General features: G+C 62.9%; 52 protein-coding genes (1 of these 52 running past the window's edge). 25 read left to right on the top strand and 27 right to left on the bottom strand.

Going from position 1 to position 56,702, the window contains the following annotated elements:
* The 4 genes from AC1DX4_RS21300 to AC1DX4_RS21285 all read right to left on the bottom strand — a co-directional run.
* Positions 1 to 1,080: the 5' portion of a CynX/NimT family MFS transporter gene (locus AC1DX4_RS21300; protein ID WP_477222157.1), read on the bottom strand. 228 nt of this gene lie to the left of the window's left edge; the window shows 1,080 of its 1,308 coding nt (coding positions 1–1,080); its start codon is at positions 1,078 to 1,080; its stop codon lies beyond the left edge, outside the window.
* Complete coding sequence (locus AC1DX4_RS21295) at positions 1,077 to 1,754, bottom strand: FadR/GntR family transcriptional regulator (protein ID WP_477222156.1); 678 nt, start codon at positions 1,752 to 1,754, stop codon at positions 1,077 to 1,079. Before AC1DX4_RS21295 ends, AC1DX4_RS21300 begins: the two co-directional genes overlap by 4 nt.
* A 102-nt stretch (positions 1,755 to 1,856) precedes the next feature.
* Entirely contained in the window at positions 1,857 to 2,543 is a 687-nt protein-coding gene (locus tag AC1DX4_RS21290) for a hypothetical protein (RefSeq protein WP_477222155.1), read from the bottom strand.
* Positions 2,544 to 2,640: 97 nt separating this feature from the next.
* On the bottom strand, positions 2,641 to 4,215 hold the full coding sequence (locus tag AC1DX4_RS21285) for a trimethylamine methyltransferase family protein (RefSeq protein ID WP_477222154.1): 1,575 nt from the start codon (positions 4,213 to 4,215) through the stop codon (positions 2,641 to 2,643).
* Between the two features lie 289 nt (positions 4,216 to 4,504).
* On the opposite strand from AC1DX4_RS21285, the gene AC1DX4_RS21280 reads away from it, so the two are divergent.
* On the top strand, positions 4,505 to 5,203 hold the full coding sequence (locus AC1DX4_RS21280) for a corrinoid protein (RefSeq protein ID WP_172227924.1): 699 nt from the start codon (positions 4,505 to 4,507) through the stop codon (positions 5,201 to 5,203).
* Between the two features lie 85 nt (positions 5,204 to 5,288).
* Here the strand turns inward: AC1DX4_RS21280 and AC1DX4_RS21275 are convergent, their stop codons facing one another.
* Positions 5,289 to 5,426, bottom strand: coding sequence for an entericidin A/B family lipoprotein (locus AC1DX4_RS21275; protein ID WP_149905337.1), 138 nt, complete (start codon positions 5,424 to 5,426; stop codon positions 5,289 to 5,291).
* A gap of 65 nt (positions 5,427 to 5,491) precedes the next feature.
* Here AC1DX4_RS21275 and AC1DX4_RS21270 point away from each other — a divergent pair, with 65 nt between their 5' ends.
* Entirely contained in the window at positions 5,492 to 6,139 is a 648-nt protein-coding gene (locus AC1DX4_RS21270) for a DUF1638 domain-containing protein (protein ID WP_477222153.1), read from the top strand.
* A gap of 17 nt (positions 6,140 to 6,156) precedes the next feature.
* Here AC1DX4_RS21270 and AC1DX4_RS21265 read toward each other — a convergent pair whose 3' ends face one another.
* Positions 6,157 to 6,687 (bottom strand): hypothetical protein, encoded by a 531-nt coding sequence (locus tag AC1DX4_RS21265; protein WP_477222152.1) that lies wholly within the window; start codon positions 6,685 to 6,687, stop codon positions 6,157 to 6,159.
* Positions 6,688 to 6,729: 42 nt separating this feature from the next.
* The gene (locus AC1DX4_RS21260) at positions 6,730 to 7,641 is read right to left on the bottom strand and encodes an NAD-dependent epimerase/dehydratase family protein (protein ID WP_477222151.1); all 912 of its coding nucleotides are present in this window, start codon (positions 7,639 to 7,641) and stop codon (positions 6,730 to 6,732) included.
* 155 nt (positions 7,642 to 7,796) lie between these two features.
* On the opposite strand from AC1DX4_RS21260, the gene AC1DX4_RS21255 reads away from it, so the two are divergent.
* From AC1DX4_RS21255 to AC1DX4_RS21225, 7 genes are all read left to right on the top strand, one after another.
* Entirely contained in the window at positions 7,797 to 8,372 is a 576-nt protein-coding gene (locus tag AC1DX4_RS21255) for a DUF4893 domain-containing protein (protein ID WP_477222150.1), read from the top strand.
* Between the two features lie 87 nt (positions 8,373 to 8,459).
* Positions 8,460 to 9,242 (top strand): formyl transferase, encoded by a 783-nt coding sequence (locus tag AC1DX4_RS21250; protein ID WP_477222149.1) that lies wholly within the window; start codon positions 8,460 to 8,462, stop codon positions 9,240 to 9,242.
* 203 nt (positions 9,243 to 9,445) lie between these two features.
* Complete coding sequence (locus AC1DX4_RS21245; RefSeq protein WP_172227914.1) at positions 9,446 to 9,748, top strand: virulence factor; 303 nt, start codon at positions 9,446 to 9,448, stop codon at positions 9,746 to 9,748.
* Positions 9,741 to 10,355, top strand: coding sequence for a methylenetetrahydrofolate reductase C-terminal domain-containing protein (locus AC1DX4_RS21240; RefSeq protein ID WP_477222148.1), 615 nt, complete (start codon positions 9,741 to 9,743; stop codon positions 10,353 to 10,355). The genes AC1DX4_RS21245 and AC1DX4_RS21240 overlap by 8 nt, the downstream gene beginning before the upstream one ends.
* Complete coding sequence (locus AC1DX4_RS21235) at positions 10,352 to 11,443, top strand: methylenetetrahydrofolate reductase (RefSeq protein ID WP_477222147.1); 1,092 nt, start codon at positions 10,352 to 10,354, stop codon at positions 11,441 to 11,443. The genes AC1DX4_RS21240 and AC1DX4_RS21235 overlap by 4 nt, the downstream gene beginning before the upstream one ends.
* Positions 11,444 to 11,521: 78 nt before the next feature.
* Positions 11,522 to 12,493 carry a methyltetrahydrofolate cobalamin methyltransferase gene (locus AC1DX4_RS21230; RefSeq protein ID WP_475450298.1) on the top strand — a complete coding sequence of 324 codons (972 nt, stop codon included), beginning with the start codon at positions 11,522 to 11,524 and terminating at the stop codon, positions 12,491 to 12,493.
* 10 nt (positions 12,494 to 12,503) lie between these two features.
* Entirely contained in the window at positions 12,504 to 14,573 is a 2,070-nt protein-coding gene (locus tag AC1DX4_RS21225; RefSeq protein WP_477222146.1) for an ASKHA domain-containing protein, read from the top strand.
* A gap of 71 nt (positions 14,574 to 14,644) precedes the next feature.
* Here AC1DX4_RS21225 and AC1DX4_RS21220 read toward each other — a convergent pair whose 3' ends face one another.
* Complete coding sequence (locus tag AC1DX4_RS21220) at positions 14,645 to 15,649, bottom strand: acyltransferase family protein (protein ID WP_477222145.1); 1,005 nt, start codon at positions 15,647 to 15,649, stop codon at positions 14,645 to 14,647.
* Between the two features lie 317 nt (positions 15,650 to 15,966).
* On the opposite strand from AC1DX4_RS21220, the gene AC1DX4_RS21215 reads away from it, so the two are divergent.
* On the top strand, positions 15,967 to 16,152 hold the full coding sequence (locus AC1DX4_RS21215) for a hypothetical protein (protein WP_464610070.1): 186 nt from the start codon (positions 15,967 to 15,969) through the stop codon (positions 16,150 to 16,152).
* Between the two features lie 234 nt (positions 16,153 to 16,386).
* Positions 16,387 to 17,340, top strand: coding sequence for an alpha/beta hydrolase (locus tag AC1DX4_RS21210; protein WP_477222144.1), 954 nt, complete (start codon positions 16,387 to 16,389; stop codon positions 17,338 to 17,340).
* A gap of 30 nt (positions 17,341 to 17,370) precedes the next feature.
* Here the strand turns inward: AC1DX4_RS21210 and AC1DX4_RS21205 are convergent, their stop codons facing one another.
* A complete protein-coding gene (locus AC1DX4_RS21205; RefSeq protein WP_127411553.1) occupies positions 17,371 to 18,270 on the bottom strand; it encodes a LysR substrate-binding domain-containing protein in 900 nt (299 codons plus the stop codon).
* 232 nt (positions 18,271 to 18,502) lie between these two features.
* Here AC1DX4_RS21205 and AC1DX4_RS21200 point away from each other — a divergent pair, with 232 nt between their 5' ends.
* On the top strand, positions 18,503 to 18,688 hold the full coding sequence (locus tag AC1DX4_RS21200) for a hypothetical protein (protein WP_027051330.1): 186 nt from the start codon (positions 18,503 to 18,505) through the stop codon (positions 18,686 to 18,688).
* A gap of 185 nt (positions 18,689 to 18,873) precedes the next feature.
* Here the strand turns inward: AC1DX4_RS21200 and AC1DX4_RS21195 are convergent, their stop codons facing one another.
* Positions 18,874 to 19,485, bottom strand: coding sequence for a hypothetical protein (locus AC1DX4_RS21195; protein ID WP_477222393.1), 612 nt, complete (start codon positions 19,483 to 19,485; stop codon positions 18,874 to 18,876).
* A 45-nt stretch (positions 19,486 to 19,530) separates the two neighbouring features.
* Here AC1DX4_RS21195 and AC1DX4_RS21190 point away from each other — a divergent pair, with 45 nt between their 5' ends.
* Positions 19,531 to 20,469, top strand: a complete 939-nt coding sequence (locus AC1DX4_RS21190) for a GlxA family transcriptional regulator (RefSeq protein ID WP_477222385.1) — start codon at positions 19,531 to 19,533, stop codon at positions 20,467 to 20,469.
* 51 nt (positions 20,470 to 20,520) lie between these two features.
* Here the strand turns inward: AC1DX4_RS21190 and AC1DX4_RS21185 are convergent, their stop codons facing one another.
* The 14 genes from AC1DX4_RS21185 to AC1DX4_RS21120 form a co-directional block, all read right to left on the bottom strand.
* Positions 20,521 to 21,330, bottom strand: coding sequence for an ABC transporter ATP-binding protein (locus AC1DX4_RS21185; protein ID WP_477222143.1), 810 nt, complete (start codon positions 21,328 to 21,330; stop codon positions 20,521 to 20,523).
* Positions 21,315 to 22,088, bottom strand: a complete 774-nt coding sequence (locus AC1DX4_RS21180; RefSeq protein ID WP_477222142.1) for an ABC transporter permease — start codon at positions 22,086 to 22,088, stop codon at positions 21,315 to 21,317. The genes AC1DX4_RS21185 and AC1DX4_RS21180 overlap by 16 nt, the downstream gene beginning before the upstream one ends.
* Before the next feature lie 87 nt (positions 22,089 to 22,175).
* On the bottom strand, positions 22,176 to 23,126 hold the full coding sequence (locus AC1DX4_RS21175; protein ID WP_477222141.1) for an ABC transporter substrate-binding protein: 951 nt from the start codon (positions 23,124 to 23,126) through the stop codon (positions 22,176 to 22,178).
* A gap of 211 nt (positions 23,127 to 23,337) precedes the next feature.
* Complete coding sequence (locus AC1DX4_RS21170; protein ID WP_477222140.1) at positions 23,338 to 24,186, bottom strand: DUF1194 domain-containing protein; 849 nt, start codon at positions 24,184 to 24,186, stop codon at positions 23,338 to 23,340.
* Positions 24,187 to 24,292: 106 nt separating this feature from the next.
* Positions 24,293 to 25,111: a site-2 protease family protein gene (locus tag AC1DX4_RS21165; protein ID WP_477222139.1), complete on the bottom strand. Its 819-nt coding sequence runs from the start codon at positions 25,109 to 25,111 to the stop codon at positions 24,293 to 24,295.
* Positions 25,112 to 25,218: 107 nt separating this feature from the next.
* Positions 25,219 to 27,780: a GcvT family protein gene (locus AC1DX4_RS21160; RefSeq protein WP_477222138.1), complete on the bottom strand. Its 2,562-nt coding sequence runs from the start codon at positions 27,778 to 27,780 to the stop codon at positions 25,219 to 25,221.
* A 149-nt stretch (positions 27,781 to 27,929) separates the two neighbouring features.
* Complete coding sequence (locus AC1DX4_RS21155; protein WP_477222137.1) at positions 27,930 to 28,688, bottom strand: FkbM family methyltransferase; 759 nt, start codon at positions 28,686 to 28,688, stop codon at positions 27,930 to 27,932.
* Positions 28,685 to 29,917 (bottom strand): glycosyltransferase 87 family protein, encoded by a 1,233-nt coding sequence (locus AC1DX4_RS21150; RefSeq protein WP_477222136.1) that lies wholly within the window; start codon positions 29,915 to 29,917, stop codon positions 28,685 to 28,687. Before AC1DX4_RS21150 ends, AC1DX4_RS21155 begins: the two co-directional genes overlap by 4 nt.
* A gap of 8 nt (positions 29,918 to 29,925) precedes the next feature.
* Positions 29,926 to 31,398, bottom strand: a complete 1,473-nt coding sequence (locus AC1DX4_RS21145; RefSeq protein WP_477222135.1) for an aspartate aminotransferase family protein — start codon at positions 31,396 to 31,398, stop codon at positions 29,926 to 29,928.
* Positions 31,399 to 31,460: 62 nt separating this feature from the next.
* Positions 31,461 to 32,468, bottom strand: a complete 1,008-nt coding sequence (locus AC1DX4_RS21140) for an NAD-dependent epimerase/dehydratase family protein (RefSeq protein WP_477222134.1) — start codon at positions 32,466 to 32,468, stop codon at positions 31,461 to 31,463.
* Positions 32,465 to 32,899, bottom strand: coding sequence for an EamA family transporter (locus tag AC1DX4_RS21135; protein ID WP_477222133.1), 435 nt, complete (start codon positions 32,897 to 32,899; stop codon positions 32,465 to 32,467). Before AC1DX4_RS21135 ends, AC1DX4_RS21140 begins: the two co-directional genes overlap by 4 nt.
* Before the next feature lie 121 nt (positions 32,900 to 33,020).
* The gene (locus tag AC1DX4_RS21130; protein WP_477222132.1) at positions 33,021 to 34,370 is read right to left on the bottom strand and encodes an FAD-binding oxidoreductase; all 1,350 of its coding nucleotides are present in this window, start codon (positions 34,368 to 34,370) and stop codon (positions 33,021 to 33,023) included.
* 2 nt (positions 34,371 to 34,372) lie between these two features.
* Complete coding sequence (locus tag AC1DX4_RS21125; protein WP_477222131.1) at positions 34,373 to 35,806, bottom strand: UbiA family prenyltransferase; 1,434 nt, start codon at positions 35,804 to 35,806, stop codon at positions 34,373 to 34,375.
* A gap of 224 nt (positions 35,807 to 36,030) precedes the next feature.
* Positions 36,031 to 36,294, bottom strand: a complete 264-nt coding sequence (locus tag AC1DX4_RS21120; RefSeq protein WP_477222130.1) for a hypothetical protein — start codon at positions 36,292 to 36,294, stop codon at positions 36,031 to 36,033.
* Positions 36,295 to 36,711: 417 nt separating this feature from the next.
* On the opposite strand from AC1DX4_RS21120, the gene AC1DX4_RS21115 reads away from it, so the two are divergent.
* Both AC1DX4_RS21115 and AC1DX4_RS21110 read left to right on the top strand, forming a co-directional pair.
* The gene (locus AC1DX4_RS21115; RefSeq protein WP_477222129.1) at positions 36,712 to 37,341 is read left to right on the top strand and encodes a helix-turn-helix domain-containing protein; all 630 of its coding nucleotides are present in this window, start codon (positions 36,712 to 36,714) and stop codon (positions 37,339 to 37,341) included.
* A gap of 145 nt (positions 37,342 to 37,486) precedes the next feature.
* Positions 37,487 to 38,371, top strand: coding sequence for an NAD(P)H-binding protein (locus tag AC1DX4_RS21110; protein ID WP_477222128.1), 885 nt, complete (start codon positions 37,487 to 37,489; stop codon positions 38,369 to 38,371).
* Here the strand turns inward: AC1DX4_RS21110 and AC1DX4_RS21105 are convergent.
* Positions 38,368 to 40,857: a mechanosensitive ion channel family protein gene (locus AC1DX4_RS21105; protein ID WP_477222127.1), complete on the bottom strand. Its 2,490-nt coding sequence runs from the start codon at positions 40,855 to 40,857 to the stop codon at positions 38,368 to 38,370. The genes AC1DX4_RS21110 and AC1DX4_RS21105 overlap by 4 nt on opposite strands.
* Positions 40,858 to 41,063: 206 nt before the next feature.
* On the opposite strand from AC1DX4_RS21105, the gene AC1DX4_RS21100 reads away from it, so the two are divergent.
* The 5 genes from AC1DX4_RS21100 (at position 41,064) to AC1DX4_RS21080 (ending at position 47,817) form a co-directional block, all read left to right on the top strand.
* Positions 41,064 to 42,323, top strand: a complete 1,260-nt coding sequence (locus AC1DX4_RS21100) for a sarcosine oxidase subunit beta (protein WP_477222126.1) — start codon at positions 41,064 to 41,066, stop codon at positions 42,321 to 42,323.
* 9 nt (positions 42,324 to 42,332) lie between these two features.
* On the top strand, positions 42,333 to 42,629 hold the full coding sequence (locus AC1DX4_RS21095) for a sarcosine oxidase subunit delta (RefSeq protein ID WP_140576139.1): 297 nt from the start codon (positions 42,333 to 42,335) through the stop codon (positions 42,627 to 42,629).
* Positions 42,626 to 45,619, top strand: coding sequence for a sarcosine oxidase subunit alpha (locus AC1DX4_RS21090; RefSeq protein ID WP_477222125.1), 2,994 nt, complete (start codon positions 42,626 to 42,628; stop codon positions 45,617 to 45,619). Before AC1DX4_RS21095 ends, AC1DX4_RS21090 begins: the two co-directional genes overlap by 4 nt.
* Positions 45,612 to 46,199 (top strand): sarcosine oxidase subunit gamma, encoded by a 588-nt coding sequence (locus AC1DX4_RS21085; protein WP_477222124.1) that lies wholly within the window; start codon positions 45,612 to 45,614, stop codon positions 46,197 to 46,199. Before AC1DX4_RS21090 ends, AC1DX4_RS21085 begins: the two co-directional genes overlap by 8 nt.
* A gap of 175 nt (positions 46,200 to 46,374) precedes the next feature.
* The gene (locus AC1DX4_RS21080) at positions 46,375 to 47,817 is read left to right on the top strand and encodes an MFS transporter (RefSeq protein ID WP_477222123.1); all 1,443 of its coding nucleotides are present in this window, start codon (positions 46,375 to 46,377) and stop codon (positions 47,815 to 47,817) included.
* 41 nt (positions 47,818 to 47,858) lie between these two features.
* Here the strand turns inward: AC1DX4_RS21080 and AC1DX4_RS21075 are convergent, their stop codons facing one another.
* Positions 47,859 to 48,563 (bottom strand): nitroreductase, encoded by a 705-nt coding sequence (locus tag AC1DX4_RS21075; RefSeq protein WP_477222122.1) that lies wholly within the window; start codon positions 48,561 to 48,563, stop codon positions 47,859 to 47,861.
* 225 nt (positions 48,564 to 48,788) lie between these two features.
* On the opposite strand from AC1DX4_RS21075, the gene AC1DX4_RS21070 reads away from it, so the two are divergent.
* From AC1DX4_RS21070 to AC1DX4_RS21050, 5 genes are all read left to right on the top strand, one after another.
* The gene (locus AC1DX4_RS21070; RefSeq protein ID WP_477222384.1) at positions 48,789 to 49,331 is read left to right on the top strand and encodes a helix-turn-helix domain-containing protein; all 543 of its coding nucleotides are present in this window, start codon (positions 48,789 to 48,791) and stop codon (positions 49,329 to 49,331) included.
* A gap of 98 nt (positions 49,332 to 49,429) precedes the next feature.
* Entirely contained in the window at positions 49,430 to 51,883 is a 2,454-nt protein-coding gene (locus tag AC1DX4_RS21065) for a GcvT family protein (protein WP_477222121.1), read from the top strand.
* Positions 51,880 to 52,785, top strand: coding sequence for a homocysteine S-methyltransferase family protein (locus AC1DX4_RS21060; RefSeq protein WP_477222120.1), 906 nt, complete (start codon positions 51,880 to 51,882; stop codon positions 52,783 to 52,785). Before AC1DX4_RS21065 ends, AC1DX4_RS21060 begins: the two co-directional genes overlap by 4 nt.
* The gene (locus tag AC1DX4_RS21055; protein WP_477222119.1) at positions 52,778 to 53,959 is read left to right on the top strand and encodes a pyridoxal phosphate-dependent aminotransferase; all 1,182 of its coding nucleotides are present in this window, start codon (positions 52,778 to 52,780) and stop codon (positions 53,957 to 53,959) included. Before AC1DX4_RS21060 ends, AC1DX4_RS21055 begins: the two co-directional genes overlap by 8 nt.
* Positions 53,956 to 56,406 carry a GcvT family protein gene (locus AC1DX4_RS21050; protein WP_477222118.1) on the top strand — a complete coding sequence of 817 codons (2,451 nt, stop codon included), beginning with the start codon at positions 53,956 to 53,958 and terminating at the stop codon, positions 56,404 to 56,406. The genes AC1DX4_RS21055 and AC1DX4_RS21050 overlap by 4 nt, the downstream gene beginning before the upstream one ends.
* Positions 56,407 to 56,473: 67 nt before the next feature.
* Here the strand turns inward: AC1DX4_RS21050 and AC1DX4_RS21045 are convergent.
* Positions 56,474 to 56,702 (bottom strand): transposase (locus AC1DX4_RS21045; protein ID WP_477222117.1); only part of this gene is annotated, 229 nt, incomplete at its 5' end.

Genomic DNA, 56,702 nt, shown 5'->3' with positions numbered 1-56,702 from the left:
CGGCGAACGCAGCACGATCAGGGTCATGGCGGCGGCGATCAGGCCGCCTTGCCCGATGCCTTGCAGAACCGCCCAGAAAAGCACGGTAGAGGTCGGCGCGAACAGGATGCCGAGCAGCGCAACCACCGCGATGCCGACGAGCGCCACGTTGATGCCGCGCTGGTCCTTGAGCCGCACCGCGACGGATGGCACAGCAAGGCAGGTGACGACCTGCGCCATGACAGACACCGAGGCGATGGCGCCGGCGGTGGCCGCGTCGAAGCCGCGCTCGCGCAGGATCGGCGCCAGCCAGCCGAAGATGCAATAGGCCAGTGCCGACTGCAGGCCCATGAACAGCGTCACCTGCCAGGCCAGGCGATCGCGCCACAGGCCGACGACGCGAAAGCCGCGATGGCTGACCTGCCGCCGGCTGCCCAGCGCCTGAGGAATCCAGATCAGCAGCACGAGCAATGTCGGCACGGCCCATGCAGCCAGCGCGCCCGACCATGAACCCGTGACAAAATGTTCGATCGGCAGGGTGAGGCCGGCGGCGGCGGCCGAGCCGGCGCAGAGCGCCATGGTGTAAAGTCCGGTCATGACGGCGGCGCTGCCGGCGAAATCGCGCTTGACCAGGCCCGGCAGCAGCACATTGGCGATGGCGATGGCGCCACCGGCAAGGAAGGTGGCGATAAACAGCAGCGGCACCGAGCCGAACCAGCGCAGCCCGGTTCCCAGCGCCAGCAGCACCAGCGCGCCGAGCAAGGTGCGTTCGGCCCCGTAGCGCTGGGCAAGTTTTGGCGCAAAGGGCGCGAACAGGCCGAGGCACAGGACCGGCAGCGTGGTCAGCAGGCTGGCGCCGGTCGTCGAAAGGCCGGTCGCCTGCATCACCTCGGGCAGCAGCACCGACAGGCTGGAAAACAGCGGCCGCAAATTGAAAGCGATCAGCACCAGGCTGGCGCCAAGCACGATGCGCTCGGCTCGGCTGCGCAGTTCGGGCGGCTGCGGCTGCGGCAGGCTATCGGCTTCGGCATCGATGAGGTCCAGCCCCTCGACGGTACCGGATTGCTCCGTCAGGTCAGGCTGGCGAAATGTCTGGTTCATTGGGACAGCAGTCTTTCCAGTTGGGCAAGCACCGGCGCCATGAAGGCGCGGACGGCGGCAACCGCACGGTCCGGATCGTTGACGGCGATGGCGTCGACGATGGCCGCGTGCACCTGCTGGTCCGGCTCGGGCAGTTCGCCGTCGATGGTGGCATGGATGGTTTCGGTGATGGCGGCGGTGAAGAAGTCGTAGAGTTCCACCATCGCTCTGTTGCCGGACGCCGCGACAACCGATTTGTGGAAGGCGAGATCGCGCCGGATGAAGGCTTCGCTTCCGCCGTCGGCGACGGTGCCGCGCTCGCCAAGCAGCCGGCGCATCCGCTCGAGGTCGGCCGGCGTGTGACGCAAGGCGGCAAGCCGTGCGGCCTCCAGGTCGAGCGCTGCCCGCGCCTCCCATTGGTCGCGCAAGCCGGTGCGTTTGACCCGGTCGAGCGCTGCGGACGAATCGACGATCGAGCGCACGTAAGTGCCCGAGCCTTGCCGCGTGTCCAGCAAGCCTTGCGAGACGAGTACCCTCACCGCTTCGCGCACCGTGCCGCGGCTGACCGACAGCAGGTCGCTGAGGGCCGCCTCGTTGGGAATGCGCTCGCCGACGCTCCAGCGGCCGCCGACGATTTCAGCGCGCAGGCTGCCGGTCGCGCTGTCGGTAAGATTGGTTCGGATGGCAGGTTGCATCGGCCTATTCATCAAGTCATCGGATGACTTGATGAATAGGCCTGCTTCTGCCTGCCGTCAAGATGCTGATAGAGATGGAAGCTCACCAAGCCGTGGCGTTGATCAGTTGGCGGCCCGTGAAAAACTCGCCATGTGGAAGGCTTGGACCTCCGGCGGATAGCGATACTCCGTGCCATAGGGGCAGGCATTGCGGTCAAGGCAGCCGCCGCTGCGGCACGGCTCGCCCTTCGCCCCCCGCACATGCGCCAGGCAGGCCTGGTAGGCGAAGCCTTCCCTGGAATAGGCATCGACCGGACAGGATTTCAGGCAGGGTTTCTCGACGCAGGCATCGCAAAGATGGATTGCCTCGCCCTGCTCCGGAAGCGCAATCTCGTCCTCGAACAGCAACGCGCCGCGATAGGCATGCCAAAGCCCGTATTCCGGATGCATGAGGATGCCGAGCGGCGACGGCTTTAGCCCCTCCGCCCGCATCGCCCATTGCTGGAACGGCAGATAGGGTTTGTCCGAGGGCGAAACCGCGCGCGCGCCGAATGTCTCCGCCACAGCGCCGATGATTTGCCCCGACCAGCTGTCGAGCGGATTGGCGATAGTCTGTGGCTGCTGCTCCCGCCAGCGCAGGAAATGCGGCCAGGGTGCAGCCCCCGCTTGCCCCACCAGCAGCACGGACCTTGCCGGCGCGCCCGAGGCGCCATGCGGAACATCCTCGTCGTCATGAAAGACAAAGCCGCCGCGCAGGATGAGGTTGTTGGCGCCAAGCGCGGCCGTGATCTCTTCGATCATGCCGCGCACAGACTCATCCCTTCTTGTCCGGATCGGAGAAGGCGCTCCGCCAGACTTCCTTGTGGATGATGTTGGCGACTTTAGCCCCGCCTGACTCGGGCTCCTTTCAAGTGAAGGCGTCGGGCATCGACCCCTTCTTCTTGGCGATAAACTCCTTCAGCGCTTCGTCGATGCTCGGGTCGAGATAAGGCGCTTCATAGCTTTCCAGCCAGCGGCGGGCGAGCTCGTTGGCGCGCTGCGGCGCCGTCTTCTCGCCCTCGGCCAGCCACTGTTCGTAGGAATTGTTGTCGGCGATGTTGGAGCGGTAGAAGGCGGTCTGGAAATTCGCCTGGGTGTGGTCGCAGCCAAGATAGTGGCTGCCCGGCCCGACCTGGCGGATGGCATCCATCGCCTGGCCGTTCTCCGACAGGTCGACGCCTTCGGAGAATTTCTGCGTCATGCCGAGCTGGTCGATGTCCATCATGAATTTTTCATAGCAGGACGCCAGCCCGCCCTCGAGCCAGCCGGCCGAGTGGAGGACGAAATTGGTGCCGGCGAGAATGGTCGAGTTCAGTGTGTTGGCGCTTTCGTAGGCCGCCTGTGCGTCCGGAACCTTGGATGCGCAGAGCGAACCACCGGTGCGGAACGGCAGGCCTAGGCGGCGCGCGAGCTGGGCGGCGCCATAGGACACCAGCGACGGCTCCGGGGTGCCGAAGGTCGGCGCGCCCGACTGCATCGAGATCGACGAGGCGAAAGTGCCGAACAACACAGGCGCGCCCGGCCGGATCAGCTGCGTGAACGACGCGCCGGCCAGCACTTCGGCCAAGACCTGCGTCAACGTGCCGGCGACCGTCACCGGGCTCATGGCGCCGGCGAGGATGAACGGCGTCACGATGCAGGCCTGGTTGTGGCGCGAATAGACTTTCAGCGCGCCAAGCATGGTCTCGTCGAACACCATCGGCGAATTGGCATTGATCAGGCTGGTCAGCACCGTGTTGTTTTCGACGAAATCGTCGCCGAAGACGATCTTGGCCATCGCCACCGTGTCTTCGGCGCGCTCCGGCGCGGTCACCGAGCCCATGAACGGCTTGTCGGAATATTTGATGTGGCTGTAGATCATGTCGAGATGGCGCTTGTTGACCGGCACATCGACCGGCTCGCAAACCGTGCCGCCCGAATGGTGGATCGACGGCGCCATATAGGCGAGCTTCACGAAATTCTGAAAATCCTCGATCGTCGCGTACCGGCGGTTTCCGTCAAGGTCGCGCACGAAGGGCGGGCCATAGACCGGCGCGAAGACAGTGGCATTGCCGCCGATCTGCACAGACCGTTCTGAATTGCGGGCATGCTGGGTGTAGACGGACGGCGCGGTCTTCAGCAGCGAACGGCAAAGCCCCTTCGGGAAATGCACGCGCTCGCCCTTGACGTCGGCGCCAGCCTCTTTCCACAGCTGCAGCGCTTCGGCGTCATCGCGAAAAATGATGCCGATCTCTTCGAGCACCGTGTCGGTGTTCTTCTCGATCAGCGCCAGGCCCTCTTCGTCGAGCACCTCATAGACGTTGATCTTGCGCTTGATGTAGGTGAGCTGCGTGCCGGGCCCACCGCCCGAACGCGCCGCGCGCCGCGCCGCCGCGCCGCCGCTGGCAGCGCGCCCACGCCGTGCGTTTGACGCTTCCTGGTCGACTGCCGCGTGTTCGCTCATGATCGCTCTTCCCTGAATATGGCCTGGCCTGACGATGGCTGGTCCGTAACCGTTGCGGCCGCATGGCGCGGCTTTCGCCGGATCGTAGCCATGCACCCTATTCGAAACGGCCCGTCCGCGCCAACGCCTGTCGCAAAATCGACAAGAAAACCAATAGATTTTCCAGTCGCTTTCCTTTTGCGGGAAGTCGCAAATCAGCTATGGATACCCGCCCGTTGCGGGTTAGGTATGAACGCTAATATTTTGTGCCTTGCGACGCAGTCGCGATGCCGTGAGGAGCTGGATTAAAATGTCCGACGACGAGATCATCCTTTCCGAACTTTCCGACGACGAGTTGGTGCAGCAGATGCACGACGATCTCTATGACGGGTTGAAGGAAGAGATCGAGGAAGGCACCAACATCCTGCTGGAGCGCGGCTGGGTGCCTTACAAGGTGCTGACCGAGGCACTGGTCGAAGGCATGCGCATCGTCGGCGAGGATTTTCGCGACGGCATCCTGTTCGTTCCCGAAGTGCTGCTGTCGGCCAACGCCATGAAGGCCGGCATGTTCATCCTGCGCCCTCTGCTCGCCGCCACCGGCGCGCCCAAGCAGGGCAAGATGGTGATCGGCACCGTCAAGGGCGACATCCACGACATCGGCAAGAACCTCGTCGGCATGATGATGGAAGGCGCCGGCTTCGACGTCATCGATCTCGGCATCAACAATGCGGTCGAGAAGTATCTCGATGCGATCGAAAAGCACCAGCCCGACATCATCGGCATGTCGGCGCTTTTGACCACGACCATGCCCTACATGAAGGTCGTCATCGACACGATGAAGGAAAAGGGCATTCGCGACGACTATGTCGTTTTGGTTGGCGGCGCGCCGCTCAACGAGGAATTCGGCAAGGCCGTCGGCGCCGACGCCTATTGCCGCGATGCCGCTGTGGCGGTCGAGACCGCCAAGGACTTCATGAAGCGCAAGCACAATGTGCGCGCTTCGGCCTGATCCAGGGCATCAGGATGGACCAACAAGAAAAGCCGCGCATTGAAGCGCGGCTTTTTTGTTCCCAGATGACGGACGAGGCTGCCGATCAGTTGGCGACAGTGTCCTTGACCGCCCTGGCCGTCGATTTGACGTCCTTGCCGACGCCGCGGACGGTGTTCGCGCAAGCCGTAAGGGCGAGGACAGAGGCAAGAATGGCAATCGGTGCGATGCGAAGCAGTTTCATGGACGGTGTTTCCCTCAACAGATAAATTAGCCCCACAGCAACGAAAACCGGCTTTGACTGGTTCCATGGCCAAGACACAGAAAACGAAACCGAATCAAGGCAACAGGCTGCTCGTCATCGCCTGCGGGATGATTGCGCGCGAGGTATTGGCCGTCAAGGAACAGCTCGGGCTGAATCACCTGGACTTGACCTGCCTGCCGGCGGAGTTTCATTTCTATCCCGACCGCATCGCGCCCGCCATGGACAAGGCGATCGAGAAGGCCAAGGCGGAGGGTTACGAGCACATCTTTGTCGGCTATGCCGATTGCGGCACCGGCGGCCTGCTTGACCGCGTCCTGGAGAAGCATGGCGTCGAGCGCATGGCCGGCCCGCATTGCTTCGCCTTCTATCAGGGCATGGAAGCCTATGCGAAAATCGCCGATGACGACATGATGTCCTTCTACATGACGGACTTCCTGTGCCGTCAGTTCGATGCCTTCTTCATGAAGCCGCTCGGTCTCGACAAGCACCCTGAGCTGATCAAGGACTATTTCGGCAATTACGAGAAGCTGGTCTATCTCGCCCAGACCGACGATCCCGAACTCGACAAGGTTGCGGAAAAGGCTGCCGCCATGCTCGGCCTCGCCTATGAGCGGCGCCCGACCGGCTATGGCGACCTGACGGCCGGAATGGCGAGCGCCATGGCACATCAGGCCAAAACCTCTAGTCCCTGATAGCCCTGGGGTGCCAATTACTCGCTGTCGGCTCGACGATCCGATACGACATCAGCAATACGCCCGCTTTCAAGCCTGATTGGTCCCTGCGCGGTTGGATCCTTGCGGAGCGCCTCGGCAATCATGGCTTCGACGGCGTCGAGATTGCCTTGCAGAATTGAGCGGTCACGAAGCTCCCAATACTCACCTTCATCGGCTATATCGAGATTGAAAAAAAGGGGGGCAACTTCGCTAAAAAGCTCGATGATTTCGATATGCGTGTCTGCTCCCGCAAACTGGGTCTTGCAATATTGTTGTATGAAGAGGTGCTTGTCGAACTCGAACCGCAGGGGTTCTGCACCAAGGTGCGGTTGAAGTTCTATCCCTAAAACCGGACCGACATACTCCACCTCACGTTCGTCGATGACACGATTGAGTATCTTCTCGCGCTCATCTATTTCCCGAACTGGCCAGCCCCGGGTGAAAGCAAACGCTCTGGCTCCTCGCAAAAGGGCAGCATATTGCCCCTCTCCGCGCAATTGTCCCTCGAAGTGGATTGTTACTCCCATGCATCCCTCCCGGCGAAAGCATTCCGACGGATAGCTACGCTTCTACCCGCCCGCAAGTCCGGCGATCACATCGGCAAAACTCGTCTTGCAGACAAAACCCAGCCTGTCCTGCGCCCGCGACGCGTCATAGACCCGGTCGATGGAGGAAAACATCGTCCAGCCCTTTCGCGCGTAGAGCGCTGGAAAGTCCGGAAAATAACGAGCGACCACCGACGGCGCGTCTCTGATCAGCGCATCGCAGTCGCTGGGTTGGAACGGAGTCGGTGCACAGATGATGAAAGTATCGAAGCCAACCTGCGGCGCCTTCTCCAATGCAGCGATATGAGCCTGCGCCGCATCTTCCACCGTCAGCCGCCGGAACAGCAATTCGTTCGCCTTGGTGTTGGCATCAGACTGTTCGATGGCATGCGCCATGTCATCGGCCTCGGGAAAGAAGCGGGCCGTGCGCAGCACGACCACCGGCAGGCCGTGCTGAAGATGATAGAGGCGGCAGAGATGTTCGGCCGAAAGCTTGGTGACGCCATAGATGTTGCGCGGCTCGGGCGACATCGCCTCCGTCAGCCAGGCCGCCTTGCGCGCACCGCCATTGAACCCGTCGCGTATCGCCTGCGAGATCATCAGCGAAGTGGTCGACGTGAAGACGAAGCGCTGCACGCCGGTAGCCACCGCCGCGTCGAGTAGGTTCAGCGTGCCCTGCACGTTGGTGGCGACGAAATCGCTGTTGGCGCGGCTTTCTATATTGGGCTTGTGCAGCGCGCCGCTGTGAATGATGGCTTCGATACCATTATCTCCGACCGCCCGCATGACCAGGTCACGGTCGGCGATCGAGCCGATCATCTGGGTTTCCGCTGACGGGACGGGGTCGAGGCCGATGACGTCATGGCCAAGTCCGCGCAGGCGCGGCGCCAGCGCGCTGCCTAGCCAACCAGACGACCCCGTGAGCAAGATTCGCATGCGTCACACCATGATTTTTGACGGTGACGCTGTTAAGCATGGATGACAGGCGCGAGCGACCCAGTAAAGTCAGACATCGGCCGGCAGGAACGCCGCTCCAGACATTAACTGCCATTTTTTTCGACTGCCATTTTAGAGACTCGGGGAGTTTAGAGATGATCCTTCGCCCACTGCTCGCCGCCATCGGCCTGCTCTGCTGCACCCTGCCCGCTCTTGCCGACGGCGAGGTGCAGAAGCTGATCACCCCTGCCGACAAGGTTCGCCTCGACAAATATGGCGAGACGCGCAAGGCGGCCCTTGCCGAGGCGAAGGCTGGCGACCCGGCCGAGGTCAAACAGCTCGATGCCTTGCTGGCCAAGCCCCTGGTGTCGTTCTCCGACAAGGATCTGACCGGCAACTGGAAGTGCCGCACCATCAAGGCAGGCGGCTTGAGCCCGCTCGTCATCTATGGCTGGTTCAAATGCAAGGTGACCGACGATGGCTCCGGCTGGCGGCTGGAAAAGATCAGCGGCTCGCAGCGGACCCAGGGCCGCTTCTTCGACGACAACGAGAAGCGCGCGATCTATCTCGGCTCCGGCTCCGTCAACGACGATCGGGCAAAACCCTACGGCAGCGGCCCGCAGACCGACCAGGTCGGCTACGCCTTCCGCACCGGCGCCAAGGAATGGCGCATCGAACTGCCTGCACCCTATTACGAATCGAAGCTCGACATCATCGAGTTCAAGCGCTGAGCGTGGTCATCAAGATTTAACCCCATTCCGGCACAAATTCAGGCCAGCATGCGGCAGGCGGCCGCGTGCAAGGCAGGGAAGCGGGCTATGTCTTCACCGGTTGGAACCAGCGCGCCGATCGTCGTCGTGACCGGCGGCGGCCAGCATGTCTGGGCCATGATCAACGCAATCGCCGATCGCGTTGGTCCTGTCAGCGTCGTCCTCGAAACCCCTGAATCCAAAAAGCAATTGCTGCGTGGCCGGGCTCGCCGCCAGGGCTGGATCTCGGCCATGGGCCAGCTTGGCACGATGGTGCTGAGCAGGCTGGGCAAGCGGTTCCTCGCCGGCCATGCCGAGCGGCTGATTACAGAGGAGAAGCTGGAGGTCGAGCCGCGACCGGGCCAGGAGATCATCCAGGTGGCCTCGGCCAATGGGCTTGAGTGCCTGCAGGCGATCCAGAAGATCCAGCCAGGCGTTGTGCTGCTCAACGGATGCCGACTGATCTCGGCTGAGATGCTGAGCAAAATGCCCTGCCCGGTGCTCAACTACCATGCCGGCATCACGCCGAAATATCGCGGCATGAATGGCGGCTATTGGGCTCTGGTATCAGGCGATGCGCAGAATTTCGGCACCACTGTCCACCTCGTCGACGCTGGCGTCGACACTGGCGGCGTGCTGAAGCAGGCGCGCGGCAGATCGAAAAAAGGCGACACCATCTCAAGTCACGCGCTACGCCAGACGGCGTTCTCGCGCGACATCTGCGTCGAGGCGGTCCGCGATGCGCTGGCTGGAAAACTGACGACGATCGATCCCGGCCTGCCTTCGAAAGTGTGGTATCATCCGACGATCTGGTTCTACGTCTGGACCGGCCTCAGAACCGGAATCTGGTAGGTTTTTTCAGCCCCGGACCGCATAAGGCACGATGGCCTTTTTGGCACGCCGACCCTGCCGCCGACACACGCCGCAAACGAATAAACGCACCTTTCATTTTACGACATTGAAATGCGTCGCTTTTGAATGCGCGCGCGTCGTCCCATAACAAGCGGCCTCACGGCGCATGCGGCAATGCTCGATAGTTCGAGGAGCGAGAATTCATGGCCGATCTTATCGTCGTCTACTGGCGCGACATCCCTGCCCAGGTCATCGTCAAGAAAGGCCGGCAGAACGCCAAGCGCGAACTGCCGTTGCGCTTCACCGAAGCCATCGACATGTGCGCCATGCGCACCGGCGCCGGCGGCACCGACGACTATCTCGCCGAATGGCGTAAGGCCGATCCCATTCCGGTCAGCGACGATCTCGAAGCCGAAGTCGAAAAGGCTTTTCAGGACCTCGACACGAAATATGACCGCGAGCGGCTGGTCGCTCTGGTCAAGGCGGGCGGAAAAGAAAATGTCTGATCCTACTCCTGTCAAAAACGATGGGGCGACGGTTACCCAGGCCACTCAGGTCAAGAAGGCAGCGCCGAAATCCGACTACAAGCCGGCCGATGTATCGCCGCAGCGGCGCGTGCAGCGCTCGTTTGCGATCAGGCTGTGGTCGATCCGCCATTCGCGCCTGCTCGAATGGTTCTACGCCCGCTTTGCCGACACCTTCCTGCTGCTCCACCCGCTTTGGAAAGGCCTTGGCTACGGGCGCGTCGAGGCTCCGATCAAGTTCGTCGAAAAGCGCGTAAAAGGCTTCATGTTCGACTGCCGCATGTGCGGCCAGTGCATCCTCTCCTCGACCGGCATGTCATGCCCGATGAACTGCCCCAAGCAGTTGCGCAACGGCCCGTGCGGCGGCGTGCGTGCCAACGGCAATTGCGAGGTCGAGCCCGATATGCCTTGCGTCTGGGTCAAGGCCTGGGAAGGTTCGCAGAACATGGTCAACTCAGACAAGATCCTGACCGTGCAGAAGCCGGTCGACCAGTCGCTGCGCGAAACCTCTGCCTGGCTGCGGGTCACCGCGCAGGCAGCGGCAGCCCGTGAAGCTGCGGCCGCGCCAAAGACCGGAGCCGCCGCATGATCGGCCGTCAGCGCGACGAGAACCCGGCCGGCATTGATCTGCCGCTCGATCCCCTGCCCGGCCACTCCTCCCGCGGCCGGCTGGAGCGTGTGCTGCGGCGCGGTGAATTCGCGGTGACGACCGAGCTCAATCCCCCAGACAGCGCCGACCCGGAAGACGTCTACAACAGGGCGAAGATTTTTGATGGCTGGGTCGACGCCATCAACGCTGTCGACGCGTCCGGCGCCAACTGCCACATGTCCTCGGTCGGCATCTGCGCGCTCCTGACCCGCATGGGCTATGCGCCGATCATGCAGATCGCCTGCCGCGACAAGAACCGTATCGCCATCCAGGGCGACGTGCTGGGTGGTGCTGCCATGGGTGTCGCCAACATGCTGTGCCTGACCGGCGACGGCGTGCAGGCCGGCGACCAGCCTGGCGCCAAGCCGGTGTTCGACCTCGATTCCATGTCGTTGCTCGAAACCGTCCGCATCATGCGCGACAACGGCAAATTCCTGTCCGGCCGCAAGTTGACGACGCCGCCGCAAGTCTTCCTGGGTGCTGCCGTCAATCCGTTCGCGCCGCCCTTCGACTTCCGCCCCATCCATCTCGGCAAGAAAATCGCCGCCGGCGCGCAATTCGTGCAGACCCAGTATTGTTTCGACGTGCCGATGTTCAGGACCTTCATGCAGAAGGCGCGCGATCTCGGCCACACCGAGAAGGTGTTCGTCCTGTGCGGCGTCGGCCCGCTCGCCTCGGCCAAGACGGCCAAGTGGATCCGCAACAACGTGCCGGGTATCCACATCCCGGACGCTATCATCAAGCGGCTGGAAGGCGCGCAAGACCAGAAGAAGGAAGGCAAGCAGCTCTGCATCGACATCATCAACGAGGTGAAGGAAATCCCCGGCATCTCGGGCGTCCATGTGATGGCCTACCGCCAGGAGGAATATGTCGCCGAGATCGTCGATGAATCGGGCGTGCTGAAGGGCCGCCAGCCCTGGAAGCGCGAGATCCGTCGCGACGACCAGATGGTTGCCGACCGGCTCGACCACATACTGCACGACGAGATTACCGAAACACAGGTGGACATGGTAAAGACCGCGCACTGAGCGCGGCCCATCACCAGACCCTGGAACGAAACCAGAGACGATATAAAGAAGCACTTTATATCAAGGCGGAGAAACTTCATGACCCGGACCATCGTCGCCTCGGCGACACGAGAGATCATCATCGGCTTCGACCAGCCCTTCTGCGTCATCGGCGAGCGCATCAACCCGACCGGCCGCAAGAAGCTCGCCGCCGAGATGATCGCCGGTAATTTCGACACCGTGATCAGGGACGCGCTGGAACAGGCCGCCTGCGGCGCCACCATGCTCGACGTCAACGCCGGCGTCACCTCGGTCAACCCGAACGAGACCGAACCCGGCCTTCTCGTGCAGACGCTGGAGATCGTGCAGGGGCTGGTCGACCTGCCGCTATCCATCGATAGCTCGGTCACCGCCGCGATCGAAGCAGCACTCAAGGTCGCCAAGGGCCGCCCGCTGGTCAATTCCGTCACCGGCGAGGAGGAAAAACTCGAAGCCATCCTGCCGCTGGTCAAGAAATACAACGTGCCGGTCGTCGCCATCTCCAACGACGAGACCGGCATTTCGATGGATCCGGACGTTCGCTTTGCCGTCGCCAAGAAGATCGTGCAGCGCTGCGCCGATTTCGGCATTCCGGCGCATGACGTCGTCGTCGACCCGCTGGTCATGCCGATCGGCGCGCTGGGCGATGCCGGCCGCCAGGTGTTCGCGCTGCTGCGTCGCCTGCGCGAAGAGCTTAAGGTCAACACCACCTGCGGCCTGTCCAACATCTCCTTCGGCCTGCCGCATCGCCATGGCATCAACGCCGCCTTCATCCCGATGGTGATCGGCGCCGGCATGACCTCGGCGATCATGAACCCGGTGCGTCCGCAGGAAATGGAAGCCGTGCGCGGCGCCAATGTGCTCAACGGCACCGACGAGAACTGCACCAACTGGATCCGCACCTACAAGGACTACAAGCCGGCCGAAGGTGGCCAGGCGGTTGCCGCACCGACGCAGGTCAATGCACCGGGCGACGGTGCTGCCGGCGGTCGCCGTCGCGGCGGCCGTGAAGCCCGGATGGGTCGGGGATAAGCGCGCAATCGTGAATTCACCTGCCAACATCACCGATCCGCTCGTGCTGTTCATGCCGTCAGGCAAGCGCGGGCGGTTTCCCGTCGGCACGCCCGTGCTCGATGCCGCACGCCAGCTTGGCGTCTATGTCGAGAGCGTCTGCGGCGGCCGTGCCACCTGCGGGCGTTGTCAGATCGAGGTGCAGGAAGGCAATTTCGCCAAGCACAAGATCGTCTCCTCCAACGACCACATCTCGCCCAAGGGCCCCAAGGAAGAGCGCTACGAGCGCGTGCGCGGCCTGCCTGAACGGCGCCGCCTCTCCTGCTCGGCGCAGATCCTCGGCGACCTCGTCATCGACGTGCCGCAGGATACGGTCATCAATGCGCAGACCATCCGCAAGGATGCCGACACCAGGGTGATCGCCCGCGATACGGCGATCCGCATGTGCTATGTCGAGATCGAAGAGCCCGACATGCACAAGCCGCTCGGCGATCTCGACCGGCTGAAGATCGCGCTGATGAAGGATTGGGGCTTTAAAAACCTCGAATTCGACTTCTACCTGCTGCCGCAGGTGCAGGGTATCCTGCGCAAGGGCAACTGGACCGCCACCGCCGCCATCCACAAGGATGCCGACAGCGATATCGCACGCGTCATCGCTTTGTGGCCGGGCCTCAAGAACGAGGCCTATGGGCTGGCCTGCGATATCGGCTCAACCACCATCGCCATGCATCTGGTGTCGCTGCTGTCGGGCCGCGTCGCCGCCTCGTCCGGCACGTCGAACCCGCAGATCCGCTTCGGCGAGGATCTGATGAGCCGCGTCTCCTATGTGATGATGAACCCGGACGGCCGCGAAGGTATGACGGTGGCCGTGCGCGAGGCGATCTCCAGCCTCGTCGACAAGGTCTGCGCGGAAGGCAATGTCCAGCGCAACGACATTCTGGATTCCGTCTTCGTCGGCAATCCGATCATGCACCATCTGTTCCTCGGCATCGATCCGACCGAGCTCGGCGGCGCCCCGTTCGCGCTCGCCGTCTCGGGCGCGGTGCGTATCAAGGCCTCCGACATCGGCCTCAAGCTCAACCAGGGCGCGCGCCTCTATATGCTGCCTTGCATCGCCGGCCATGTCGGCGCCGACGCGGCAGCGGTGACACTGTCGGAAGGTCCGCATCGCCAGGACGAGATGATGCTGATCGTCGACGTCGGCACCAATGCCGAGATCGTGCTCGGCAATCGTGCGCGGGTCGTGGCGGCCTCCTCGCCCACCGGCCCGGCCTTTGAGGGCGCCGAAATCTCCGGCGGCCAGCGTGCCGCGCCAGGCGCCATCGAGCGCGTGCGCATCGATCCCGAGACGCTGGAGCCGAAATACCGCGTCATCGGCTCGGAGCTGTGGTCCGATGAGCCAAGCTTCCTCGACAGCGTGCAGGCGACCGGCGTCACCGGCATCTGCGGCTCCGGCATCATCGAGATCGTGGCGGAGATGTATCTCGCCGGCATCATCTCGGAGGACGGCGTCGTCGACGGCTCACTGGCCGCGCGCTCGCCGCGAGTCATCGCCAACGGTCGCACCTTCTCCTATGTGCTGAAGGAAGGCGAGCCGAAGATCACCATCACCCAGACCGACGTGCGCGCCATCCAGCTCGCCAAGGCAGCGCTTTATGCCGGCACCAAGCTGCTGATGGAAAAGCAGAACACCGAGCATGTCGACCGCATCCATTTCGCCGGCGCCTTCGGTTCCTTCATCGATCCGAAATACGCCATGGTGCTGGGCCTGATCCCCGATTGCGACCTCGACAAGGTTTCGGCCGTCGGCAACGCCGCGGGCGCCGGCGCGCGCATGGCGCTGCTCAATCGTGGCTATCGCCGCGAGATCGAGGAGACGGTGAGCCAGATCGAGAAGATCGAGACCGCGCTGGAACCAAAATTCCAGGAGCATTTCGTCTACGCCATGGCGCTGCCGAACAAGGTCGACCCGTTCCCGAAACTGTCGGCGGCGGTGAAACTGCCGCCGCGCAAGACGGTCAGCGAGGACGGTGTCGCCGGCGACGCCGCCCCGCGCCGCCGCTCGCGCGAAGGCCACGCGGCAAGACGCAGCCGGGAATAGAAGCGCGACGCGCTACAACGGATTCACCTGCCGCACCTTGAATCCATGTTTCAATCCGCGGCAGGTGCAAGTCAAACTATGGCTTGACCTGTTGCGGGCTTTTGGCGCGTGAGCGGTTTGAGCAAGCCGGTCAGCGGCTTTTCGACAATCAGATAGAGCGCTGCGGAAATCGCAATGCTGACAAAGGCAACCGACGCCGGTTGCCAACCTGGCGGAACCCCAAGCCGCAATATGATGCCGGTTACCACGACAACCACCAGCACATGCCAGACGTAGATCGAATACGAGGCATTGCCGAAAAATGTGAACAAGGCCATGGGGCTGAACGGCCTGGCGCGCTCGGCAAAAACCGCGCCGGCAACGACCAGCATCGACGGAACACCCCAACGCAGGACACGGGGCATTTCGGGGTCGAGCATCTGGACCATGACCAGCAAGATAAATCCGCCGACAACCAGCGACAGCGCCAACACAAGCTGGAGCCGAACATCCTTCATCCACAGGCGCCCGACGACAATGCCAGCCGCGAACTCGAGCACGATGGGCGAGGTAAACGCCTCGGCGTAGCCTTTCAGCAGCAACACGTTCAACACCACCAGCGCCGTCAGCACGCCGATCAGCGCGGCAAAACGCTGCTTCTCGCCCAGCAAGAGTGACAAGGCGAAAATGACGTAAAACATCATTTCATAACACAGCGTCCAGCCCTGGATCACCACGGGGTGAAGTGCACCATTCTGCGTGATCGGAAGAAACAACAGCGAGCCGACGAGATTTGCCGGGCTCAGCACATGTCCGAAGAGAAATTGCGGTTTGACGAAAATTGCCAGCGCGGTCAGCAGCGTGACAATCCAATAAAGCGGCACGATACGAACGATCCGTCGCCACATGAAACGCTGTGGATCGACAGGGTGATCGACCGTGGTCACCCACATGATGAAACCGCTGATGACAAAAAACAGGTCGACCCCTGCCGCACCAATTGCGAACGGGCCGCCGAACTGCTCGCTGATATGAAAGAGGACTACAGAGAAAGCGGCAAGCCCTCGAAGGTATTGAATACTATGGATGTCACTCACGCCCGTACCCCTACTACCTTAATTAGCACCCCCAAATGCTGCACTGCACAATAATGGACATCTGCTACCTGCTGTCAACCGGGTAAAACCGTAGGTAGCGTTACAGTGTCGCTTTCGGTTGGCCGCGACATGGCCGAGAAGCAATCCCTTCGGGCCGCAAACTCATTTGCATGCAAATGTTTCCGGATCGAAGCGATCTGGAAACCGAAACGCTGTTTTCGCGAAATCCATCCGATACATAGCAGGCGCATTTACCCCGCATCGAACGGCGGCCGAAGATAATCCTTGGCTACCGCCGTTCTTCAAGGGAGATGAAAATGTCGATGTTTGGAAATCTCGGCCGCTTCGGTGCGACCATCAGGCAGACCCATGCCAGGAACAAGGCGATCCGCGCGCTGAACAGCCTGCCGGCGCATGTCCAGAAGGACATTGGCTGGCCGGCATCGCCGCCCAGCGACCCGCAAGCCGCGCTCACCTCGTTGCTTCTGGGTACGGCGCGCTGATGACCTTCGCCGACAAATGCAAATTGCTCGGCAAGCGCCGGGGATCTCGCACATCCCCGGCGGCAACCAGCAACCGGTTGCGCGCGGCACTTCTGCCGCGCCGCTGACGTCAGTGGCGCAGATCACAGCGGCGTGTGGACACTGCGTAAAACTTGACTTTCTCGGCCAAGGTACGATCTTCGGAAATAGTGGAGGTTTCTCTTAGTCGGCTCTTGCCGAAGTTCGTGTATCCGCATGCCAAGTTTCAAAAGCCACGTCGTGTCCTTCGTGCTCAGGTACAGCCGCAAGCAAGCGTTTTCCAGCCCGGAAAACCTGCAGCGCTGGATCGCGGCCGCGCGCAAGACCGAGGATCACCATCCGCCGGCCTCGTTGCAGCAGCGCCTGGACATCCAGACACACACCGTCGACGGTTTTCCGGTCTATGAAATCGCTCCAAGAGCCGGCGAGTACAAGCGGATCCTCTATTTGCATGGCGGCGCCTATGTGTTTGAGATCACGCCCTATCACTGGCACCTGATCGCCGACATGGCCGACCGGCTGGGCTACGGCATCACCGTGCCGATCTATCCCATCGCCCCGGAACACGATTTCCACGCCATGTTCGGCATGGTCGGCGACGTCTATCGCCAGATGCTCGACGAGACGGAAGCGGAAGACATCATCTTCATGGGCGATTCCGCCGGCGGCAATATGGCCGTGGTGCTGACCATGATGGCTGCCGAAGAAGGCTTGCCCCTGCCGTCGCGCCATGTGCTGATCTCGCCCGGTGTCGACATGTCGCTTTCCAACCCAAAGCTGTTCGAGGCTGAACGCAACGACCCCTGGCTCGGCATTCCAGGCGGCCTCGAAGCGATCCGGATGTACAGCGCCGGCATCGACCGCAGCGACTGGCACATCAGCCCGGTCTACGGTGATCTCTCCGTGCTGCCCAAGACACTGCTTCTGACGGGCTCGCGTGATCTCCTGACCCCCGACAATCTGGTCTTCGCGGAAAAGGCGCGTGCCGCCGGCGCCGAGGTCGACGTCGTCCACGAGCAAGGCATGTTCCATGTCTGGCCACTGTTCGACATGCCGGAATCGCGGCGCGCCCGCCAGCACATCGTGGCGTTTCTCAACGAGAGCCCCTCGCCGATCAGGCAAGACATGAAAACAAGGTTCGAAGCGCCCTCCGCCGACGCGGCGGAGTAGCGCTTCTGCCCTCGGTCTGATCCCGGCGGATCAGAACTTGCCGGTTTCCCGGAACACTTCGAAGGTCGCGCGGATATGGTCGGCGACGGCCTTGACCGGGGCGCTGGCGTCCGGCGCCACCACCATGGCCAGATTGTAGGTGCCGATATCGGGCATGCCGTCCTTCGGGCAGAGTTCGACCATGTCGTTGCCCAGAAACGACTTCGGCAGCGGCGCGACCGCGAGGTCGGACATGATCGCGGCGCGCTGGCCGGCCGTGTGTGCGCTCATATAGGCGATGCGGTAGTTGCGGCCTTCGCGTCCCAGCGCATCGAGCGCACCGGCCCGCCAGGCGCAGCCCTCTTCCCACAGCGACACCGGCAGCGGCTCGCGCAGATGCGCGCTACCGCCCTTGGCGCCGGCCCACACGATCGGCTCGGTCAAAAGCACCTCGGCGCCGAGCGCGCTGGTCTTGTAGGAATTGGTCAGAAGCGTGATGTCGAGCGCGCGGTCGTCCATGCGCCGGCGCAGATTACTGCTCTGGTCGATGGTGACGTCGACGGCGATCGAGGGATGCGACTGCGCGAAGCGCTTCAGCACATGCGGCAGCACGCGCTCGCCGTAATCATCCGGTGAACCGAGCCGCACCACGCCGACAATCTCGGGAATGATGAACTTCGACACAACCTCGCGGTTGATCGACAGCAGGCGCCGCGCATAACCGAGCAGCATCTCGCCATCCGTCGTCAGCGACACCGAGCGGGCGTCGCGCGCGAACACCGAGCGGCCAAGAATGTCCTCCAGCTTCTTGATCTGCATGGAGACAGCCGAGGGCGTGCGGAACACGGCATTGGCGGCGGTGGTGAAGCTGCCGGTCTCGGCAATCGCCACGAAAGTGCGCAAAACGTCGAGATCGAGCAGGGGCAGCGGATGATTGAGCGGGGCGTTCATGGGAACCGACCTTCAATTTTTCTGATACAAAGCATCATTCCATTTCGTTTGATTGAACATCAGATTGGGAGGATAGTCAACTCCATCGAAGCAGGTAGCTGCCACAAGCAGCCACGAAACGACCACGACACAGACCTGCAATCGACATGAAATGGGGTTGAAACACGCCGCGTGTAAGGCCCCACAGATCAAAGGTCGGAATATCTCCGGCCCGCCACCAAAGGAGAATGAAATGTCTATCCTGTCGTCCCTCGGTCGCATCGCGACTGAATTCAGCGCGGCACGCGCCCGCTACCAGACCGAACGCGCCATCCGCTCCCTGCCGATCGAACTGCAGAAGGACATCGGCTGGCCTGAAGCTTCCGACACCAAGTCCGGCATTCGCAACGGCGTTGGATCGTGGGCTGGAGCGAAGTAAACCGTGTGTACCAAATGCTGAAGGCCTGCCGCGCACCCAGCCCGGCAGGCCTTCTCTATTTTACCCCTTAAGCCCTCCGCACTTTATTTGTATTCAAATGAGTTTTGAAGCCATGTCGCCAACGCATGGCGCATATGAGCAAGCCGCATAGCGGCCCTGATTTCGAATTAATGCCTTGTAAACAATCATAATTTTCCAGCACGCTGCCCAAATTTGTCGCATTCGGTGTCGCATTTCATATCAAGCGCTTCGCTTTTGCGATTTAGTTTCATGCAGCACAAGCCTATATCACCTGCAGCAAACGAGCTGCCCCACTCCATAAAGCGAAGGCGACCCGTCTGAGCAACCGAATGGAGATGATCATGAAGCTTTTTGCCCGCCTCTTCGCCCGCCGCGAAATGAACCTGACCACCGCTCTTGAGCGCCAGCGCCTTGCCAACACCATGCCTGGCCAGACCGGCGCCATGGCTGCGGCGCGCCTCGGCTTCGTCGCCTGACCTTTTTTCCAGGCAGCGCCTCCCTGCCGCTGCTTTAAGACTGTAGCGCCGCCTGGCTCCAGCCACGGCGGCGTTTTTGTTTCGACTTTGTACATTTTGCCTGTCGCTTGAACAGTTGATGCTGCTCTCCGGAGCAGCGCCGCACAGCAATTGCCCATTTGCGACCCATGTCGCAAATTTTGTCTCGTCAAGGCAGCGTAGCCGATTGACAAGCAAGGTTTTTCCTGATGACGCTATGCTATTCGCGACATCCTGTTCGCGCCATGGCTGCGTGAGGTTCCCTTGAACGCCGTAAAGCATCCGATCAAGCGATCGTTTGTATTCTTCCTTGTTCCCGATTTCACCATGATCGCGTTTGCGACCGCGCTTGACCCGCTGCGCTCGGCCAACCGCATGCTTGGCTACGAGGCCTATCGCTGGCGCCTGGCCAGCATCGACGGCAAGCCGGTGCGGGCTTCGAACGGCGTCGAATGCGCGGTCAACACCTCGCTCGAGGAAGAGCGCAAGAAGATGGCCGGGCCCGAGCGGCCCAACATGGCCATCGTCTGCAGCGGCATCAATGTCGAGCGCTACCAGAACAAGTCGGCCTTCGCCTGGCTGCGCGAAGAGTACAATCGCGGCGTCGCCGTCGGCGGCCTGTGCACCGGCGCGCATATCCTGGCCGCCGCCGGCCTCTTGTCCAACAAGCGCTGCGCCATCCACTGGGAAAACCTGCCGGGCTTTTCCGAGGCGTTTCCGAAGGCCAATGTCTTTGCCGACCTCTTCGAGATCGACCAGAACATCTACACCTGCGCCGGCGGCACCGCCGCGCTCGACATGATGCTGAAGCTAATCGGCGACGATTTCGACGAGAGCCTCGTCAATCGCGTGTGCGAACAGGTGCTGACCGACCGCGTGCGCAGCCCGACCGACCGCCAGCGCCTGCCGCTGCGCGCCCGCCTCGGCGTGCAGAACTCAAAAGTGCTGACCATCATCGAGCTGATGGAAGGCAATCTCTCCGAGCCGCTGTCGCTGATCGAGATCGCCGACCATGTCGACCTGTCGCGCCGCCAGATCGAGCGCCTGTTCCGCACCGAGATGGGCCGGTCGCCAGCCCGCTACTATCTGGAAATCCGGCTCGACCGCGCCAGGCATCTGCTGATCCAGTCGTCGATGCCGGTGGTCGAGGTAGCGGTCGCCTGCGGCTTCGTCTCGGCCTCGCATTTCTCCAAATGCTACCGCGAACTCTACGCCCGCTCGCCGCAGCAGGAGCGCGTCGACCGCAAGCAGCTACTGGCGGCCTGATCCCGGGATCAAGCCTTGATCCCGGATCAAGGATCAAACCTTGATCCCAGATCAGGCCTCGGCCGGCCGCCCCTGCGCCGTCCGCATCGCCTCGACACGAATATCCTCGGTAAGCCGTGCCTTCAGGGCTGAGAATTCCGGGCTGGTCTTCAGCGTGTAATGACGCGGATGCGGCAGGTCTATGGCGACATCCGACTTGATGCGGCCGGGTCGCGCCGTCATCACGATGACGCGCGAGGCCATGAAGATCGCCTCCTCGATGTCGTGGGTGACGAACAGCACCGTCTTCTTGCGTCGCTCCCAGATGCCGAGCAGAAGCTCCTGCATCAGGCCACGGGTCTGGTTGTCGAGCGCGCCGAACGGCTCGTCAAGCAGAAGAATCTCAGGATCGTTGGCGAGCGCTCGGGCAATCGCGGTACGCTGCTGCATGCCACCGGAAAGCTGCTTCGGCCAATGGTTCTCGAATCCCTTCAGCCCGACGAGATCGACATAGGAAGCGACGATCCCGTCCCGCTCCTTTTGCGCCATGCCGCGTTCGCGCAGGCCGAAGGCGATGTTTTCTGCCACCGTCAGCCACGGGAACAGCGTGTAGGACTGGAAGACCATGCCGCGATCCGGCCCCGGCCGCGTCACCGCCTTGCCGTCGAGCAGCACACGACCCTCGCTCGGCGCCTCGAGACCGGCGACGATCCTCAGCAGCGTCGATTTTCCGCAGCCGGACGGCCCCAGAATGGTGATGAAATCATTGGCGGCGACCGCCAGGTCGACCGGCATCAGTGCCTTGACCGGCTGCCCACCGCGCACGCCGGCAAAGGTGCGCGAGACGCCCTCGACGAGAAGCTTGCTCACGCCAGGCTCCATGGAAAGAGCCAGCGGTTGAACGCCTTGAAGGCGAAATCGGACAGCAGCCCGATCAGGCCGATGACGATGATGCCGAAGATGATCTGTCCCGTCGCCAGCCGTGACTGGCTGTTGATGATCATGTAGCCGATGCCCGACGACGAGCCGATCAGCTCGGCGACGATGACATAGGTCCAGGCCCAGCCGAGCACCAGCCGCAGCGTCTCGGCGATTTCGGGCGCATTGGCCGGCATGATCACCCGTTTGACGATGCCATTGTTGGTCGAGCCCAGCGTATAGGCGGCCTCGACCAGGTCGCGCCGTGTCGACCCGACCTTGACGGCAACAATCAGGATGATCTGGAACACCGAGCCGACGAAGATGACCAGCAGCTTTTCCAGTTCGCCGATGCCGGCCCACAGGATGAGCAGCGGAATGAAGGCCGAGGCCGGCAGATAGCGGGCGAAGGAGACGAATGGCTCCAGGAACGCTTCCACCGGCTTCCAGGCGCCCATGGCGATGCCGATCGGCACGGCGACGACCGAGGCCAGCAGAAAGCCGCCGAAAACCCGCCAGATGGTGATCAGTATGTCAAGCCAGAACCGGTCCTCGACCAGCAGCCGCCAGCCATCCCTGAGCATCGACAGCGGATCGGCGAGGAAGATGCGGTTGACGTGTCCGCCAAGCGTGATCCAGGCCCAGAAGGCGACGAACAGCACGAAGAAGGAAATGCCGAGCACCGTTCGCAGGCCCGGCGAGACTGTATGCAAGGGGCGCATCTTCACATCGTCCCCATCAAATGGTCACTTGTCCAGGAGAGGACGGCGGCGCCAGGCGCCGCCGCAGGATGGGCGAAGACCGGACGATCAGTTCGCCACCGCGCTGGTGTCGGCCAGCGTGGCCACATCTGGCGCTTCCTTGATCAGCCCCATCTGCAGCAGCAGATCGCCGGCGGTCTTAGAAAAATCGGGGAATTCCTTGGCGAAGAACTGCTGGTTGTCGGCCTTGTCGGCCCATTTCAGGTACTTCGCCGAATCCTCGAATTCCTTGGCCGACTGCTTCACGTCGGCGCCCATGATCTCGTAGGATTTCTGCGGGTCCTTCTTGATCAGGTCGAGCGCTTCGAAATAGCTGTCGGCAAGCGCCTTGGCGGCGTCAGGATTGGCCTTGAGGAATTCGGGCGTGCAACCGACTGTGTCGAGCACCATCGGATAGTCGAGCGTGGTCGCCAGGATGTGGCCCTGGTCGGCCTTGTCGCGCACCGCCGAGATGAACGGCTCATAGGTGACGGCGGCATCGTTCTGGCCGGCAAGGAAGGCCTGCGCGGCCGCATCCGGCTCCAGATTGACGACGGTGACGTCCTTGGTCGACATGCCGTTCTTGTTCAGCATCCAGGCAAGCATGAAATAGGGCGAGGTGCCCGGCGCCGAGGAGGCGACGTTCTTGCCCTTGAGATCGGCGACGCTCTTGATGTCGTTGCGCACGACAATGCCGTCCGCGCCATAGGATTTGTCGAGCTGGAAGATCTGCTTGGTGGTCACCCCGCTGGCATTCCACACCAACCAGGTCTCGACGGTGGTGGCGGCGCATTGCAGGTCGCCACTGGCGATGGCCAGCGGACGGCTGGCCTGCGGCACCTTCTTCAAGGTCACGTCGAGGCCGTGCTTCTCGAAGAGGCCCGCTTGCTTGGCGAGCGTCAGCGGTGCAAAGCCGGTCCAGCCGCTGATGCCGATGGTGACCGAGGTGGCGGCCATCACCGGCGCGGACAAACCGGCGGCAAGCGTCAAAGTTGCGGCGAAAACGGCGATCCTGTTCATGTCGGTTCCCCTTTGTTTCTCTGGGCGAAATTGTTCACAGACGCCTATCGGCTTGTCAATCAACAGGAACGTGTTCGGCGGCACCCGGCAGGCTCACCTCGCCGCCGACGCTCAGCAGGGCTGAAGCCCTGCCCCTCAATAGCCTTCGAATAGCATTTGGCCGATGAGACGCGGTCGTTCCAGCCGCCGGATGCTGGACAGCGCGGTCGGCCTAGCGGCTGTCCAACATCCAGCTGCGGTTGCGCCACATCTTCTCGCCGATCTGGCAGTCGCTGGCGGGCTTGTCCTGCGCCAGCACCACGGGCGGATGATCCGCCTCCTCCGCCGCCCATAGCGGCGACGCCGGGCCGGCAAGCTCCAGCACCAACTTGCGGCGTATGGCTTCGGGAAATTGCGTCCAGTCGTTGACCGGGATCATGAACGCTCCCGGGCCACCGATGACGCAGTCGCTGTAGTAGCGGTCGAGATCGTTGACATCGTAGACGCCGGAAAACCCACCCCGGGTCATCAGCGGCAGGCCGTTGATGATGATGCCTTGCCTGACCACGCCGTCGCGGGTGAGATTGACCGGCGCGCCCTGATTGTTGGGTCCGTCGCCGGAAATATCGATGACCCGCTTGGTGCCCTGGTAGCCGCTTTCGGCGAAAAGGTCGCTGCCGAACTCCAGCGCACCGGAGATCGAGGTGCGCCGCGCGCTGTTCGGCGGCTGCGCCGACAATTGCGCCACCACCCGCTCCGCATCGGCGCGGTTGGCAATCACGGTCCACGGCACGATGACGCGTTGCCACGTGGTGCCGGCCCATTCGACATAGGTGACGGCGATCTTGCCATAGGCGCCATCGGCGATGGCCTGCAGTACGTTGTCGTGGGTGAGTGCCGCCGCGTAGCCATGACGCTGGATCTCGAGCTCGTCCGCCGACATCGACAGCGAAACGTCGACCGCCAGCACCAGTTCGACATCGACCGGCTCGTCCGCACGGGTTCCCGACGCCAGCCAGAGCGTCAGCGCCAGCGCGGCGCAGCCGGAAAAGAGATGTCTTGCGCAGGAGAAAGCAGACATGCCGTAAAGGTAAGCGAGAATCGTATTGTGGCAAAGAAAAAAGCCGTATCTGCTGGTTTCGGGACGCAACCTTCACAACGCCGGTCGGAGCTTAGCGGCACTGATACTATTTGTTGATCGGCCGTCCGCCTCTGCCGCGCCACTCCACGTCATCGTCGGCCTCGACTGGGCGCGACGGATTGGGCTTCTTCTTGCCGGTGCCGCGAAACGCTCGCCAATTCGGCTTGAACGCCGGCGGAAGCCATAGCAGGACGCCCGATATGGCAGCAGCGAGGATGACAACAAACCGCAAGATCGAGAGGACGACGCCACAGAAGCCGACGATCCGTGCTGCCGTGCCGCTTCCGAAGCGCCGTGCAAGCAGATGCCGCGCAATCGTGCTGCCATCGAGGGGATAGGCGGGAAGAATGTTGAGGATGAAGAGCGCCCCGTTCAGCAAAGCGCCAATCCAAAGTGTCCATTCCAGAAGGTTGACCGGCCCTGGAGGCGGCGAATTGAAGAGACTATCCACCTCAACGGGCGGCAACAGCGCCGCGAGGAAATAATAGGAAGCAGCGAGACCCGCTGCCAAAACGATATTCGCCAATGGACCCGCAAATGCGATCCATGCCCAACCACGCGGCGAGGCTACGCCCCGCTTGAAGTAAGCAAACCCACCAAAGAGATAGAGTTCTATCCTCTCGGTGCCGATGCCCTGTCGGCGCGCAGCCCATACATGCGCCAGTTCATGTAAAAACACCGACACGAAGAACAACACGGCAAATACGAACGTATGGATCAAGGCATCCATCGGCCGCGTCGACCACTCCCGCAGAAAAGGCAAGATAATTGGAACAGCAAAGGTCCAACTGACACGAACGGGAACGTTCCCGCTGGTCGTGAACACGAACGCATCGTTCTTCTTATCCCAGCCGAACCGTTGCAAGTGCTCTACTCCGCCCGTCACGACGGTAAGCGAGAATCATCCGGTTAAAAAGACAAAAGCCCGGCTCGAAGCCAGGCTTTTGCAATCGGTACACTCTCGGCCGAAGATCAGCTGCGCGGCTTGAGGTTCTCCGGGTCGTAGAGCGGCTTGTAGCCGACGCCGGCGACTTCGACCGGATAGGTCTCGCCGAAATACTCGACCTTGAGCTTGCGGCCTTCCTGCGCATACGAATGCGGCAGGTAGGCAAGCGCGATGTTCTTGCCGATGGTCGGGCCATAGGCGACCGAAGTGGTGAAGGAGCGGCGGCCGAGTTCGTCGACCAGCGTCTCGCCGGTGGTCGGATCCATCACCGGCATGATGCCCACGGGATAGCGGGCGACGCCCTTGGAGTCAGTGTTCTCGGTCATCACCAGCGTGCACAGCGTCGCCGGCTGATGCTCGCGGGCGCGGTATTCGACATGCTTGGCCTTACCGCAGAAATCGTTCTCCTTGACCTTCGGACGCGCCAGATCGGCTTCAAGCAGATTGTACTCGGTCAGCAGGTCGGCGTTCTGCAGCCGCAGGCTCTTTTCCATGCGGCGCGTATTGGCATAGGTCTCGACGCCGAACGGCATCACGCCGGTCGAGCGCAGCGCGTCCCAGACGGCGAGGCCATCCTCGTAGCGCATGTGCAGTTCCCAGCCCTGTTCGCCGACATAGGAGATGCGGAAAGCGGTGACATCCTTGCCGCCGATCCTGACTGGCTTGATTGCCGCGAAGGGGAAGTTTTCGATCGACAGCCCGTCCGGATTCTCGACCACCTTCTGCAGGGTCGTGCGGGCGTTCGGACCCCATATGCCGATGGTCACGTATTTCTCCGTCACATCGGTGATGGTGACATCGAAACCTTTGTCCTGCGCGGTACGCTGCATGTAGCGGAAGTCGCGCGGGCCGGCGTCGGCGCCGTCGATCAAACGACAACGATCAGCCATGCGGATGACGGTGAAGTCGGCGCGCACCATGCCTTCTTCGTCGAGGAAGTGGGTGTAGATGCCCTTGCCGATATTGTTGTCGCCGCCGACCTTGGCCGCGCACAGCCACTCCAGCAGCGCGACATGGTCGGGTCCCTCAATGTCGTACATCGAGAAGTGCGAGAGATTGACGATGCCGCAATCCTCGCTCATCGCCAGGTGCTCGGCATTGGAGACGCGCCAGAAATGGCGGTTGTCCCACTCGTTCTCACGCACGGGTACCCGGTTGCCATACTTCTCCAAAAGGTGCTCGTTGGCGGCGTAGCCATGGGCGCGCTCCCAGCCGCCCAATTCCATGAAATAGCCGCCGAGTTCTTTCTCGCGCTCCCAGAACGGCGAGCGCCTGATGTTGCGACCCTTGGAGAAGGGCTCGCGCGGATGCACCGCCGGATTGTAAACCTTCATCGCCGTCTCGGTGCAGCGATCCCAGATGAATTGTTCCTTGGTCTGGTGCGGATAGAAGCGCGCATAGTCGATGGCGTGGTGGTCGATCGCCGTGCGGCCGTCGGTCATCCAGTCGGCGATCAGCTTGCCCATGCCGGGGCCGTCCTTGACCCAGATGGCGACGGCATACCAGAGACCCCGCACCTTCTGGCTCTCGCCCATCGACGGGCCGCCATCGGCCGTCACTTGTAGCAGGCCGTTGAAGGAATGGCTTTCGTTGTAGCCGAGTTCGCCCAGGATCGGCGTCAGTTCCATGGCGCGTTCGAGCGGCGCCAGGATCTGCTCCATGTCGAGGTCGCGCTGCGAAGGCGACAGCCGCGCCTCATGCTTTTCCAGCAGATCGCGCGGATGGCAAAGGCGCGGATTGTTTTCTTCGTAATAGCCCCACTCGATCTGGCCGCCCTCGGCGGTCTTGGGATCGCCGGTATCGCGCATATAGGCGGAATTACCCTGGTCGCGCAGCAGCGGCCAGCCGATCTCCTTGCCGGTGCCGGCGAACTCATTGTAGGGGCCGAAGAAAGTCAGCGGATGGTCGATCGGCATGACCGGCAGGTCTTCGCCGACCATTTCCGCGATCAGCCGGCCCCAGATGCCGGCGCAGACGATGACATAGTCGGCCTCGATGGTGCCGCGGTCGGTCACCACGGCTGATATGCGGCCGTCCTTGACGACGAGCGACCTGGCCGACGTGTTGGCGAAGGATTTCAGCTTGCCCGACGCTTCCGCCTGGTCAACCAGCTTGCCGGCAACGGTCTGCGAGCGTGGGATGACGAGGCCGGCGTCCGGGTCCCAGAGCCCGCCCTGCACCATGTCCTGTTCGATCAGCGGGAATTTTTCCTTGATCTCGGCCGGTTCGATCAGGCGCGCACGTGTTCCAAAGGCCTTGGCCGAAGCGATCTTGCGCTTGATCTCGTCCATGCGGCCGTCGTCGCCGACGCGGGCCACTTCGAGGCCGCCGATGCGGGCGTAGTGACCCATCTTCTCGTAGAAATCGATGGAATAAAGCGTCGTCCAGCAGGACAGGAAGTCGTGGCTGGTCGTGTAGCAGAAGTCGGAAGCATGCGCGGTCGAACCGATGTCGGTCGGGATGCCCGATTTGTCGATGCCGACGATATCGTCCCATCCGCGCTCGATCAGGTGATGGGCGATCGATGCGCCAACAATACCGCCGAGGCCAATGATGACGACCTTCGCCTTTTTCGGAAACTCTGCCATTGCCCGCGACTCCAAAGTGCTATTGCGGGCAACGTCGGCGCCCGTTTTGATCGGCGCACAATATGCAGGCGACCGGCACGACGCTACCGCCTGTTTGCGACACGCCACGGATGCGGCGCGACCCGATATGGATCAGGAAAAAGCTGGCTTCAGGCGAATGCCCAGATGTCCTCGGCCTGGAAGCCGACCTGATAGCCCGCCGTCTTCAGCTTGACCACGACCTGGCCGATCTCGGCTGCCGGCAGCGCTCCTACCTCGACCTTGATCATGCCCGGACGATAGCGCTTGAGGTCGAGCTGTTCGAAGACGATCCAGTCGGCACCTTCGCAATCGACAAGGAAGGCATCGATATGACTGATGCCGTTGCGGTCGAGCAACGTCTGCAGTGTTTCCGACGGCACTTCGATGTCCTTCAGATGCGGCGCGAATTTGTTGAAGTTGGCGTCGGCCTCACCCCAGGCATTCTTGCCCGACATCAGATTGGTATCTGTCACCGACGAGCAGCCGATGAACTCGATCGGCAGCGTGCCGGCCTCAAGAGCTGCGGCATCGAACGTGTGGACGGTGATCGTGCCCTTTGTCCTGGTGACGGCCACCGGCTCGATGATGAAGCGGTCCGTATCGGGATAGTTGGCGCGCAGCCGCTTCTGATTGTACGGGATGGGCTCGACCAGCATGGCGCGGGCGCCGGAAATCTTGTGCAGCCACGGCGTGACATCGTCGAACAGCGCGCCGTCGCAGGCGCCGACATTGACCATCTGGAACGGCTGCCCTGCCCCACCGAAGCGCGCTTTCAGCGCCGCCTTGGCCAGGAATTTCGTGCCGCGCAGCGACGGCCCGCGATCGAGCAGGCCTGAGGGAAGGCCGAGCGACAAGGCGATGCGCGCCAGGTTGGATAGCGAACTCATGGCTTGTCTCCGGGAATGATGTGCAAGGCGGCGCGATGCTGGCCGCGTGTCACCGCCGCCCACAGCGCCATGAACGGCGTCGCCAGCAGCAGGAAGGGCGGGATCAGGTGTGGAAAATAGATGCGCGTATCGTGGATCGGGAAGACCGTGAATTTGGCCAGTGCCCCCAGCACCAGCGCCGCGAACAAAATGCCGGCGCGGCGGTCGAGACGGAAGCCGGCGCGGCCGGCGGCGAACCAGCCGGCCAGTGCAAGCACCGAAACGCCGACCCAGCTGTTCAGATTGACGGCGCGCAGCAGCGATGTCGCAAACGCCTTGAGATAGGCGGTGACCGAAAACGCCGGCTCGAAGCCGTCCATATTGTAGTGCTGCTCGATGCTGGAGAACCACAGATGCGGCCACCAGCCAGGGTGCTGGGCCCAGTGCGAAATGGCGAAATAGGCGACGAAGGACGCGGCAAAGCCGGCCAGCGCACCCCATGCCTTCTGCCGGAAAGCGACCAGCAGCACCGCGAAAACGGCAAGGAAAACAATATTGTCCGGCCGCACCATGAAGGCGAGGAAGAGCAGGATCGCCGTCGCCACCTCGCGGCCTCTGATATAGGCGTAGAGCCCGCCGAGCAGCAGCGCCGACGTCAGCAGGTCCGGCGTCGAAGCCCGCGCCGCATCGCCGAAATCAGCCATGATCAGCACCGCGCCGGCCACCGGCGCCAGCGCCAAAGCCTTTTCCCTGCGCAGCCAGAGCAACGTGATCGCGCCGAAGAGCAGCACCGAAAACACCTGCACCAGGCGCATCGCCTCGACCGGCGACATCACCGCACTCAGCGTCGACAGGATCTCGGCATAGAGGAATTTGATCCGGTACATGCCGAGCAGTGAATGGAAGTCTGCGGCATTGTCCGTCATGTGGCTGCGGAAGCCGCCGCCATCGTCGGTCAGGGCCTTGTAGTCACCGGCCGAAACACCTGATTTGACGGTGCTGTAGGCATAGTCATGCAGCGCCTGCGCATCGGGATAGCTGCCTTCCTCCGATATTGCGAGATAGGGCAGCATGTCCCAGTTGGCGTCGGGCATCGCCCATGCCGTGAACGCGGTCAGAAGGATGTAGAGCGCGAAAGCCGCCGCGCCGATCGGTGCGGCCAGCCGCGCATAGGTCCCCTCGCCCCACGCCAGACCAGCCTCGGTGAGCCGGTCGAGTGGGTTTTTCGCAGCGGGAGACTTGGTCAGCATCGTTTCGCTCAACGAACCTGGCTTTTGACGAAATCCTTCACGATCGAAACGATGCCGCGCGACAGCAAGCTGTCGAAGGCATCGACGAAGCGGTCGACATGCTCGCGCTGGCAGATCAGCGGCGGCTCGAGCCGGATGACGTTGCGGTTGTATTCGGTGAAGGCGACGAGCACGTCGTAGTCACGCAGCAGCAGCGCGCCGACGAAACCGGACAGCGAGCCCTTCAGCTTGTCGTCGAGCACACTGACGATCGGGCGCAGCACCATCGGCAAGGTCTGCGAGAAGTCGTGGAACTCCAGGCCGATCATGAAGCCCTTGCCGCGCACATCCTTGATGATCTTGGGGTATTTTTCCTTCAACGCCTGCAGCCGCTGCAGCAGATAGTCGCCGGTGACGGCGGCGTTGTCGATCAACCCCTCGTCATAGAGCACGTTGAGGCCCTCGATCGCGGTGACGCAGGCTTCGCCCATGCCACCGAAGGTCGCCATGGCATGGATCATCGCCGTCTTCGGCGTGCCATAGGCCTTCATGTAGACGTCGCGCTTGGCGATCATCGCGCCGACCGCCGCCTTGCCGGCGCCAAGCGACTTGGCAAGTGCGGTCACATCAGGCACGACACCGTAATGCTCGAAGGCATAGAAGCGGCCCGAACGGCCATAGCCGCACTGGACTTCGTCGGCCACCCACAGCACACCAAACTGGTCGCACAGCGCGCGCAGCTTCTGCCAGTATTCGGCAGGGGCCTGGATGATGCCGCCGCCGCCCTGGATGGTTTCAAGCACGATGACGCCGACTTCCGGATCGGAACGGAACAGGCGCTCGACCGCCTCGATGTCGCCGAACGGAATACGCACCGTATTCTCGGCCATTTTGAAATCAGCGCGATAAAGCTGGCCGTCGGTGATGCCGAGCACCCCCTTGGTCTTGCCGTGGAAGGAATTCTCGGCATAGACGATTTTCGGCCGCTTCGGCCCGGCAGCGCGCTCGGCAAGCTTCACCGCCGCTTCCATCGCCTCCGAGCCGGACGAGCCCAAAAACACCATGTCGAGATCGCCGGGCGAGCATTTGGCGATGTTGTGCGCCAATGCCGCCGCATATTGCGACATGAAGGCGATGGCGATTTCCTGGCGTTTTTCTTCCTGGAACTTTTTGCGCGCTTCGAGGATGCGCGGATGGTTGTGGCCGAAGGCCAGCGAACCGAAGCCGCCGAAGAAATCGAGGATCTTGCGGCCGTTCTGGTCGATGTAAAACATGCCTTCGGCACGCTCGATCTTGATCTTGTGGAAGCCGAGCAGCTTCATGAAATGCAGCTGGCCGGGGTTGAGATGCGCCTTGAACAGATCGGTCATGCGGGCGACATCCATCGCCTTGGCCTGCTCGACGCTGATCAAATCGGGCTTGGCGATGGTGGCGGGCGACAGCGCCGGCGCGCTGACTAGGGTGCGCGCGTTGGTCTGTTCGGGCTTGGCCATGACGGTCATTTCAATCTCCTGTCCGCGCTGACGACCCGCGTCGTGCGCCATAAAACTGTTTGGCAGGCCCGCTATTCGGCGGGCACATGTTTGGTGGCGACGGCGTGACCGGCCTTCTTGGCGCGGTACTCGCTGTAGGCGGCGATCAGCATGTCCTCGTCGCGATATTGCGGCACCCAGCCGAGCTGGCGCTCGGCCTTGGACACGTCGAGCACGCACTCCTCGTCGGCGATCAGATATTGCTCCGGGTCCATGATCGGCATGTTGATGAGATCGAGCAGGTCGAGCGTACGCTTGACCGCCCAGCCGGGCGTCGGCAGCAGGATCGATTTCGAGCCGGCATGCCTGATCAAATCGCCAAGCAATTTCTTGACCGGCGGCGGTTTGAGCGAGCCGAGATTGTAGGCCTCGTTGGGCACGCCGGCTTTCCAGGCCGCACGCGCGGCCTCGGCGCAGTCGAACACCGAGATGAATTGATAAGGGTTCCTGCCCGAACCGATCATCGGCACGGGAAAATTCCAGTCGATCAGCTTGAACAGTTTTTCAAGGATGCCGAGCCGGCCCGGGCCGATGATCAGGCGCGGGCGAAACAGCGAGATCGACATCCCGCGCTTGCGCCATTCGGCGGCCAGTTCCTCGGTCTTCTGCTTCGACCAGCCATACTCACCAAGCGGCGCGACAGGGTGCTCCTCGGTCATCGGCTGGGTGACCGTGTGGCCGTAGATCATGTCGGTCGTGTAGTGGACGAGCCTTGGTGCACCCGCCTTGTCCATGGCCTGCATGATGTGCTCGGTGCCATGGAAATTGACCGGAAAGAAAAACTCGTGCCGCTTGGCCCGAACCTGGATCGGCGACAGCATCTTGGCCGAGAGATTGTAGACCATGTCGTCGGCCTTCAGCCCGACAGTGGCGACCGACGCCGGATCCGTGACGTCGCATTGGACGAACCGGACATTGCGGTAATGCGCAAGGTCGCTCTTGACGATGTCGGCGACGAGAACCTCTTCGCCATCGGCCACAAGCTTCGGGGCAAGGTGACGGCCGACGAAGCCGTCACCGCCGAAAATCACATGTCTCATCGAACGGTCTCGTTTGCAGGGATCTTGTCGGGCGTGATGGAAGCGGTCTGGTCCTCATGCCCTCGCCCGCTTTGCGCGATCAGCACGGTACCGACGCAGATGAAGGCGATGCCGGCGATGCGCCAGCCATTGAGGTCTTCGCGGAAGACGAAATAGGCGAAGATGGCGACGGCGACATAGGCAAGGCTGAGGAAGGGATAGGCGAAGGAAAGCTCGACCTTGGACAGCACATAAAGGTGCGAGGCCATGGAGATGACGAAGGTGCAAAGCCCGAGGAACACCCACGGGCTGAAGACGATCTGCAGCAGCTTGATGAGCGGATTGACGCCCTCGAACGAGATCGGTCCAAGCGACATCATGCCTTGCTTCAGCATGAGCTGCGCAGCGGCATTGGTCATGACCGTAAAGAGAATGAAGACGATATATTTCATGCCTGCGCGCCCACCCCGTGACTTCCAGTACAAACCCGAAAAGATTTCGTGAACTCACAAGAGTGTTTTGAGTAAACCTTGCGATTAATCATTCGCTAACCACGATTCATTCCATTTTTATCTATTCCGCGGCCTCGGCGCCGCGCCGCCGCAGGTCGATGCTGCCAGCCGTGCGCGCCCAGAAATCGGACATGAAGGCGGGGTCGCGCAGCGCTTCCAGCCTCGGCCAGTCCGCAAAGGAGGCGGCGAAGGTCGCAGCACTCATGCGCGCATCCTTGTAAGGGTTGACCGCCCCGCCGGCCGCGACAGTTATGCGGTCGAGTTCACCAAGCAGGGCAAGCGTCGCCGCGCCCTTGTTGGGGAAATCCAGCGTCAGCGTGTAGCCCGGCCGCGGGAATGACAGCAGCGCCGGCGAGCGGATCGAACCGAAGCGTTTCAGCACGGTGAGGAAGGAGCCCTGCCCGGCCCGCCGGGCCGCCGCGAGCAATTCCGGCACAACGATGCGCGCGACCTCTTCCGGCACCACGCTCTGGTGCTGGAACAGCCCTTTGGGGCCATAAAGCCGGTTCCAGTCACGCACGCCGTCTAGCGGAAAGAAGAAGCCTTGATAGCCGGCCTGGCGCGGCACCGTGGCGCGGCCTTTCTTCCACCGGTAGGCGGTATTGAAAGCGGTCAGGAACGGCCGGCTGAGCACGTTGAAGGGCGGCTGGAACGGCACCGCAAGAGTGTCGCTGGCGCGCGCGGCCGCATGCGAGCCATGCTCGGCGTGGTTGCCCGTGAACAGCAGGCCGCGCCCGCTGTTGCGGCCGCCGGCGAGCTGGTCGATCCAGGCTACCGCATATTCATTGGCCTGGTCCGCCGCCTCGGCCAGATCGAAGAATTCGCCGAGATCGCGAAACGGCGTCGTTTTCTCGACGATGTCGAGCGAAGGCACCCGCATCAGCCGGATCGAGGCCGACAGGATCAGGCCGGTCAGGCCCATGCCGCCGATGGTCGCCGCAAACAGGCGCGGATTGTCCGTGGCCGAGCAGCGATGGGTCTTCCCATCCGACCGCAACAGCGTGAAGCTTTCGACATGGCAGCCGAACGTGCCGCGCCGGTGATGGTTCTTGCCATGCACGTCATTGGCTATGGCACCTCCGAGCGTCACGAACTGCGTGCCCGGAACGACAGCCGGGAAGAAGCCGTGGGGTGCGGCGTGCGCGATGATATCCGACAGCAGCACGCCGGCATCCGCCTCGAGCACACCGCTCTCGGCATTGAAGGCGCGGATGTGGTTCAGGGTTCGCATGTCGACCACCGCGCCGGCCTGGTTCTGACAGGAATCGCCATAGGACCGGCCATTGCCATAGGCCAACAGCGACCCGTCCTTCGCCTGGCCGCCCTTGAGCAGCGCAATGGCATCGTCGGCGTGGATTGCACGTGGCGCAGGCGGCGTGGCGAGGCCAAAGCTCTGGAACCGGCCGGCCATACCTACCAGCCCCCGATGACCAGCAGCACCGCACCGATCGCCACCACGATCTGGCTACGCCAGTCGCGGATGATGAAGACGACCGGGTCGTCATGCATCTCGTCGCGGCGCGCCAGGATCCAGACGCGCATGGTGAGGTAAAGCACGATCGGCGCCAGCGGCCAGATCAGCCATGGATGCGGATAAAGTTCGCGCACCGCGACACTGTCCATGTAGAGCGCCAGCACCAGCGCCGAGGAAAAGGCCGAGGCCATGCCGGCCTGGGCGACGATCTCCTGGTCTTCAGTGCGATAGCCGCGGCCGGCAATGCGTTCGCCCGGCGGAATGGCGGTGGTGCGCAGCTCGACGAAGCGCTTCACCAGCGCCAGCGACAGGAAGAAGAAGATTGAGAAGGCGAGCAGCCAGAACGAGACGTCGACGCCGGTCGCGGCCGCACCAGCGATCACGCGGATCGAATAGAGGCCGGCAAGCGTCAGCACATCGACCAGCAGCATGCGCTTGAACGACAGCGAATAGGCCGTGGTGACGACCATGTAGCCGCTGAGCACACCAAGGAATTGGATTGGCAAAAACAGGCTGGTGCCGATGCCGATCGCCAACAGCACGACGATCGCGCCGAGGCCGAACGGGATCGACAGTGCGCCGCTGGCGAATGGCCTGTTGCGTTTGGTGACGTGCTTGCGGTCAAGCGCGAGATCGAAGAAATCGTTGAGGATATAGATCGCCGACGCCACCGCGCTGAACGAGATGAACGCCAGCAGGCATTGCCAGATCATGTTGGCGTTGAAGTACTCATGCGACAGCACCATCGGCACGGCGATCAGCGAGTTCTTCAGCCACTGATGCACGCGCAGCATCTTGACGATGGTCCGCAAGGTCGGCTTCGGCGCCGGCATGGTTTCGGCGCCATGCGCCGCCTGCCAGCGCGCGGCATGTCGGTCCGGCGCAACCACGATTGCCTTGCGCGCGGCATCGAAGACCTGGAGGTCATGGCGGCTGTTGCCGGCATAGTCGAACCCGCCATCGCCATAGGCCGTGACCAGCGAAGCACGCTTCTTGCCCGAGGTGAGATTGTCGAGGCCGTCGGTCGCCAGCACCCGGTCGAAAATGCCGAGATGGGCTGCTATGGCGTCGGCGAATTTGCGCGGCGTACCCGTCGCCAGCACGATCTTGCGACCTTCGCTGTGCTCTGTACGGAGCCGGTCGAGCAGCGGCGCACGATAGGGCAGTGTCGCGGGGTCGATGTCTATGCGCTGCGCGATCGCCTGCTTCAGCCGCGCCGGCCCGCCGGCCGCCCAGAATGGCACCAGGAAAATATAGAGCGGGTTCTTCTTGAGCAGAAGGAACAAGCCTTCCCACAACAGGTCGGTCGCGATCAACGTGCCGTCGAGATCGACCGCAAGCGGTATTGCGTTCCTGTCCGACCGCGCGTCCATGTCCGTCCTGCCCTGCCAGCGTATGATCCGGGAAACCGGAATCTGGTTGCGCGCCGTTTCGGCGTCTTGACGCTGGTATAGCGGGGGATGGCGTAGTGAACGTTAAAACGCCTGGTTGCAGGCGGCTGCCGCACCGGTATTTCCGGCGTCATTGTTAAACAACTGCTACCGGAAACGATAAAAGGCCGAGCAAATGCCCGGCCTTTCCAATCATGCCGCCGACATTACTTGATGCGGGCGACGCCGCCCGAGATTTCGACGGTTTCCGAGCCGGTCAGGGCTTCGAGGTCACCGTTGGGCAAGAGAACGAAGCAGCCATTCTGGCAGAACTCGACGGTTTCACCGCCGGCCAGCGCAAGCTCGGTCTTGCTGCCGCCCTCGGTCACGACCAGCGTACGGGTCTCGGCGTCCTTGTTGACCGCGCTGGCGGCATGGGCCGAGCCGCTCACAGCGAGCAAGGCGACGGCAGCGACGAGAGACTTCCACATTTTGCAATATCGGTGTTCCCACCGCCTCTGTTGCATTTCGCAAGGCATTTTCGCCCTTTGCATGGGAGCTTATATGAGATGGAAGCTGAACCGCAACTGAATGCCGCATTCATGCCGCAATTGGCTTTGGCTTCTCCAATGCAGAGTAAGAGCGCACGCTGGGCCCTGTTAATTTCGCCGGCCGGCACGATATGAACCGAAGGCGGCAAACGCGAAGAAGAGACTATGCACGACAACTGGCTGGAAACGATTGGCGTTGGGGTTGAGTCGCGAAGGATCACTGCGGGGCTGACCCATTATGTGCCCGCATCCATCAATCATCGGCTTGGAATCCACGTCGGAGCGCCAGTCAACGCGTCGTGCCACTGCGACGGAAAACATCACCGGCGGGTCCAGTCGGATGGCGACATCGATATCGTGCCAGCCGGGCTCGATGGCGACTGGGAGGATGACGCCGACTGCACCATCCTGCGGCTGTGGGTCAGCCCGGCCCTGGTTCGGCGTGCCGCCGAGGATCTCGAAATCGATCCGGACCGAGTCGTCGTCGATCCGCAGTTCCAGCGCCGCGATCCGAGGATCGAACATATCGCCCATGCGCTGGCGACCGGACTGAGCCCGGACGTGCCATCCGACCGGCTGTATTTCGAAAGCCTGGCCAAGGCGCTGGCGGTACAGCTCATCCAGGGTGAAGGGTCGAAGTCGAACGTTCCGGCCAGGCAAACGCTTTCCTTCGGCCAGAAGCGCAGATTGGCCGATTTCATCGAGGCCAATCTCGATCAGGACCTTTCGCTGGATGAGCTGGCGCAAGTGGCTGCCATCAGCGTCTCGCATCTGAAAGTGCTGTTTCGTCGCACCTTTGGCATGCCGCCCCACCAATATGTCATCCATCGCCGTGTCGAGCGGGCCAGGGCCCTGTTGCATCAGGCGAAAATGCCGCTCAGCCAGATCGCGCTGGAGGCAGGCTTTTCGCATCAGAGCCATATGGCGCAAAGCATGAAGCGCATCCTCGGTGTCACGCCTGCCGCACTGCTTCGCATGCAGCGATAACCGGCGGTCCGGCAACTTCGCCGGCCGTGCCGTCAGCTTTCGAAGCCACCATCCGTTTTTGTCTTCCGCCGTCTGTATCTGGGCGACCCGAGCGCACCAATCCGGCATTCCTGACATCCCATTGGTCAGGACGAAGGATACGGGCATGTTTGTTGTGTTGGGCGCTAGCGGGAAGATCGGACGGGCCACCATCGGTGGACTGCGTCGACATGGCGTTCCGGTCAGGGCCGTGGTGCGAAACCCGTCGCATGCCGAAGAGTTCCGTGCGCTTGGCTGCGAGACAGAAATCGCCGATCTGCGCGATGCGCCGGCATTGGCCCGGGCAACAAAAGGCGCGACCGCTGTTCAGGTCATCTGCCCGACTGGCGTGCGCGCCGATGATGCATCGGCGGAGATGGAAGCCACCATCCGGTGCATCGTTGACGCACTCGATCAAGTCAGGCCGCAAAGCATCCTGGCGATCTCGGATTATGGCGCCCAGCTTGCCGCCGGCACCGGCATCACGCTCACCTTCCACCATCTGGAATCGCAACTGAGGACGATTCCGGCGGCGCTGACGGTGCTGCGTTCCGCCGAGCATATGCAGAACTGGAACCGCCTGGTCGGCCGCGCGATCGAGACCGGTATGCTGCCGAGCCTGCATCATCCCGTCTCCAAGTCCTTCCCGACCGTGTCAGCCGGCGATGTCGGCCTGATGGCTGCCGATCTCCTCCTGTCGGGAGGCGGCGATGCGCTGCGCGTGGTCCATGCCGAAGGGCCTGATCGTTACAGCGCAACCGATGTGGCGCGGACGCTTGGCGAGATTGCCGGCCGAGAGATCACAGCCCGCGAACTGCCGAGGCAGGACTGGGTTCCCGCCCTGGTCGGCGGCGGCATCAGCACGAGCTACGCCGAACTGGTCGCTTCGATGTTCGATGCCCACAATGCCGGTTGCATCGATGTCGAGCACGGCGTCGGCGAGATCAGGCACGGCGAGACCGATCTGCGCACGGCACTGTCCGCGCTGATCGAGAGCCGCGAACAGGTCTAGTCGGGATCGGGCTTGCGCAGCTTCCGTCCTGATTTGACGAGCTTTTTCGCCTCGGCCGCGGCGTCCGCCTTCGCCTGTTCCTGGTCGGCGAAGTCGGCCTCGATCTTGTCGTCGTCGGTCGGCCAGGCCTTCGCATGTTTGGTCTCGATGACGGCGCGCGGCGTCGACGGGATCTCGATATGCTGGTCGCTGAATTTTTCCAGCACGGCGAAGCGGACGTCGTTCTGCACGATGTTGCCGTTCATCACATCGGCCAGGAACACACGGATCTCGAATTCGAGTGCCGCCGGTCCAAAATTGGAAAACAGCACGAAGGGTTCGGGGTTCTTCAGCACCATCGGGTGGCTGCGTGCGATCTCCAGCAGGATGGCGTGAACCTGCTTGACGTCGCTGCCATAGGCGACGCCGACCTTGATGTCGATGCGGCCGAGCTTGTTGCGGTGCGTCCAGTTGCCGACGGCATTGTTGATCAGGTTCGAATTGGGCAGGATCACCGACTGCCGCTGGAACGTCTCGATCTCGGTGGCGCGCACGCTGATCTTCTTGACCGTGCCGCTGACGTCGCCGGCGACGATCCAGTCGCCAACCTTGAACGGCCGCTCGGCCAGCAAGATCAGGCCCGAGACGAAATTCGACACCACATTCTGCAGGCCAAAGCCGATACCGAGGGAAAGCGCACCGGCGACCAGCGCCAGGCTGGAGAGATCGATGCCCGCCGCTGATATGCCGACCAGCCCCGCCAGAGCTACGCCGGCATAGCCGACCGCCAGCCGAATCGAGTTGCGCACGCCGGTATCGACCTTGCCGCGCGCCATGACGGAGCCGTCGAGCCAGCCCTGGAACCAGCGCGTCAGGAAATAGCCGATGACGAAGACGATGATGCCCGAAAGGATGCCGGTGACCGAAATCGTAACCGAACCGATATTGATCCCGGTCGCGAGCTTGTAGGCCCAGGCCTGGATGTCTCCGGGCTGGAAGCCCCACATCAGCAGGATCAGCGGCAGGAAAACCAGCACGATCAACAGGTTGATGGCGATGCTGACGACGAGGCCAAGCTGATCGAGCGCGGTGTCTTCGTAACTCGAATTGGTCGACAGCCAGCGCCCGACGGACGTGTTGGCGAATGCCCCCTCCTCGCCGATCGCCCGCGCCGACAGGAAGCCGATATAGGCGGTGATCAGCGCCGTGCCGGTGACCACGACCTGCAGCGAGACGAACAGCGCAAGGCCGATATAGCCAAGCAAGGCGGCGACGATGGTGAACAGGCCAAGCGCCAGCGCCAGATAGCGCAGCCATGCCGGCCATGGCCGCCAGCTTCCGTCACGCGCCTTGAACGGCCGTAGCATCGCCATCAGGATCAGGATGATGCCGACGATGATGGTGGCGACGAAACTGCGCGCGATGGTCAGCGACAGCGGCGAGCCCATCTTGTCGTTGATGACAGACAGGAAGGTGTTGACTGAGATGACCACCGCCATGGCGGTGGTCAGGCGCACCAGCCAGCGCGCCGGCCCGGTCTCGACGGGGATCAGACGCCAGTTCGGCAGCCGCGGCTCCAGCGCCGCATTGGTCAGCCGGTTGACGCAGAACACCACGCCGATGACCGTCGCCATCGCATTGAGGAAGAGGCCAATGTCGCCACGCAAGACGTTGTAGTAATTGAAAAAGAAAATGGTCGAGCCGAGAAAGGCGCCGACAGCCAGGGTCGGCAGCAATGTCGACCAGAAGGCCACCGTCAGGCGGCTGAGATAGGATGGGTCTTCATCGGTGGGGTCGGCCTCGAACATGCGCCCGAACAGCCGCCTGCCGCCAACCAGCAGCACCAGCGCTAGGCCAAGCGCCACGAAAGTTGCCGCGAGGATGGCCTGGAACTTGAATTTGAAAGCGAAGCTCAGCCAGGACGACACCGCCTTGTAGAAATTGTTGAACTCGTCGCGGGCGTCGGAAAAAACCTGCGGGCTCAACGCATCCGTCAGCACGTAGCGCTTGCTCAAAAAGTTCCGGAACAGCTCGCTGCGCATATTGCCGATCTTGTCGATCAGTCCGCTGATGCGGATCGACAGGTTCTGCGCGGCGGCGACGACCGCGTTGATCTCGGCCTTTTCCGACGCCAGCGCCTGGCGTTCGCCGGTCACGATGTCGGGCTCCTGCGGCTGGCCCGCCGACGGCGGCGGGCCTAGCACCTCGATGCGATTGTTGATGTCGGTGAGGCGCGAACGGAACGCCAGCGCACTGGTCAGTGCCGCCCGCGACAGATCCTCAAGCTGCAGACGGATATCCACGAGCGAGGCATCGTCCTCACCGTCCTGCTGTATTTTCTTCTCGAGATCGTCCGTCTTGGCCGTCAGCCCCTGGATGACTTTCTGCTGATCGGTGATCAAACCGGCGGAGCCCTGGCCAAGCGCCTGCGCCATCGCCTCGAACGAAGGCTGCGCCGAAACGACGAGCGCGAGGATCAGGAGGAGGCGAAGCAATCGAAAAAGCATGATTTGTTGGCGACTCACGGGCGGCAAAGGCATTCAAAAAGCCTGTCCTTGATAAAGACGGCCATATCATGGGGCAAGCCGTCGCATCCGATCGCGCTCGGATCGCGATCCGAGCGTCGGTCAGTCGAAAGGCCATGGCGCAATATTGGCTTTGCGTATGCGGCCTGCTCTATAGTCTGCCGCATCGCCCGAACCGGATGACAATGATGGCAGAGTACTCGGCCTTTTCGCTGCTCGCGAACGCGCTCAAGGGAAACAAGGACTGGAAGCCGGCCTGGCGCAAGCCGGATCCGAAGGCATCCTATGACGTCATCATCATCGGCGGCGGCGGCCACGGCCTGGCGACGGCCTATTATCTTGCCAAGGAACACGGCATCACCAATGTCGCGGTGCTCGAAAAAGGCTGGCTCGGCTCCGGCAATGTCGGCCGCAACACCACGGCCGTGCGCTCGAACTATCTGCTGCCGGCCAACACCCGCTTCTACGAGCATTCGATGAAGATGTGGGAGAACCTCTCACACGAACTCAATTACAACGTCATGTTCTCGCAGCGCGGCTGCCTGAACCTGGCGCACACGCCGGCCCAGTTCGACGACTATGCCAGGCGCGGCAACGCCATGCGCCATCTCGGCGTCGACGCGGAGCTGATGACGAAGGCGCAGATCAAGCGCCTGATCCCAGCGCTCGATATCTCCGATAACGCACGCTTCCCGGTGGTCGGCGGCCTGATGCAAAGGCGCGCCGGCACCGCCCGCCACGATGCCGTGGCCTGGGGCTATGCGCGTGGCGCCGACCGGCGCGGCGTCGACATCATCGAGAATTGCGAGGTCACCGGCTTCCTGCGCGATGGCGACCGCGTCACCGGTGTCACCACCTCGCGCGGCGATATCCGCGCCAAGAAAGTGGCGGTTGCCGTGGCCGGCAGCACCGGACGCGTCATGCAACTCGCCGGCATCGAGAGGATGCCCATCGAGAGCCATGTGCTGCAGGCCTTCGTGACGGAATCGCTAAAGCCCTTCATCGACACGGTCGTGACCTTCGGCATGGGGCATTTCTACATGTCGCAGTCCGACAAGGGCGGCCTCATCTATGGCGGCGACATCGACGGCTACAACAGCTACGCCCAGCGCGGCAATTTGCCCATCGTCGACGAGGTGATGAGCGAGATGCTGGCGCTGTTCCCGGGCCTTGCCCGCGTGCGCATGTTGCGCTCCTGGGGCGGCGTCTGCGACATGTCGATGGATGGCTCGCCGATCATCACCACCGGCCCGCTGCCCGGCATGTATCTCAACTGCGGGTGGTGCTATGGCGGCTTCAAGGCGACGCCGGCCTCCGGCTGGAGCTTTGCCTGGACCATCGCCAAGGATGAGCCGCACGACTTCAACGCGCCGTTCACGCTCGACCGTTTCCACCGCGGCCTCGTCATCGACGACAAGGGCCAAGGCGCGAATCCCAGGCTTCACTAGGAACATCCTGTGCTCATCACTTGCCCCTACTGCGGCCCGCGCGACGTCATCGAGTTCACCTATCAGGGTGACGGCAACCGCGAGCGGCCTGACCCGGCCTCGCAGAATTTCGAGGCATGGAACGCCTACGTCTATGACCGGCTAAACCCGGCCGGCGACCACAACGAGATCTGGCAGCATTCCGGCGGTTGCCGCGCCCATCTGCGCGTCGTGCGCAACACGCTGACGCATGAGATTTCCAGCGTCGCCTTCGTGCGCGGCGATCATAGCTCAGCCGCGCGCCGCAAGGCGGAGGACAAGGCATGAGCCCGCGCCGCGCCGACACTGGCGGCCGCATCGATCGGCTGAAGACGATCCGCTTCACCTTCGACGGCGTTGCCTATACCGGCCATGCCGGCGACACCCTGGCGTCCGCTCTTTTGGCCAAGGGCGTCACGCTTTTCGGGCGCTCGTTCAAATACCACCGCCCGCGCGGCCTGCTGACCGCAGGTGTCGAGGAGCCCAACGCGCTGGTGACGGTGCTGACGGGCGAGGTTCGCGAGCCCAACATTCCGGCAACCATGGTCGAGATCCATGACGGGCTGATCGCCGTCAGCCAGAACCGCTTCCCCTCGCTGGCCTGGGACGTCAACGCCGTCAACCAGCTCGGCGGCAAGATCCTGTCGGCCGGTTTCTACTACAAGACCTTCATGGGACCGGTGGTCGGTCCGCTGAAGGGCACGCGTTTCTGGATGTTCTGCGAGCATTTCATTCGCCGCGCCGCCGGTCTCGGCAGCGCCGGATCAGCGAAGGACCCCGCCCGCTACGAACGCATGAATGCCTTTTGCGACGTGCTGGTGGTCGGTTCCGGCCCGGCCGGGCTGATGGCCGCCAAGGCCGCCGCCGATCAGGGCGCCCGCGTCATGCTGGCCGATCTCGAACCGCGTTTCGGCGGCTCGACCAACTGGTCCGATGAAACCATCGATGGCGCGCCAGCCACCGATTGGGCGCGCCGCACCGTCGCTCAGCTCGAAGGCCGCGACAATGTCCGGCTTTTGCCGCGCACCACGGTCTGGGGCTACTACGACAACAACACGCTTGCAGCACTCGAACGCGTCAGTGACCACAAGGAGCAGCCCGCCAAGGGCGAGCCGCGCCATCGCTACTGGGCGATCCGCGCCAGATCCGTGGTGCTGGCCACCGGCGCCTTCGAGCGGCCGCTCGTCTTCCCGGGCAATGACCGGCCGGGCGTGATGCTGGCGCATGCCGCCGAGCGCTACGCCAATGAGTTCGGCGTGCTGCCGGGCGAGCGGATCGCGCTGTTCACCAACAATGACAGCGCCTATCGCGCGGCGGTCGCCTTGAAGAAGGCCGGTGCGGCGATCGTCGCCATCGCCGACGTCAGGTCCGAGCTGTCAGCCGAAATACGCAAACTGGCGACGGAGGCCGAAGCCGAACTGTTGGCCGGCCATGCGGTCATCGCCACCGAGGGCGGCAAGGCGGTCTCCGGCGTCAAGGTCCAGCGTTTCGACATGGTCACCGGTGCGCTGAGCGGCGACGAACGCAGCATCCATGCCGACTGCCTGCTGATGTCAGGCGGCTGGTCGCCGACAATCCATCTGGCCAGCCAGGCCGGCGCCAAAGCGGAATGGAATGCCGCGCGGCAGGCCTTTCTGCCGCCGAAGCCGACACAGCATTGGGTCGGCGCCGGCGCCTTTACCGGCAGTTTTTCCACCACCGCGGCGATCGCCGAAGGCCGCGCCGCCGGCATTGCAGCAGCCGGTGGAACAAGCACGCCGGCGGCGTTGCCCACGGTCGAGGCTGTACTCGGCGACCCCGATCCGGCGCCGGTCTTCGAGATCAGGGCCAAGGGCAAGAGCTTCGTCGATTTCCAGCATGACGTGACGGCTGAGGATGTAAGGCTGGCGCATCGCGAAGGCTTCGTCTCGGTCGAGCATCTGAAGCGCTACACCACGCTTGGCATGGCGACCGACCAAGGCAAGAGCTCCAATGTCCCCGGCCTCGCTATCATGGCCGAGGCATTGGGCAAGCCGATCCCCGAGGTCGGCACCACGCGCTTCCGGCCGCCCTTCGCGCCGGTGTCGATCGGCTCGCTGGCGGCGGAGCGCTTCGGCGACCTGAAGCCCGAGCGGCTGACGCCGATGCATGACTGGCACCTTGCCAATGGCGCGACCATGTATTCCGCCGGCCTCTGGTACCGGCCGATGATCTACGGGCTTTCAGGCGAAACGGTCGAGCAGGCCTATGTGCGCGAGGCCAAGGCGACGCGCGAGAGTGCCGGCATCGTCGATGTCTCGACGCTGGGCAAGATCGCCGTGCAGGGCCCCGACGCCGCCGCCTTCCTCGACCGCGTCTACACCAACATGTTTTCGACGCTCGCCGTCGGCAAGGCCCGCTACGGGCTGATGCTGCGCGAGGACGGCCTTGCCTTTGACGACGGCACCACCTGGCGACTCGGCGAGCAGGATTTCCTGATGACCACCACCACGGCCAATGCCGGCAAGGTGATGCAGCATCTGGAATATTTCCTCGACGTGATCTGGCCGGACCTCAAGGTTCACGTCACCTCGGTGACCGACGAATGGGCGGGGGCGGCGATCGGCGGGCCGAAGGCCAGGCAGATCCTTGCCGCCTGCGTCACCGGCACCGCTGTCGACAATGCGACCTTGCCCTTCATGGGCATCGTGCGTGGCGAGATCGCTGGTGTGCCGGTGATGATCTGCCGGCTGTCCTTCTCCGGCGAAATGGCCTTCGAGGTCTATTCCGGCGCCGGCCATGGCACCCATGTCTGGGAAGCGCTTGTTGAAGCCGGCAAGCCGTTCGGGCTGGTCACCTACGGGCTCGAGGCGCTGGGCACGATGCGCATCGAGAAGGGCCATGTCACCGGCGCCGAGATCGACGGCCGCACCACGGCGCGCGACCTGCATCTCGACTGGATGCTGTCGAAGAAGAAGCCCTTCATCGGTTCGGCGATGATGGACCGAGAAGGCCTGATCGCGCCCGACCGGCTGGAACTGGTCGGCCTGATCGCACTCGACAACCGGCCCCTCAATGGCGGTGCGCACATTGTCGAGGAGTTGGACGAAGCCAATCCGCACGGCTCGATCGGCCACATCACCGCCTGCTGCTATTCGCCGGCGCTCGGCAAGCATATCGCGCTCGCCCTGGTCGAGGGCGGCAAGGCACGGCACGGCACCCGCGCCCATGTCTCCGATCCCTTGCGCAACCGGTTCGGACCGGTCGAGATCGTCTCCAACCATTTCTACGATCCGGAAGGGACCCGCATGCATGGTTGAGCGCCAATCCCCCCTCGAGCCGGAGTTTCATGTCGGCTCGCACGGCAATTTCGAGCATGGCGTCGAGATCATCCTCACCGAAACGCGGCCGGGCTCGATCGTGCAGCTCGCCGCCTGGCCGGGCGAGGAGAAGAGGCTGATCACCGCCATCCGCACCGTCACCGGACTGGCGCTGCCCGACGGCGCCGGCGGCGGCCTGAGCGACGGCGTGAAATCGGTGTTCGGCTTCGCGCCGGGAAAATTCACCGTGGCCGATGAAGCCGAAGGGCTGGCCGCTTCCCTCGCCAAGATGGTGACTCCGGCCATCGGCACAGTGACCGACCTGTCGCACGGCCGCACTGCCATACGCATCGCCGGGCCGAAAGCGGAATGGGTGCTGGCGAAATTCTTCGCCATCGACTTCGCGCTGCCGGCCTTCCCGGTCGGCGCCGGCCGCTCGACCACCCATCACGATGTCTTCGCCCAGATCCAGCGCACCGGCGCCGACCAGTTCGACATCTACGTCTTCCGCTCCTTTGCGCGTTCGTTCTGGAAAGCGCTCTGCCATGCCAGCGAGGAAGTCGGTTACGAAGTGCAGTAGGTGGTGCAGCCGGATGGCCGCGCCACTGCTGCTTCTGGCCTCAATGCCGGCCGGTTCTGCCGCTAGAGAATCGCGCCGCGAGCGGCCATGGTAGGAAAACGTGGCCGCCAGATCGGCCCAAGGGGCATAAAACCCCGTCTCAGACTCGGCACATTCGTTTGGTTCGAACATCCCCATGACCGCAGAACTATCCACCGGCGCCACGGATCGCGCCGATGTGTCGGCCAGAGCCTTGCTCTTGCTGCCGCTGACGGTCGCTTGCGGTGTGTTCATGACCAGCCTCGACCAGAATGTCGTGGTGACGGCCCTGCCCGGCATCGGCGAAAGCCTCGCCCGCCCGCCGAGCCAGCTCGGCCTTCTGATCACCGTCTATGTCGCCAGCCTGATCATCTCGATGCCACTCGGCGGCTGGGCCGCCGATCGCTTCGGCCTGCGCAACGTCTACTGCTTTGCCTTGCTGGTGTTCGCCGGCTCGTCGGCGCTCTGCGGACTGTCCGACAACATCTGGATGCTGGTCGGCGCCCGCGCCCTGCAGGGCTTCGGCGGTGCGCTGATGGGCACGCTCGGCCAGGTCGTCATATTGTCGAGCTTTCCGCGCAGCCGCACGCTCAAGGTCAACATGTATATCTCGGTGGCCAGCCAAACCGGGCCGCTGGTCGGGCCGCTCGTCGGCGGCGCGCTGACCACCTACATTTCCTGGCGCTGGATCTTCTTCATCAATGTGCCATTCGCGCTGGCTGCGGCAATCCTTGCCGCATCATTGTTTCCGACAGTGACCAAGCCCGTGCGCACGCGGTTCGATTTTCCCGGTTTTCTGCTGGTCGGCAGCGGCATGATCCTGCTGGTGTTCGGCATGGACTCGCTTGCCGCCAAAGACGCCGTAGGCAGCATGGTCGCCGGCGAACTGGCGTTGGCGGTCGTCATCCTGTCGATCGCCTCGCTCTACTGCCTGCGTGTGCCCAATCCCCTGCTCGACCTCAAGCTCCTGCGCATCCGCACCTTCCGCATCTCGTTCCTCACCGGTGGCGGCCTGGACACGATCGGCCTCAGCTCCGTCGCCTTCCTGTTGCCGCTGATGTTCCAGCTCGGTTTCGGCATGAGCGCGGTGCAGGCGGGATCGCTGACCTTCGTTGCCGCACTCGGCTCGGTGATCATGCGTTTCTTCATGCCGCGCGTCCTCAACCGGTTCGGTTTCCGCCGCGTGCTGGTCTTCAACACGCCGATCGTTGCCGCCATGGTCGCCGGCTTCGCCTTGATGCAGGCAACGATGCCGGTCTGGATCGTGCTGACCTACATCTTCGTTTTCGGTGTTTTCCGTTCCATCCAATGGGCCTCAACCGGAAACCTCGCCTATTCCGACATCGCGCCGGAACAGCTCGCCCGCTTCAGCGCGCTCTACTACATCCTCTGGCAGCTGGCAGTCGCGATCAGCGTCGGCCTTGCGGCGGCCATGCTGTCGTTCCTGGCCGGCGGCGGGCCTGCCGTGACCAAAGATTTCCGCATCCTGTTCGCGATCGAGGGCGTCATCACGCTCTGCGCGCTGCTTGCCTACCTCAAGCTGACGCCGCAGGACGGCGCCCATGTCAGCGGGCACGGCATGCAGATGAATACGGAATAGGGTATGTCGCTCGCGTCGGCATGCTTACCGGTGCGGCGAGGCTATTCGTTGAACGTCACCCACTCTTCCAGCGGAACGCGATCAGTGCGGAAGGCGTTTTCCGGCTTGGAAATGTCCTCATAGCCCAGCGCCATGCCGCAGACGACGATCTCCTCGTCGGGAATGTTGAGCACCGGCCGGATCTGCCGGTGATAGGGCGCGAAGGCCGCCTGCGGGCAGGTGTGCAGGCCCCTGCCCCGCGCCGCAACCATGATGTTCTGCAGGAACATGCCGTAGTCGATCCACGAGCCCTGGTTGAGGCGGCGGTCGATGGTGAAGATCATGCCGACAGGCGCATCGAAGAAGACGAAGTTGCGGTCGTGCTGCGCGCGCATCTTGTCGACCTCCCGGCGGCCGATGCCGAGCGCGCCGTAAAGCCCGAAACCATTGGCGCGGCGCCGTGTCAAATAAGGCTCGAAGAACTGGGTCGGATAGTAGCGATACTCGTCCCAGTCGGCCTTTTCGGCGCGGATACCGGAATTCAGGACAGCATCCGATATCTGTTGCTTGGTCTCGCCCTTGGTGACGTAGACCCGCCATGGCTGCATGTTGGTGCCTGAAGGGGCGCGTGCCGCAACCGCCAGAATGTCGCGGATCGTCTCGTCGTCGATCATGTCGGGCAAAAACGCGCGCACAGAACGGCGCGACACGATCGCCTCATCGACGATCTCGGCCTCATCCGCGATTCGAGCCTTCTTTTCCAGCATGGGCCGTCCCTTAGCCTTTGTATCGATCGGACGTCCCCACTCGCCGCTCGCGGCGGAGCCTTTGCATGAACCGTCAAAATCCTGCAAGTAAATCTTGAGCATCGGTGAAATTCTGCTTGATTTTTTCATGAGCTTGATTTCTCATGAAATTCGGATTGAAATTTTCATGAAGTGAGCGTTTTGGCGTCTCCTAGCGCACGAACATTGCAGGGACCTGACGAACGCGTGCTGGCCGGCGATATCAGGGCGCTGCGCCGGGCACGTGGGCTGACGCTCGCCGAAATCGCGCTGAAGCTCGACCGTTCGGTCGGCTGGGTCAGCCAGGTCGAGCGCGGCCTGTCGACGCCGTCGCTCAGCGATCTCAGGGCCTTTGCCGAACTGTTCGGCGTGCCGATCAGCCTGTTCTTCAGCCATGACGTACCGGTCGAAAGCGAGCGTGGTGTCATTGTTCGCGCCGGCAGGCGCCGCACGCTTGGCACCAGCGAAACCGGCCTGGTGGAAGAACTCCTCTCGCCCGATCTCGGTGGTAGCTTCGAGATGGTGCGCTCGATCTTCGCGGCGGGCGCGGAGATGAAGACCGAGCAGCTGCGGCCGACCGAGGAAGCCGGCTATCTCGCTTCGGGTATTTTCGAGATCGAGATAGCGGGTATCTGGCACCGGCTCGGCGAAGGCGATTCCTTCCGCTTCGAAGGCAAGCCCTATCGCTGGCRCAATCCGGGCACCGAGCCGGCGGTTGTCATCTGGGTGGTTTCGCCACCGGTTTATTGAAATGCATGTCGCCCAAAAGTGTGCAGCGGTTTTGGGATAACGACATGCATCAAAACAAAAAATAGAAGCGCGACGCGCTTCGGTCTGGGAGAAGAAACATGGCGGGTTTGCCGAGCACGGCGCGCGTGGTGATCATCGGAGGTGGCGTTGTCGGCACCTCCTCGCTCTATCATCTCGCCAAGGCGGGCTGGACCGACTGCGTGCTTCTGGAGAAGAACGAACTGACATCAGGCTCGACCTGGCATGCCGCCGGCAATGTGCCGACCTTCTCCTCGTCCTGGTCGCTGATGAACATGCAGCGCTATTCGACCGAGCTGTACCGTGGCCTCGCCGACGCGGTCGACTATCCCATGAATTACCACGTCACCGGTTCGCTGCGGCTCGCCCATTCGAAGGAACGCATGCAGGAATTCCAGCGTGCCAAGGGCATGGGCCGCTACCAGGGCATGGACATCGACGTGGTCGGCGTCGACGAGATCAAGCGCCGCTACCCCTTCATCGAGACACATGATTTGAAAGGCGCGCTCTACGACCCCAGCGACGGTGACATCGACCCGGCTCAATTGACCCAGGCTCTGGCCAAGGGCGCGCGCGACTTGGGCGCGAAAATCATCCGCTTCTGCCCCGTTACCGGCGTGCGCCGCGAAAACGACGAATGGGTGGTCGCCACGCCACAGGGCGAGATCCGCTGCGAAATCGTCGTCAACGCCGCCGGCTATCGCGCCGCCGAAGTCGGCCGGATGTTCGGCCGCGAAGTGCCGATGATGGTGATGAGCCACCAATACATCCTGTTCGAGGAAATCCCCGAGCTTGCGGCGTGGTCGAAGGAACAGGGCAAGAAGCTGCCGCTGCTGCGCGATGTCGATACCTCCTACTATCTGCGCCAGGAAAAGGCCGGCATGAATCTCGGCCCCTATGAGCGCAATTGCCGCGCGCATTGGGCCACCCCTGGCGATCCGATGCCGGAGGACTTTTCCTTCCAGCTCTTCCCCGACGATCTCGACCGGCTGGAGCATTACCTGGCCGACGCCGTCGCCCGCGTGCCGATCCTGGGCACCGCCGGCCTGTCCAAGGTCATCAACGGCCCGATCCCCTATGCGCCGGACGGCAATCCGCTGATCGGGCCGATGCCCGGCGTGCCCAATGCCTTCGAGGCCTGCGTCTTCACCTTCGGCATCGCCCAGGGCGGCGGCGCCGGTAAGGTGCTGGCCGAATGGGTCACGCAAGGCCAGACGGAGTGGGACATGTGGTCCTGCGATCCGCGCCGCTTCACCTCCTTTGCCTCGGCGCCCGATTATTGCGTCGCCAAGGGCCTGGAAATCTACGGCAACGAATACGCCATCCAGTTCCCCCGCCATGCCTGGCCCGAAGGGCGAGACCGGAAACTGTCGCCGATCCACGACCGCACCAAGGCGCTCGGCGGCCGTTTCGATGCCTATAATGGCTGGGAACGCGCCACCTGGTACGCGAAGGACGGCGACGACATCTCCGAGGAAGCCACGCTCACCTTCCGCCGTGAAGGTCCCTGGCAGCAACGCGTGCGTGAGGAATGCCTCGCCGTGCGCGATGCGGCCGGCATCCTCGACCTGCCCGGCTTCTCGCGCTTCAATCTCGAAGGTCCGGGTGCTGCCGAATGGCTGGGCCTGCAGGTCACCGGACTGGTGCCGAAGCCCGGCCGCATCGGCCTCGTCTATTTCGCCGACGACAAGGGCCGCATCGTCACCGAAATGTCCGTCGTTCGCCACGACGAGAATGTGATGACGCTGATCACCGCCGCGGTCGCGCAATGGCATGATTTCGAGTGGCTGAAATCGCGCATGACCAAGGATGCATCGTTCAAGTTGATCGACCGGACCGAGGAATTCTCCACCCAGATCCTGGCTGGCCCCAATTCGCGAAAAATCCTCGCCGATGTCTGCGACGCCGACCTCTCCTTGCCGTGGCTGACGCATCAGGAAACGAAGATCGCCGGCCGCTGGGCCAAGCTGGTGCGCGTATCCTTCGCCGGAGAACTCGGCTGGGAAATCCACACCAGGGTCGACGATACGGCCGCCATCTTCGATGCCGTCTGCGCGGCAGGACAACAGCATGGCCTGAAACCGTTCGGCATGTACGCGCTGGATTCGCTCAGGCTCGAAAAAGGTTACCGCACCTGGAAGGGCGATCTCTCGACCGACTATTCCATCCTGCAAGGCGGGCTCGAGCGTTTCGTCAAATGGGAAAAGCCCGACTTCCGTGGCAAGGCCGCGCTGCAGAACGAGAAGCAGCAAGGCGTGAAGAAGCGCTTCGTCACGCTGGTCGTCGAAAACCCCGGCGATTGCGACGCACCCTACATGTCGACGCTGTGGCATGGCGGCCAGATCGTCGGCGAGACCACGTCGGGCGGCTGGGGCCATCGCATCGACAAGTCGATCGCGCTCGGCATGTTGCGCGTCGATTTGACCGAGCCCGGCACCTCTGTCGAGGTCGAAATCTTTGGCGACCGTTTCAAGGCGATCGTGCAGAACGACGAACCTTTGTGGGATCCGAAGAACGAAAGACTGAGAGCATGAAGAAAGTCATCCTCACCGACGGTGGTATGGGTCAGGAACTGGTCCGGCGCAGCAAATCCGAGCCGACGCCCTTGTGGTCGGCCAGGGTGCTGATCGATGAACCCGATCTGGTGCGCGGCCTGCATGCCGAATTCATCCGCGCCGGCGCCCGCGTCATCACCATCAACACCTATTCGGCGACCCCCGAACGCCTGGCGCGCGAGGGCGCCGAGGAGCTGTTCAAGCCGCTGCAGAAGCGTGGCATCGAATTGGCCAGGCAAGCTCGTGACGAAGCCGGCGATGCCGCGATAGCAGGCTGCCTGTCGCCGCTTTTCGGCAGCTACGCCCCGGCGCTGACCATCTCTTACCAGGAGACGCTCGACATCTATCGCCGCATCGTCGCCGAGCAGGCGGATGGCGTCGATCTCTTCCTGTGCGAGACCATGGCCTCGGCCGATGAGGCGCGCGCGGCCGTCACCGCGGCATCGGAAAGCGGCAAACCTGTCTGGGTGTCGTGGACGCTCGCCGATCACGGCACGCCACGGCTGCGCAGCGGCGAAACAATAGCAGCCGCGGCCAGCGCGCTCGATGGCCTGCCGATAGCGGCGCGGCTGCTCAACTGCTGCCGGCCGGAAGCGATCGCCGCCGCCTTGCCTGAACTGATCGATCTCGGCGGCCCGGTCGGCGCCTATGCCAATGGCTTCACCTCCACGGAGGCGCTCAAGCACGGCGGGACCGTCGATGTGCTGCATGCCCGCCACGACCTCGGCCCGGACGCCTATGCCGAGCAGGCAATCGGCTGGGTGGAGGCAGGTGCTGACATCGTCGGCGGCTGCTGCGAAGTCGGACCGCCGCACATTGCCGCGCTGCGCGACCGGCTCGAACGGGCCGGCTACGAGATTTCGGGAGTTTTGCATGCCTAGACCATCATCGCGCATTTCCGGCATTGTCCCGTCGGGCAAGGACGGCTGGGAGGTCCATTCCGCCGCCTGGGCCCGCAAGGCGGCCGGCGAGGACATCATCATGCTGTCGGTCGGCGACCATGATTTCGACACGCCTTCGCAGACGATCGAGGCCTGCGTGGCCGCGGTGCGCGGCCACAATCACCACTACACGCCGCTGCAGGGCCTGCCGCGCCTGCGCCAGGCAATGGCGTCGGCCTCCAGCGCCTGCACCGGCGTCGAGACGACGCCGGATCAGGTGATCGCCACACCGGGCGGCCAGGCCGCACTCTACGCGGCCGTACAGGCGGTGCTCGACACGGGCGACCACGCCATCGTCGTTGCCCCCTACTACGCCACCTACCCCAACACGTTCAGCGCTGCCGGCGCCAGTTTCACCGTCGTCGAGACGCCGGCCGAGGATGGTTTCCAGCCGCACGCCGACATGATCCGCGCGGCACTCAAGCCCAACACACGCGCCATCCTGATCAACACGCCGAACAACCCGACCGGTGCGGTCTATTCGCGCGAGCGGCTGGAACAACTGGCCGAAATCTGCAGGGAGCACGACCTCTGGCTGTTGTCGGATGAGGTTTACTGGACGCTTGGTGGTGGCGAGCATGTCTCGCCGCGCTCGCTGCCCGGCATGGCCGAGCGCACGCTTGTCATCAATTCCATGTCCAAGAGCCATGGCATGACCGGCTGGCGCATGGGCTGGCTGACCGGTCCCGAAGCGATGATCACCCTGCTCATCAATCTCAATCTGGTGACCACCTACGGCCTGCCGGCCTTCATCTCGGTCGCTTGCGCCGAGGCGCTGGAGAACCATTACGGCGTGAAGGACATCGCCGAGCGCTACGCGGCGCGCCGCACCGTCTTTCTCGATGCCGTGCGCGGCATGAACGACGTCAGTGTGCGCGGCTCCGAAGGCGGCATGTATGTCATGCTCGACATATCCGAGGTCGAACCCGACGACGAAAAATTCGCCTTCGCCTTCCTCGACAAGGAGAACGTCGGCGTGATGCCGGGCTCCAGCTTCGGCGAAGCCGCCGCCGGCCATATCCGCATCAGCCTCTGCCAGCCGGAGCCGATTCTCCAAGAAGCAGCACTTCGGCTGCGCCGTTTTGCTTCCACCTATCGCCGCGAGGCCGCATGACCACCAAGACCATCCCCACCAAGGCACGCGCGGTCATCATCGGCGGCGGCGTTTCCGGCTGTTCGGTCGCCTACCATCTGGCCAAGCTCGGCTGGACCGATATCGTGCTGCTGGAGCGCAAGCAGCTGACCTCGGGCACGACGTGGCATGCCGCCGGCCTGATCGGCCAGTTGCGCGGCTCGCAGAACATGACGCGGCTGGCGAAATATTCGGCCGACCTCTACGTCAAGCTGGAAGCCGAGACCGAAGTCGGCACCGGCATGCGCCAGGTCGGCTCGATCACCGTGGCGCTGACCGAGGAGCGCAAGCACGAGATTTATCGGCAGGCATCGCTTGCCCGCGCTTTCGATGTCGATGTGCGCGAGATTTCACCCAACGAAGTCAAGCAGATGTACCCGCATCTCAATGTGTCCGACGTCGTCGGCGCCGTGCATCTGCCGCTCGATGGCCAATGCGATCCCGCCAACATCGCCATGGCGTTGGCCAAGGGTGCGCGCCAGCGCGGCGCCACCATCGTCGAGAATGTGAAGGTCACCAAGGTGCACACCAAGGCCGGTCGCGTCACCGGCGTATCGTGGGCACAAGGCGAGGACCAAGGCACGATCGAGGCCGATGTCGTCGTCAATTGCGCCGGCATGTGGGCGCGGGAGCTTGGCGCCCAGAACGGCGTCACCATTCCGCTGCACGCCTGCGAGCATTTCTATCTCGTCACCGAGCCGATCGCCGGCCTTGGCCGTCTGCCGGTGCTGCGCGTGCCGGACGAGTGCGCCTACTACAAGGAAGACGCCGGCAAGATGATGCTCGGCGCCTTCGAACCGGTGGCCAAGCCTTGGGGCATGGACGGCATCCGCGAGGATTTCTGCTTCGACCAGTTGCCCGAGGACATGGACCATTTCGAGCCGATCCTCGAAATGGGCGTCAACCGCATGCCGATGCTGGCGACCGCCGGCATCCACACCTTCTTCAATGGCCCGGAGAGTTTTACCCCCGACGACCGCTACTATCTCGGCGAGGCGCCGGAGCTCTCCGGCTACTGGATGGCGACCGGCTACAATTCGATCGGCATCGTCTCCTCCGGCGGCGCCGGCATGGCGCTGGCGCAATGGATCAACGACGGCGAAGCGCCCTTCGATCTGTGGGAAGTCGACATTCGCCGTGCCCAGCCCTTCCAGAAGAACCGCCGCTATCTCAAGGAGCGCGTCTCCGAAACGCTCGGCCTGCTCTATGCCGACCATTTCCCCTATCGGCAGATGGCGACGTCGCGCAATGTCAGGCGCTCGCCCCTGCATGAGCATTTGAAAGCGCGCGGCGCCGTGTTCGGCGAGGTCGCCGGCTGGGAGCGCGCCAACTGGTTCGCCCGCGAGGGACAGGAGCGCGAATACCGCTATTCCTGGAAGCGGCAGAACTGGTTCGACAACCAGCGCGAAGAACATTTGGCGGTCCGCAGCAAGGTCGGCCTGTTCGACATGACCTCGTTCGGCAAGATCCGCGTCGAGGGCCGCGACGCCTGCGCCTTCCTGCAAAAACTGTGCGCCAACGACATGGACGTGGCGTCGGGCAAGATCGTCTATACCCAGATGCTCAACCAGCGCGGTGGCATCGAAAGCGATCTCACCGTGTCCAGACTTTCGGATACGGCCTACTTCCTCGTCGTGCCGAGTGCCACGCTGCAGCGCGACCTCGCCTGGCTGCGCCGGCATGTCGGCGAGGAGTTCGTGGTCATCACCGATGTCACAGCGGCCGAAAGCGTCCTCTGCCTGATGGGGCCGGACGCGCGTAAACTGATCCAGAAGGTCAGCCCCAACGACTTCTCGAACGAGAACAACCCGTTCGGCACGTTCCAGGAGATCGAGATCGGCATGGGCCTCGCCCGCGCCCACCGCGTCACCTATGTCGGCGAACTCGGCTGGGAGCTCTATGTCTCGACCGACCAGGCGGCGCACGTCTTCGAGGCGATCGACGAGGCGGGTGCCGATGTCGGCCTGAAACTCTGCGGCCTGCACACGCTCGATTCCTGCCGCATCGAAAAGGCCTTTCGGCATTTCGGCCATGACATCACCGATGAGGACAATGTGCTGGAGGCCGGCCTCGGCTTTGCGGTGAAAACCTCAAAGGGTAACTTCATTGGCCGCGATGCCGTGCTGAAGAAGAAGGAAGCCGGATTGAACCGCCGGCTGGTCCAATTCCGCCTGAAAGACCCGCAGCCGCTGCTCTTCCACAACGAAGCGATCCTGCGCGACGGCAAGATCGTCGGCCCGATCACATCAGGTAATTACGGCCACCATCTCGGCGGCGCGATCGGGCTGGGCTATGTGCCATGCCAGGGCGAAAGCGAGGCGGATGTGCTGGCCTCGTCCTACGAGATCGAGATTGCCGGCGAGCGGTTTGCGGCCGAGGCCTCGCTGAAGCCGATGTATGACCCGAAGGCCGAGCGGGTGAAGATGTAGCGCCGTCTTCCTTCGCCCCGTTCACGGGGAGAAGGTGGCCCGAAGGGCCGGATGAGCAACTGTGTTTTCAGGCTTTGTCTGGACACCAGGGTTGGTTGTGTCGAAGCATGGCGCTGAGGATGGTCATAATCTTTCGGGCCACGGCGACGATGGCGACCTTTGGTTGCTTGCCGTTGGCAATGAGACGCTGGTGGAAGGCTCTGAGTACGGGATTTGAGCGGCTGGCGGTGAGCGCTGCCATGTAGACCACCCTGCGCAGAGCATGCCGGCCGCCCCAGATATGACGCGGCGACCTT

Source organism: Mesorhizobium sp. P3_A8 (genome assembly GCF_056402995.1).
This window is presented reverse-complemented; position numbering and strand designations above follow the sequence as displayed.

Excerpts from the sequence above, each read along its gene's own strand:
- AC1DX4_RS21265 (WP_477222152.1), bottom strand. The coding sequence starts at position 6,687 with ATGGGAGTAACAATCCACTTCGAGGGACAATTGCGCGGAGAGGGGCAA.
- AC1DX4_RS21060 (WP_477222120.1), top strand. The coding sequence starts at position 51,880 with ATGAAGAAAGTCATCCTCACCGACGGTGGTATGGGTCAGGAACTGGTC.
- AC1DX4_RS21215 (WP_464610070.1), top strand. The coding sequence starts at position 15,967 with ATGTCGATGTTTGGAAATCTCGGCCGCTTCGGTGCGACCATCAGGCAG.
- AC1DX4_RS21075 (WP_477222122.1), bottom strand. The coding sequence starts at position 48,563 with ATGCTGGAAAAGAAGGCTCGAATCGCGGATGAGGCCGAGATCGTCGAT.
- AC1DX4_RS21100 (WP_477222126.1), top strand. The coding sequence starts at position 41,064 with ATGGCAGAGTACTCGGCCTTTTCGCTGCTCGCGAACGCGCTCAAGGGA.
- AC1DX4_RS21205 (WP_127411553.1), bottom strand. The coding sequence starts at position 18,270 with ATGAACGCCCCGCTCAATCATCCGCTGCCCCTGCTCGATCTCGACGTT.
- AC1DX4_RS21210 (WP_477222144.1), top strand. The coding sequence starts at position 16,387 with ATGCCAAGTTTCAAAAGCCACGTCGTGTCCTTCGTGCTCAGGTACAGC.
- AC1DX4_RS21195 (WP_477222393.1), bottom strand. The coding sequence starts at position 19,485 with ATGCTTTACGGCGTTCAAGGGAACCTCACGCAGCCATGGCGCGAACAG.
- AC1DX4_RS21160 (WP_477222138.1), bottom strand. The coding sequence starts at position 27,780 with ATGGCAGAGTTTCCGAAAAAGGCGAAGGTCGTCATCATTGGCCTCGGC.
- AC1DX4_RS21125 (WP_477222131.1), bottom strand. The coding sequence starts at position 35,806 with ATGGACGCGCGGTCGGACAGGAACGCAATACCGCTTGCGGTCGATCTC.
- AC1DX4_RS21110 (WP_477222128.1), top strand. The coding sequence starts at position 37,487 with ATGTTTGTTGTGTTGGGCGCTAGCGGGAAGATCGGACGGGCCACCATC.
- AC1DX4_RS21270 (WP_477222153.1), top strand. The coding sequence starts at position 5,492 with ATGGCCAAGACACAGAAAACGAAACCGAATCAAGGCAACAGGCTGCTC.
- AC1DX4_RS21260 (WP_477222151.1), bottom strand. The coding sequence starts at position 7,641 with ATGCGAATCTTGCTCACGGGGTCGTCTGGTTGGCTAGGCAGCGCGCTG.
- AC1DX4_RS21080 (WP_477222123.1), top strand. The coding sequence starts at position 46,375 with ATGACCGCAGAACTATCCACCGGCGCCACGGATCGCGCCGATGTGTCG.
- AC1DX4_RS21235 (WP_477222147.1), top strand. The coding sequence starts at position 10,352 with ATGATCGGCCGTCAGCGCGACGAGAACCCGGCCGGCATTGATCTGCCG.
- AC1DX4_RS21140 (WP_477222134.1), bottom strand. The coding sequence starts at position 32,468 with ATGAGACATGTGATTTTCGGCGGTGACGGCTTCGTCGGCCGTCACCTT.
- AC1DX4_RS21120 (WP_477222130.1), bottom strand. The coding sequence starts at position 36,294 with ATGTGGAAGTCTCTCGTCGCTGCCGTCGCCTTGCTCGCTGTGAGCGGC.
- AC1DX4_RS21130 (WP_477222132.1), bottom strand. The coding sequence starts at position 34,370 with ATGGCCGGCCGGTTCCAGAGCTTTGGCCTCGCCACGCCGCCTGCGCCA.
- AC1DX4_RS21065 (WP_477222121.1), top strand. The coding sequence starts at position 49,430 with ATGGCGGGTTTGCCGAGCACGGCGCGCGTGGTGATCATCGGAGGTGGC.
- AC1DX4_RS21090 (WP_477222125.1), top strand. The coding sequence starts at position 42,626 with ATGAGCCCGCGCCGCGCCGACACTGGCGGCCGCATCGATCGGCTGAAG.
- AC1DX4_RS21280 (WP_172227924.1), top strand. The coding sequence starts at position 4,505 with ATGTCCGACGACGAGATCATCCTTTCCGAACTTTCCGACGACGAGTTG.
- AC1DX4_RS21145 (WP_477222135.1), bottom strand. The coding sequence starts at position 31,398 with ATGACCGTCATGGCCAAGCCCGAACAGACCAACGCGCGCACCCTAGTC.
- AC1DX4_RS21275 (WP_149905337.1), bottom strand. The coding sequence starts at position 5,426 with ATGAAACTGCTTCGCATCGCACCGATTGCCATTCTTGCCTCTGTCCTC.
- AC1DX4_RS21105 (WP_477222127.1), bottom strand. The coding sequence starts at position 40,857 with ATGCTTTTTCGATTGCTTCGCCTCCTCCTGATCCTCGCGCTCGTCGTT.
- AC1DX4_RS21240 (WP_477222148.1), top strand. The coding sequence starts at position 9,741 with ATGTCTGATCCTACTCCTGTCAAAAACGATGGGGCGACGGTTACCCAG.
- AC1DX4_RS21135 (WP_477222133.1), bottom strand. The coding sequence starts at position 32,899 with ATGAAATATATCGTCTTCATTCTCTTTACGGTCATGACCAATGCCGCT.
- AC1DX4_RS21295 (WP_477222156.1), bottom strand. The coding sequence starts at position 1,754 with ATGCAACCTGCCATCCGAACCAATCTTACCGACAGCGCGACCGGCAGC.
- AC1DX4_RS21050 (WP_477222118.1), top strand. The coding sequence starts at position 53,956 with ATGACCACCAAGACCATCCCCACCAAGGCACGCGCGGTCATCATCGGC.
- AC1DX4_RS21185 (WP_477222143.1), bottom strand. The coding sequence starts at position 21,330 with ATGGAGCCTGGCGTGAGCAAGCTTCTCGTCGAGGGCGTCTCGCGCACC.
- AC1DX4_RS21150 (WP_477222136.1), bottom strand. The coding sequence starts at position 29,917 with ATGCTGACCAAGTCTCCCGCTGCGAAAAACCCACTCGACCGGCTCACC.
- AC1DX4_RS21190 (WP_477222385.1), top strand. The coding sequence starts at position 19,531 with ATGATCGCGTTTGCGACCGCGCTTGACCCGCTGCGCTCGGCCAACCGC.
- AC1DX4_RS21200 (WP_027051330.1), top strand. The coding sequence starts at position 18,503 with ATGTCTATCCTGTCGTCCCTCGGTCGCATCGCGACTGAATTCAGCGCG.
- AC1DX4_RS21245 (WP_172227914.1), top strand. The coding sequence starts at position 9,446 with ATGGCCGATCTTATCGTCGTCTACTGGCGCGACATCCCTGCCCAGGTC.
- AC1DX4_RS21155 (WP_477222137.1), bottom strand. The coding sequence starts at position 28,688 with ATGAGTTCGCTATCCAACCTGGCGCGCATCGCCTTGTCGCTCGGCCTT.
- AC1DX4_RS21250 (WP_477222149.1), top strand. The coding sequence starts at position 8,460 with ATGTCTTCACCGGTTGGAACCAGCGCGCCGATCGTCGTCGTGACCGGC.
- AC1DX4_RS21180 (WP_477222142.1), bottom strand. The coding sequence starts at position 22,088 with ATGCGCCCCTTGCATACAGTCTCGCCGGGCCTGCGAACGGTGCTCGGC.
- AC1DX4_RS21230 (WP_475450298.1), top strand. The coding sequence starts at position 11,522 with ATGACCCGGACCATCGTCGCCTCGGCGACACGAGAGATCATCATCGGC.
- AC1DX4_RS21175 (WP_477222141.1), bottom strand. The coding sequence starts at position 23,126 with ATGAACAGGATCGCCGTTTTCGCCGCAACTTTGACGCTTGCCGCCGGT.
- AC1DX4_RS21255 (WP_477222150.1), top strand. The coding sequence starts at position 7,797 with ATGATCCTTCGCCCACTGCTCGCCGCCATCGGCCTGCTCTGCTGCACC.
- AC1DX4_RS21285 (WP_477222154.1), bottom strand. The coding sequence starts at position 4,215 with ATGAGCGAACACGCGGCAGTCGACCAGGAAGCGTCAAACGCACGGCGT.
- AC1DX4_RS21085 (WP_477222124.1), top strand. The coding sequence starts at position 45,612 with ATGGTTGAGCGCCAATCCCCCCTCGAGCCGGAGTTTCATGTCGGCTCG.
- AC1DX4_RS21170 (WP_477222140.1), bottom strand. The coding sequence starts at position 24,186 with ATGTCTGCTTTCTCCTGCGCAAGACATCTCTTTTCCGGCTGCGCCGCG.
- AC1DX4_RS21055 (WP_477222119.1), top strand. The coding sequence starts at position 52,778 with ATGCCTAGACCATCATCGCGCATTTCCGGCATTGTCCCGTCGGGCAAG.